General features: G+C 65.0%; 44 protein-coding genes. 20 read left to right on the top strand and 24 right to left on the bottom strand.

Annotated features, from left to right (window positions below):
- The 3 genes from ABT24_RS06895 to ABT24_RS06885 all read left to right on the top strand — a co-directional run.
- On the top strand, positions 1-1,368 hold a 1,368-nt coding region (locus ABT24_RS06895; RefSeq protein WP_286737577.1), incomplete at its 5' end, for a hypothetical protein.
- A gap of 63 nt (positions 1,369-1,431) precedes the next feature.
- Positions 1,432-2,643 (top strand): acyltransferase family protein, encoded by a 1,212-nt coding sequence (locus tag ABT24_RS06890; protein ID WP_276728708.1) that lies wholly within the window; start codon positions 1,432-1,434, stop codon positions 2,641-2,643.
- 67 nt (positions 2,644-2,710) lie between these two features.
- Entirely contained in the window at positions 2,711-4,231 is a 1,521-nt protein-coding gene (locus tag ABT24_RS06885; RefSeq protein ID WP_276728711.1) for a hypothetical protein, read from the top strand.
- A gap of 170 nt (positions 4,232-4,401) precedes the next feature.
- Here ABT24_RS06885 and metW read toward each other — a convergent pair whose 3' ends face one another.
- The 7 genes from metW to ABT24_RS06850 form a co-directional block, all read right to left on the bottom strand.
- Positions 4,402-4,980 carry a methionine biosynthesis protein MetW gene (gene metW, locus ABT24_RS06880; protein ID WP_276728714.1) on the bottom strand — a complete coding sequence of 193 codons (579 nt, stop codon included), beginning with the start codon at positions 4,978-4,980 and terminating at the stop codon, positions 4,402-4,404.
- Positions 4,977-6,119 carry a homoserine O-succinyltransferase MetX gene (gene metX, locus ABT24_RS06875; RefSeq protein ID WP_286737576.1) on the bottom strand — a complete coding sequence of 381 codons (1,143 nt, stop codon included), beginning with the start codon at positions 6,117-6,119 and terminating at the stop codon, positions 4,977-4,979. The genes metW and metX overlap by 4 nt, the downstream gene beginning before the upstream one ends.
- A gap of 147 nt (positions 6,120-6,266) precedes the next feature.
- Positions 6,267-7,040 carry an ABC transporter ATP-binding protein gene (locus ABT24_RS06870; RefSeq protein ID WP_276728721.1) on the bottom strand — a complete coding sequence of 258 codons (774 nt, stop codon included), beginning with the start codon at positions 7,038-7,040 and terminating at the stop codon, positions 6,267-6,269.
- Between the two features lie 10 nt (positions 7,041-7,050).
- Positions 7,051-8,040, bottom strand: coding sequence for a FecCD family ABC transporter permease (locus tag ABT24_RS06865; RefSeq protein ID WP_276728724.1), 990 nt, complete (start codon positions 8,038-8,040; stop codon positions 7,051-7,053).
- A complete protein-coding gene (locus ABT24_RS06860) occupies positions 8,037-9,101 on the bottom strand; it encodes an LLM class flavin-dependent oxidoreductase (RefSeq protein WP_286737573.1) in 1,065 nt (354 codons plus the stop codon). The genes ABT24_RS06865 and ABT24_RS06860 overlap by 4 nt, the downstream gene beginning before the upstream one ends.
- Positions 9,102-9,107: 6 nt before the next feature.
- The gene (locus tag ABT24_RS06855) at positions 9,108-10,163 is read right to left on the bottom strand and encodes an ABC transporter substrate-binding protein (protein ID WP_276728730.1); all 1,056 of its coding nucleotides are present in this window, start codon (positions 10,161-10,163) and stop codon (positions 9,108-9,110) included.
- Positions 10,160-12,244: a TonB-dependent receptor plug domain-containing protein gene (locus ABT24_RS06850; RefSeq protein ID WP_276728733.1), complete on the bottom strand. Its 2,085-nt coding sequence runs from the start codon at positions 12,242-12,244 to the stop codon at positions 10,160-10,162. Before ABT24_RS06850 ends, ABT24_RS06855 begins: the two co-directional genes overlap by 4 nt.
- Positions 12,245-12,363: 119 nt before the next feature.
- On the opposite strand from ABT24_RS06850, the gene ABT24_RS06845 reads away from it, so the two are divergent.
- The 9 genes from ABT24_RS06845 to modD all read left to right on the top strand — a co-directional run bounded on the left by ABT24_RS06845 (position 12,364) and on the right by modD (position 19,842).
- Complete coding sequence (locus ABT24_RS06845) at positions 12,364-13,242, top strand: hypothetical protein (protein ID WP_276728736.1); 879 nt, start codon at positions 12,364-12,366, stop codon at positions 13,240-13,242.
- A gap of 354 nt (positions 13,243-13,596) precedes the next feature.
- Positions 13,597-14,019, top strand: coding sequence for a TOBE domain-containing protein (locus ABT24_RS06840; RefSeq protein ID WP_013122001.1), 423 nt, complete (start codon positions 13,597-13,599; stop codon positions 14,017-14,019).
- Positions 14,020-14,103: 84 nt separating this feature from the next.
- Complete coding sequence (modA, locus tag ABT24_RS06835) at positions 14,104-14,868, top strand: molybdate ABC transporter substrate-binding protein (RefSeq protein ID WP_276728740.1); 765 nt, start codon at positions 14,104-14,106, stop codon at positions 14,866-14,868.
- 13 nt (positions 14,869-14,881) lie between these two features.
- Positions 14,882-15,574: a molybdate ABC transporter permease subunit gene (gene modB, locus ABT24_RS06830; protein WP_276728743.1), complete on the top strand. Its 693-nt coding sequence runs from the start codon at positions 14,882-14,884 to the stop codon at positions 15,572-15,574.
- Complete coding sequence (gene modC / locus ABT24_RS06825; protein WP_276728747.1) at positions 15,574-16,656, top strand: molybdenum ABC transporter ATP-binding protein; 1,083 nt, start codon at positions 15,574-15,576, stop codon at positions 16,654-16,656. The genes modB and modC overlap by 1 nt, the downstream gene beginning before the upstream one ends.
- Position 16,657: 1 nt before the next feature.
- Positions 16,658-17,509 carry a sulfite exporter TauE/SafE family protein gene (locus ABT24_RS06820; RefSeq protein ID WP_276728751.1) on the top strand — a complete coding sequence of 284 codons (852 nt, stop codon included), beginning with the start codon at positions 16,658-16,660 and terminating at the stop codon, positions 17,507-17,509.
- Between the two features lie 21 nt (positions 17,510-17,530).
- A complete protein-coding gene (gene modA / locus ABT24_RS06815; protein ID WP_276728754.1) occupies positions 17,531-18,316 on the top strand; it encodes a molybdate ABC transporter substrate-binding protein in 786 nt (261 codons plus the stop codon).
- A 10-nt stretch (positions 18,317-18,326) separates the two neighbouring features.
- Positions 18,327-19,022 carry a molybdate ABC transporter permease subunit gene (locus tag ABT24_RS06810; RefSeq protein ID WP_276728757.1) on the top strand — a complete coding sequence of 232 codons (696 nt, stop codon included), beginning with the start codon at positions 18,327-18,329 and terminating at the stop codon, positions 19,020-19,022.
- Positions 19,000-19,842 carry a ModD protein gene (gene modD / locus ABT24_RS06805; RefSeq protein WP_276728760.1) on the top strand — a complete coding sequence of 281 codons (843 nt, stop codon included), beginning with the start codon at positions 19,000-19,002 and terminating at the stop codon, positions 19,840-19,842. The genes ABT24_RS06810 and modD overlap by 23 nt, the downstream gene beginning before the upstream one ends.
- Positions 19,843-19,910: 68 nt before the next feature.
- Here modD and ABT24_RS06800 read toward each other — a convergent pair whose 3' ends face one another.
- Entirely contained in the window at positions 19,911-22,544 is a 2,634-nt protein-coding gene (locus tag ABT24_RS06800) for a cation-translocating P-type ATPase (RefSeq protein ID WP_423837802.1), read from the bottom strand.
- Between the two features lie 328 nt (positions 22,545-22,872).
- Here ABT24_RS06800 and ABT24_RS06795 point away from each other — a divergent pair, with 328 nt between their 5' ends.
- Together ABT24_RS06795 and ABT24_RS06790 are read left to right on the top strand one after the other, a co-directional pair.
- Entirely contained in the window at positions 22,873-23,382 is a 510-nt protein-coding gene (locus tag ABT24_RS06795; RefSeq protein ID WP_156054025.1) for a c-type cytochrome, read from the top strand.
- Positions 23,379-23,726, top strand: coding sequence for a c-type cytochrome (locus ABT24_RS06790; RefSeq protein ID WP_276728765.1), 348 nt, complete (start codon positions 23,379-23,381; stop codon positions 23,724-23,726). Before ABT24_RS06795 ends, ABT24_RS06790 begins: the two co-directional genes overlap by 4 nt.
- 28 nt (positions 23,727-23,754) lie before the next feature.
- On the opposite strand, the gene ABT24_RS06785 is transcribed toward ABT24_RS06790, so the two are convergent.
- Both ABT24_RS06785 and ABT24_RS06780 read right to left on the bottom strand, forming a co-directional pair.
- Complete coding sequence (locus ABT24_RS06785) at positions 23,755-23,892, bottom strand: hypothetical protein (RefSeq protein ID WP_276728767.1); 138 nt, start codon at positions 23,890-23,892, stop codon at positions 23,755-23,757.
- A gap of 101 nt (positions 23,893-23,993) precedes the next feature.
- Positions 23,994-24,197, bottom strand: a complete 204-nt coding sequence (locus tag ABT24_RS06780) for a cold-shock protein (protein ID WP_041608319.1) — start codon at positions 24,195-24,197, stop codon at positions 23,994-23,996.
- Positions 24,198-24,480: 283 nt separating this feature from the next.
- Here ABT24_RS06780 and ABT24_RS06775 point away from each other — a divergent pair, with 283 nt between their 5' ends.
- Positions 24,481-26,460: a monovalent cation:proton antiporter family protein gene (locus ABT24_RS06775; RefSeq protein WP_276728770.1), complete on the top strand. Its 1,980-nt coding sequence runs from the start codon at positions 24,481-24,483 to the stop codon at positions 26,458-26,460.
- Positions 26,461-26,500: 40 nt separating this feature from the next.
- Complete coding sequence (gene ruvB, locus ABT24_RS06770) at positions 26,501-27,559, top strand: Holliday junction branch migration DNA helicase RuvB (protein ID WP_276707911.1); 1,059 nt, start codon at positions 26,501-26,503, stop codon at positions 27,557-27,559.
- Between the two features lie 12 nt (positions 27,560-27,571).
- On the opposite strand, the gene ABT24_RS06765 is transcribed toward ruvB, so the two are convergent.
- The 9 genes from ABT24_RS06765 to ABT24_RS06725 all read right to left on the bottom strand — a co-directional run bounded on the left by ABT24_RS06765 (position 27,572) and on the right by ABT24_RS06725 (position 37,195).
- Positions 27,572-28,891 carry a DUF3443 domain-containing protein gene (locus ABT24_RS06765; RefSeq protein ID WP_276728772.1) on the bottom strand — a complete coding sequence of 440 codons (1,320 nt, stop codon included), beginning with the start codon at positions 28,889-28,891 and terminating at the stop codon, positions 27,572-27,574.
- Positions 28,892-28,979: 88 nt separating this feature from the next.
- A complete protein-coding gene (locus ABT24_RS06760; protein ID WP_276728776.1) occupies positions 28,980-30,233 on the bottom strand; it encodes a DUF3443 domain-containing protein in 1,254 nt (417 codons plus the stop codon).
- 12 nt (positions 30,234-30,245) lie between these two features.
- The gene (locus ABT24_RS06755; RefSeq protein ID WP_276728779.1) at positions 30,246-30,743 is read right to left on the bottom strand and encodes a DUF2844 domain-containing protein; all 498 of its coding nucleotides are present in this window, start codon (positions 30,741-30,743) and stop codon (positions 30,246-30,248) included.
- 95 nt (positions 30,744-30,838) lie between these two features.
- Entirely contained in the window at positions 30,839-31,489 is a 651-nt protein-coding gene (locus ABT24_RS06750) for a histidine phosphatase family protein (RefSeq protein WP_276728782.1), read from the bottom strand.
- A gap of 36 nt (positions 31,490-31,525) precedes the next feature.
- Entirely contained in the window at positions 31,526-32,116 is a 591-nt protein-coding gene (locus tag ABT24_RS06745) for an acyloxyacyl hydrolase (RefSeq protein WP_276728785.1), read from the bottom strand.
- Between the two features lie 36 nt (positions 32,117-32,152).
- Entirely contained in the window at positions 32,153-33,766 is a 1,614-nt protein-coding gene (locus tag ABT24_RS06740) for a DHA2 family efflux MFS transporter permease subunit (RefSeq protein ID WP_276728788.1), read from the bottom strand.
- Between the two features lie 92 nt (positions 33,767-33,858).
- A complete protein-coding gene (locus ABT24_RS06735) occupies positions 33,859-35,112 on the bottom strand; it encodes an HlyD family secretion protein (protein WP_276728790.1) in 1,254 nt (417 codons plus the stop codon).
- 55 nt (positions 35,113-35,167) lie between these two features.
- Positions 35,168-36,613 (bottom strand): efflux transporter outer membrane subunit, encoded by a 1,446-nt coding sequence (locus tag ABT24_RS06730; protein WP_286737562.1) that lies wholly within the window; start codon positions 36,611-36,613, stop codon positions 35,168-35,170.
- 12 nt (positions 36,614-36,625) lie between these two features.
- The gene (locus ABT24_RS06725; protein WP_276728796.1) at positions 36,626-37,195 is read right to left on the bottom strand and encodes a MarR family winged helix-turn-helix transcriptional regulator; all 570 of its coding nucleotides are present in this window, start codon (positions 37,193-37,195) and stop codon (positions 36,626-36,628) included.
- A 160-nt stretch (positions 37,196-37,355) separates the two neighbouring features.
- Between ABT24_RS06725 and ABT24_RS06720 the strand changes: the two genes are divergently transcribed.
- Positions 37,356-38,777 carry a coniferyl aldehyde dehydrogenase gene (locus ABT24_RS06720; RefSeq protein ID WP_276728800.1) on the top strand — a complete coding sequence of 474 codons (1,422 nt, stop codon included), beginning with the start codon at positions 37,356-37,358 and terminating at the stop codon, positions 38,775-38,777.
- A complete protein-coding gene (locus ABT24_RS06715; RefSeq protein ID WP_276728803.1) occupies positions 38,777-40,447 on the top strand; it encodes an Ig-like domain-containing domain in 1,671 nt (556 codons plus the stop codon). Before ABT24_RS06720 ends, ABT24_RS06715 begins: the two co-directional genes overlap by 1 nt.
- Positions 40,448-40,454: 7 nt before the next feature.
- On the opposite strand, the gene ABT24_RS06710 is transcribed toward ABT24_RS06715, so the two are convergent.
- Positions 40,455-41,126 (bottom strand): GNAT family N-acetyltransferase, encoded by a 672-nt coding sequence (locus ABT24_RS06710; RefSeq protein ID WP_276728806.1) that lies wholly within the window; start codon positions 41,124-41,126, stop codon positions 40,455-40,457.
- Positions 41,127-41,444: 318 nt separating this feature from the next.
- On the opposite strand from ABT24_RS06710, the gene rplM reads away from it, so the two are divergent.
- A complete protein-coding gene (gene rplM / locus ABT24_RS06705) occupies positions 41,445-41,873 on the top strand; it encodes a 50S ribosomal protein L13 (RefSeq protein ID WP_013104413.1) in 429 nt (142 codons plus the stop codon).
- A 9-nt stretch (positions 41,874-41,882) separates the two neighbouring features.
- Entirely contained in the window at positions 41,883-42,275 is a 393-nt protein-coding gene (rpsI, locus tag ABT24_RS06700; RefSeq protein ID WP_013104414.1) for a 30S ribosomal protein S9, read from the top strand.
- A 157-nt stretch (positions 42,276-42,432) separates the two neighbouring features.
- Here the strand turns inward: rpsI and cydB are convergent, their stop codons facing one another.
- The 4 genes from cydB to glpD form a co-directional block, all read right to left on the bottom strand.
- A complete protein-coding gene (gene cydB / locus ABT24_RS06695; RefSeq protein ID WP_276707883.1) occupies positions 42,433-43,458 on the bottom strand; it encodes a cytochrome d ubiquinol oxidase subunit II in 1,026 nt (341 codons plus the stop codon).
- Position 43,459: 1 nt separating this feature from the next.
- On the bottom strand, positions 43,460-44,944 hold the full coding sequence (locus tag ABT24_RS06690; RefSeq protein ID WP_276728808.1) for a cytochrome ubiquinol oxidase subunit I: 1,485 nt from the start codon (positions 44,942-44,944) through the stop codon (positions 43,460-43,462).
- A 153-nt stretch (positions 44,945-45,097) separates the two neighbouring features.
- A complete protein-coding gene (locus ABT24_RS06685) occupies positions 45,098-45,691 on the bottom strand; it encodes a GbsR/MarR family transcriptional regulator (protein WP_013122032.1) in 594 nt (197 codons plus the stop codon).
- A gap of 136 nt (positions 45,692-45,827) precedes the next feature.
- Positions 45,828-47,417 (bottom strand): glycerol-3-phosphate dehydrogenase, encoded by a 1,590-nt coding sequence (glpD, locus tag ABT24_RS06680; protein WP_276728810.1) that lies wholly within the window; start codon positions 47,415-47,417, stop codon positions 45,828-45,830.
- Between the last annotated feature and the right edge of the window lie 22 nt (positions 47,418-47,439).

Raw genomic sequence — 47,439 nt, 5'->3', positions numbered from 1 at the left:
CCGGTGTCGGCGACCTGCGCCACTCCCAGTGTCACTCTGACCAGCGGTTTGATCGACTACGGAAAGAACCTTCGTCCCTTTTCCTATTTGGCTAAGCCTGCCAAGGGAACTCGCGTACAAGACCCCGATTTCCCGGGTACCCATATCGTCCGCGTGACGGACGCCTTGGCTGATTTCAAAGCGAATGTGGCGATGCCCGCCTACCCGACCACGCAGGGCTGGAATTGCAACGAATCGCGCTTTGTTTTGTATGTCACTGGCGCGCAGAGCGGTGGCAAGCAGGGATGGGCAATGTTCGACGGCAAGACCTACGCCTTCATCAAATTCCTGCCGATCAATCCTCCCGATATCGAGCAGTTCTACTGGAGTCATTCCGACCCGACCAAACTGGCCTATATCGACAACCGTGAAAACGGTGGCCAGATCATCATGAAAATGATGGAAATCAACGTCGAAACCGGCGTGCAGACGGTATTGCACGACTTCATGCCAGATGTGAAAGCGCAGGGTTGGCCGACGACCGGCCCAGTGCGAGCCGGGTATCCGTTCTATTCAGGCGGCGATCTGGAGTTGTGGGGGCTGGGCGCAGGCGGCATTCCGAACGTCAGTGGCCAGCTCGGCCTCAACGCCTTTGGCTTCAATGCCAAGACCGGCAAAGTCACACGCTATAGCGGCATTCCCGTGGCGCAGGCGCGCGGCACCACGCCTTTCCCGCTCAAAAGCGGCAAGGGCTGGGCATGGCCCGATTGGGCGAACCACACGACCGTCGTTTTCGACCTGAACGGCAATATTGTGCGCACCGTGCAGTTCGACGCCATTGAACACCTGGACAGTTCGGTCAACGCCAAGGGCGAAGACTTGCTCGTGGGCACGCAATATGATGGCCCCTCGGGTAGCGGCAATCTGATGGTGGCGAATCTGGCGACCGGAGTCGTGTCCACGGTGATTGGGGTGTCCAAGGGCGACGGCTACCCCCGCACCAGCACCCTCATCAGTTCGGGCGCCTGGAAGGTGCCGGGTTGGGTGGCGATGGGAGTGACCGGTTCGCCCTACGGCAGCACCGCAGACAACGGCAGCAACAATGCCCCGGTGGCGAACCCTCAGACCTACATCGACCAGGAAGTCTCCGTCGCCAATGTGGACACAGGTGTCGTGTTCCGCGTTGCACATCACCGCAGCACAGGTCATTACAGCAATGCACCGGTGAACAACTATTGGGCGCAGACCAACGTCACCCCGAGCCCGAGCGGTACCCGCATACTGGTGCAGAGCGACTGGGGCAACGCCAATCCGAAGAGCCCAGTGATCAACCCGAATGCGCCGGTGGATACCTATGTGATCGAGTTGCCCGCCTACAAGCCTAATTGAGGGAGCGAGAGTGACCCCACCCCGCTCAGTGCGGGGTGGGCATCGATGCACTGCAGTCCTATGATGCGGCACGCTTCGGGCGTGCCTTTTTTATATGGCAGCGCCGCTCGAATCACTCAACCTCTTTTCAAATGGCCACTAATGGAAGAACGGCATCGCCTCAAGGTATTGGATGGATTAAGGGCCATAGCCATTCTATTGGTGATGGGATATCACTATTTTGTCCGGTGGACGCCGCCAGTCGCCCCAGATAATTTCTACCCATACGGCGGTTTTGGAGCGCACTTCTGGTTGTTTGAGTATGGCGATCTAGGGGTGCAGATATTTTTTGTGATATCGGGGTTTGTGATCAGCATGACCCTATTCAGGTGTCGCACGATAGGTCATTTTTTCTGGAAGCGGTTTGCGCGCCTGTTTCCAACCATGTTGATTTGTTCGGTGTTGTCTTTTTTCATTCTGAATTTACTGCCACAAAATATTTTCATTCCTCAGGTCAGAGATTTTATTCCGAGCCTGACATTCAGTGATCCGATCATCTGGAGTAAGATTTTTGGCGTGCCTTTCAAAGCGGTTGATGGGGCATATTGGTCTCTTTTTGTCGAGGTCAAGTTTTATTTTTGGATCAGTGTCATTTATTTTTTGGTAGGTTCTCGGTTGTTCTTTAGGTCTGTGGCGTTGGCGTTTGGCGGCTTGGTGATATATTATGTGCTGGCCCGGGCGCTAGACTTCCATCATCTCTGGGCAATCGATTTTATTTTTGTTATTGGCGCCTTGCCTTGGTTTGTGGCTGGCATTGGGTTTTATGCACTTTACGCAGATGCCAGCAGCCGAATGGCCTGGGTGTTACTAGTTGAGTCGGTTGTCGCCATTGCGGTGCTCAGGTTGGGGACGCATGTCGGAACCATCGCGCCTTATCTTGCTCTTGCATTTAGTTTTTTTGTTTTTTTGGCGATGATGAAACGCCCCGCCTGGGTGGCCTGGTTGGGCTATCCGCCGCTCGCGGCGATTGGGGTGGCCAGTTACAGCCTATATTTATTGCACCAATACATCGGAGTCGCCATTCTCGATATTGCACGCAATGCATTCGGTCCGGAATCTCCGCTGCTCAGCGTGCTGCTTGCGCCGACGTTAGTGGGAGTTCTGATTCTGATTTCTCTAGCTATTTATCGCTACTGGGAAGCGCCAGCCAAAGATTTTCTTCTTGGCTTGCGTTTGACCCGTCCTGCCATCCTGCGAGGCTCTGGTGCATCTGAGCGCTCTGACAATGCCCCCTGACCGGGGTGTTGAAGTGTTGCTGCCGCGAGGATTTTGATCCGTATTCGGTTTTTCTGGGAGATTGAAAATGTTGCCTTCCCGTCGTCGATTCATTCAGAAATCTTTACTTTCCCTTCCTGCTGTTGGTGCTTTGTCCGCCTGCGGTGGAGGCGGGGGATCTGCGTCTGTTCAAAATGCCGGGGGCAGTCCTACAGCGGGCTTGAGTCCTGTGCCTGTTGTAGCCGGCGTTGATTTGTCGGCCGGGCTTCAGAATTACGGTCTGAAGCGTATGCCCTACAGCAACCTGGCCAAGCCAGCAAAGGGGCAGACTGTGCTGGATCCGGATTTCGGCACACGGATTACCCGAATCACTGATTGTGTTTCTGATTTTAAAAATCTCTGCGCCGCGCCGGCCTATCCTACGGCCATGGCCTGGAACAGCGATGAGACGCGCTTCATTCTGTATGTGCCGGGTTCGACCATGCAGTCAGGAGGTCAGCAAGGCTGGGCCATGTATAACGGCACGACCTATGCGTTTATCAAATTTATAGACATCAATCCCGGAGATGTTGAGCAGTTTTATTGGGATCACCAGGATCCAGCTACTCTCTATTACATCGATAACCATTCGGTCGGCAGCACCATGCACGCTGATCTCACCGCGATCAACGTAGAGACGGGTGTCAAGACGGTGGAGTACAGCTTTCTGGATAATCTGCCAGCGGGCTGGCCGCGTACCGGCCCGGTACGCTGCGGTTACCCGTTCGCGCTAGGCATCAACGCAAAGGGCGAGCGCATTTGGGGGCTGGGTGCGGGTGGCATCCCGAATATCAATGGACAACTTGCTTTGAATGTGTTCGGTTTCAACCAAACGACTAAGCAAATGGTGTTCTACGACACCCAGTACGTGGCGCAAGGGCAGGCGCGCGGCACGACGCCGTTTCCCCTGCTGTCGGGACAGGGCTGGGTCGCGCCCGATCCGGCCTCGCAGAATAGCCAGACCGGGCGTGTGTTCATTCTCGACATCAACGGCAAATACGTTCGAACCGTCAATTTCGATGCGTATGAACATTGCGACACGGCCATGAATGCCGCAGGCCACGACATGCTGGTCGGCTCGCAGTTCAACCGCGCCACGGGGGGTAATGGCAATGTCATCGTCGCTGACCTGAATACGGGGGCCATCCAGAATTTAGTGGGTGAGTCCAGTTCACCGGTGTTTGGTTATCCCGTAACGGGCAGCCTGACCGGTTCGACGGCTTGGCAAAACCCGATGTGGATTGCGACGGGCATGACGGGCGACATTTATGGCACTGACAACAGCGGCCCGACCGCCAATCCGACCACCCTGCTGGATCAGGAGATCATGCTCACCAGCCTGACCTCCGGGCTGACGTACCGCTTTGCCCACCATCGCAGCACCGGGAATTACAGCAACGCCCCGCAAAGCAACTACTGGGCCCAGACCAATGTGACGCTCAGCACCAGCGGCACGCGCGTGCTGTTCCAGAGCGATTGGGGGAACGGCGACCCGAGCAACCCGGTGCTCAACCCGGATGCGGCGGTTGACACTTATGTAATCGAACTGCCGAGTTACAAGAGGGCGTAGAGCGCCCCCAGACCTGCCGCGTTCGCGTCAGGCCCCCCGCCCTGCGGCAGCTTGGACGGAGCCGAATCCGAGCGGCTTGCAAGCCGCGAGGTGGACAAGAAAACTTGGGGCTGCCCTGCGTTTTCTCATGAGCTGGTCAGCGTCTGGCGGGCGCAAGCCTCGTCAGGCTGCTACGCGCCCTGCACACAAAACACCGCTTCCGTTGCCAGCAGCCCGGGAGCGAAGGTGATGCGGCGGCCGTTGCGGATGCCGAAGGCGTCGACTACGCGCAGCCCGCAGTGCGCAGCCAGGCGCTCGAAGTCGGCATAGGTCGCCACGCGCAGGTTCGGCGTGTTGTACCACTCGTAGGGCAGCTCGGGCGTCACCGGCAGGCGGCCCGTCAGGATTTGCAGGCGGATGCTCCAGTGGGCGAAATTGGCGAAGCTGAGGATGCCCAGCCGACCGACGCGCGCGGTTTCGCGCAGCGCGTTTTCGGTGTGGCGGATATTGGGCAGGGTGTCGATCTGCAGCACCACGTCGAAGCTGCCATCGCCGAACATCGACAGGCCCTGCTCCAGGTCGAGCTGCAGCACGTCCACGCCTTTTTCGGCGGCGGCGATCAATTTTTCAGGGCTGATTTCCACGCCCAGCCCGGTGCAGCCGCGGGTGTCGCGCAGATGCGCCAGCATGCGGCCATCGCCGCAGCCCAGATCGAGCACGCGGCTGCCATGCGGCACCAGATCGGCAATCACGCTCAGGGGAGTGGTCATTTGGAAAGCTCCTGCGCGATGCGGTCGAACCAGGCGCGCACCACGCCGTGGTAGTGCGGGTGATCCATGAGGAAGGCGTCATGGCCCTGCGGGGCGTCGACTTCCGCGTAGGTCACAGCGCGGCGGTTGGTCACCAGCGCCTGCACGATTTCGCGCGAGCGCTGGGGCGAAAAGCGCCAGTCGGAGGTGAAGCTCATCACGCAGAACCGGGTTCGCGTCCCCTCGAAGGCCTTGGCGAGGACGCCGCCGTGATCGGCCGCGAGGTCGAAATAGTCCATCGCCCTGGAGACGTAGAGATAGGAATTGGCGTCGAAGCGATCGACGAAGCTCGATCCCTGATGGCGCAGATAGCTCTCGATCTCGAAGTCCACACCAAAGCCGTAGCCCAGAGCGCCATTGCGCAGCGCACGGCCGAATTTGGCGGCCATGGCGTCGTCGCTGAGATAGGTGATGTGCCCGATCATGCGCGCTACCGCCAGACCTTGCTTGGGCACGACGCCGTGGGCGTAGTAGTCGCCGCCATGAAAGTCGGGGTCGGTGATGATGGCGCGGCGAGCCACCTCGTTGAAGGCGATGTTCTGCGCCGAAAGACTGGGCGCGGTGGCGATGGCGGCGCAGTGGGCCACGCGTTCGGGGTAGCGCAGCGCCCAACTCAGCGCCTGCATGCCGCCCAGGCTGCCGCCGATGACCGCAGCCAGGCGCTCGATGCCCAGCCGGTCGAGCAACCGCGCTTGCGCATCCACCCAGTCTTCGACCGTCACCACGGGGAAGCGGCTGCCCCAAGGCTGGCCAGTGGCGGGGTCGAGGCTCATCGGGCCGGTGGAGCCGAAGCACGAACCGGGATTGTTGACGCAGAGTACGAAAAAGCGCTCGGTGTCGAGCGGTTTGCCGGGGCCGATCAGGTTGTCCCACCAGCCCACGCTCTTGGGGTTGCCTGCATGCGTGCCGCCGGCGTGATGGCTGGCGTTGAGCGCATGACACACAAGCACGGCGTTGCTGCGCTCGGCGTTGAGCGTGCCGTAGGTTTCATACATCAACTCGTAGGCGGGCAGTTGCGCGCCGCTTTGAAGCGGCAGCGGCTGCTCGAATGCCATGCGCTGCGGCGTGACGTCACCGAGGGCTGAGGGCGAAGCACTCATGGGTGTTCCTGAAAAAACAAACCGGCGGCGCTGGCAATGCAGCGAAAACCGCCGGTGGTCTGCGCTGTTTTAGCGGTATTTGTTACGCGCCCGCAAGCCCAGGGCAAATCGGCGCGTAGGCAAGTATAGGAGCATCCCCAAACGGATTCAGCCCATCGCCCCGTGCGTTGACCAGTGCGGCGCCAGCAGGGTGCGTTCCAGATGATCCGGGGCCAGACCGTAGAGCCGGCCGAGTTGCTCGCGGTCGATGCACTGCGCCGGGCTGCCCTGGGCGATGAAGCGGCCTGCCTGCATCAGAATGACGCGCGAGGCCACGACAAAGGCGTGATCGGGATGATGGGTGGTGAACAGCACGGCGCGCCCGTCGTCGCGCAACTGCGCGAGCAGTTCCAGCAGCCGCAACTGATTGCCAAAGTCCAGGCTGCTGGCGGGTTCGTCCAGTAGCAGGTAGGGAGCGTCCTGCGCCAGCGCGCGGGCGATCAAGACTTGCTGACGCTGCCCGCCTGACAGCGCCGCGTAGCTGCGTGTGGCCAGGGCTTGTAGGCCGAGCCGGTGCAGGATGGCGTGCACGGCGGCGAAGTCGTCGGCTGCGGGCCGGGCGATCAGCCCGCGGCTGGCCAGCCGCCCCATCATCACCACGTCGATGACGCTGTAAGCGAACACCAGCCGGTGCTGCTGAGGCACATAGGCAATGCGTCGGGCGCGCTCGGGCGCGGACAGGGTGAAGAGGTCTTGACCATCGACTTGCACCGACCCAGCATGCGGCGCATGAATCGCGCACAGGGCTTTGAGCAAGGTGGTTTTGCCGCAGCCGTTGGGGCCGAGCAGCGCCAGCGTCTCACCCGGGGCTAGGCGCAGCTGCACGCCCTTGACGATCTCTTCCTGTCCATAGCGGATGTGGAGTTGTTGTGCGTCGATCATCTCCGGCTCCTCAATCGGCCCAGCTCACGGCGGCGCGTCGCAGCACCACGGCGAGCAGCGGCAGCCCGACCAAGGCCGTGAGAACGCCCAGCGGCAACTCCACGGTGAACGCCGTGCGCGCCACGTCGTCGAGCAGCAAAAGGTAGAGCGCCCCCAGCAAGGCAGAGGCGGGCAATACGCGGCGGTTGTCCGCGCCCCAGATCAGCCGGGCAATCTGCGGAATCAGCAGACCGACCCAGGCGACCATCCCGGCCAGAGTCACTGACAGCGTGCCCAGCAAGGTGGCCAGCGCGATGACCCAGGCGCGCGTGGCGCGCACCGGTACGCCCAGTGTGGTCGCTTCCTCGTCGCCCATGCTCAGCACGTTGAGCGCATGGCCCAAGCCGATGAGGGCGGCGGTGGCCAGCGCCATCAGCGGGGCGGTGAGCCACACGCTGTGTGCCGATACGCTGGAGAGCGTGCCCATCAGCCAATAGGTGATGGCGGGCAGCTTGTCGTACGGGTCGGCGACGTACTTGGCGGTGGACAGCAGGGCGGCGAAAAACGCGCCGGTAATCAAACCCGCCAGCAACAGCACCACAATGCCATGGATGCCGACCAGGCGGGCGAGCAGCAGGGTCATGCCCACGGCCATCAGCCCGAAGACAAAGCTGGAAAGCTGAACCTGCCAAAGGGTGTGACCGAGCAGGATGCCCAGTGCCGCGCCGAATGCGGCTCCGGCCAAACCGCCGAGCACTTCCGGCGAGGCCAGCGGATTACGAAACAGCGCCTGGTAGGCCGCGCCCGAGGTCGACAGCGCGGCGCCGATGCACATGGCCGCGACGATGCGCGGCGCGCGCAGCTCCACGATCACCGTCCACAGTTCGGAAGGATGGCCTGCAAGGCCTTGCCACAGGCGCACGGCCGCCTCGAGCGGCGAGGGCTGATAGCGCCCGAGCAGCAAGGAGGTCACGGCGCAGAGCAACAAGGCCGAGCCCAGCAACCCGAAGCGGCCTTTCATGGACGGCCGGGCAATGCGGCGTCTGCCCGATGCGGCGCGGCAGACGCGGCGGGCAAAGACGCAGGCAAAGACGTCGGCTGGGGCGCGGATAAAGATGAGGGCACCAGCGGCAAGACCTGACGAAATAGCCGCTGCATCTGCTCGAGCTGGCGTTCAGGGCGGTCGTCGAGCGGGTTGAATGCCAGGCGCGGCACCGCGCGTTGCGCCAGCAGGTCGGCGAGCTGCCGGGCGCATTCCTCGGACGTACCGACGATGGCGCGCGCCAGACTTTCGCTCTCGTCCATCTCGGCCAGGGGGCCGCGAAAGCCGACCTTCCATTGCGATTGCTTGTTGCGCCGAAAGGCGGCCAGCCACGCCAGGGCATGGCGTCTGGCGGCGTCGCCGTCCTCATCGATCCACAGCCCGCGTGACAGCAGCGCGTCGGCCGGACGTTGTGCGACGATGCCCCAGTTGATGGCCTGGGCGTCGTAGGTTTCCAGCGGCCAGAACTGCGCGCTCATCCAGCCCAGACCGCGCGAAGCCGCCCAAGCCAGGGTGTCGGGCTCGCGGCTGGCGACGAACAGGGGCAGCGGGGTTTGCACTGGCGGCTGCAGCACGGCTTCATCGGGGTGCGACTGGGGGTGCAGCCGGTCGAGGACGGCGTCCACCACCTCGCGCATCTGCACGCGCGCCGCATCGCTGCCCCGGCCGAAAGCGCGCTTTTGCGCCTCGAACGGCCCGCCCTTGGCAAAGCCGATGGCGATGCGCCCGGGCGCCAGATTGGACAGCAGCGCGATTTCCTCGGCCAGCAGCGAGGGGTTGCGGCCTGCGGGCAACACCGCGGCCACGCCGAGCTGGATGCGCTGCGTCCGCGCCGCCCAGTGGGCCAGCAGCAGCAGCGGCGAGGCGCTCAGGCTTTGCGGGTCGAAGTGGTGTTCGGTGACCCACACCGCCTGCACGCCGATCTGCTCGATCTCCTGCACCAGGGCGGCGCGCTGCTGGAAAAAAGCGGGGATGGGCTCGTTCGTGGCGGGCTGCATGTGCAGCATCATGCCGATTTGCGGCAGGGGGGAGGCAGGCATGGCGGGTCAATACTTGGTGGGATAGTCGCCGGGGTCGGGCGCCAGAACGGCGCGCGCTTGCGCGGCGGACAGCGTGCGCTTGAAGTACAGCGCGAAAAACGCCTCGGTGCGAGCGTCGATCAGGGTCTTGAACACCGCGCGGTAGTCTGCCGGAAAAATCCGGCTCGCTAGCCAGGGCGCGGCCAGCAGCCGCATGAACGACGGCGGCCGGTCGATCCAGCGAAACGGCACTTGCGGCGCGAACAGCACATGGCCTTCGCGCACCGCGCGCAGCAGCCTCCAGCGCGGCTCGGTCTGGATGGCGCGCATCGCCGGGCCGTCTTGGGTGAGGATCCAGTCGGGGTCTGCGGCCAGGATTTGCTCGAAAATCACCCGCACCATGCCGAAGCGGCTGCCGTCGGTGCAGCGCAAGGCGTTGTGCGCGCCGATGGCGGTGATGACCTCGGCGTGGATCGAGCCGCTGCACTCGCTCGCCAGGCCGTCTTCGCCTTCGGCGTAATAGATGCTCACGGGCGGCTGCCGCGACACGCGCTGGCGCAGCGCGGCCAGATCGTCCAGCGTGGTCTGCGCGTCGGCGGCCAGCGCCTCGCCGCGTGCGGCGATCCCCAGCGCCTGCCCCACCTGGCGGAAGGCCGCGGGGTAGTCCGCCATGCTGTCGAGCCGCACCGGGCAGATGGGCAGCCCGAGCTTGCACATGGCCGCCGTGCTGGCCTGCGAACCCACCGTCGCCCCGGACACCAGCGCCAGCGTGGGATGCACGCGCAACACTTGCTCCAGACTGGCCGTCTTGCCCTGGCCGAACCAACCGCCGAGCACGGGAAGATCGAGGACGCTTTTCGGCAGAATCTGCGCCGCCTGCTTGCTCCAGGGAAAGTTCAGCCCCGCCATGCGTTCGGGCGCCAGCGCCAGCAGCAAGTAGTTGTTCACCGGGCTGCTGCCGTATACCGGGCCGCTCGGGGCGCTGGGGCAGGCCGGGGGAGTTTGCGCCAGCGCGAACGCGCCGTGCAACAGCAGCGCGGCGCCGAGCAAAGGAGCGCGTAGCCAAGCGAGAAATCGCCTCATAGCTTGTACTGCAGTTGCACCCGCAGCTCGCGTCCGGGCATGGGGAAGCCCTCGCTCAATTGATAGTTGCGGTCGAACGCGTTGTTCAGATTGGTGTAGAGCGTCAGCCGCGGGGCCAGGCGTTGCGTCCAGCGCAGGTTGACCACGGCGAACCCGGCCACCGGCTGCTTGCCGTCGGTCGTGGTCTGGCGGCTGCTGGCCGCCTGCACATGCGCCGACAGGGTGGTGGCGTCGCCGGGCAGCCACGACACGCCCAGATCGGCCCAGTGGCGCGGCGCGTTGGTGGCGACCAGTCCATGCGCGCCCAGCGTGGCGTCGAGATAGCTATACGCCACCGAGGCGATCCAGGCGTTGCCGATCGGCGCCTGCACGCTCAAGTCCAGCCCTTTGTTGGTCGCCGTGCCGACGTTTTGCGCCTGGCTGATGCCGGGGGTGGAGGTGGCGACACTCTCGATCACGTCCTTGATCGAATCCCAATATACCGCGGCGTCGTACTTCACCCCGCCCAGCATCACCCCGGAGACGCCGACTTCACGGTTGAGTGCTTGTTCCGGCCCCAGCGCCGGGTTGGGGATGGCCTGGCCCAGGCGGTAGGAATACACCTCCTTGATGCTGGGAAAACGGGTCTTCCGCCCGATGCCCGCGCGCAACTCGGTGTGCGGCGAGAGTTTGTGCCGCCAGACGATTTGCGCATTGTTCGCCCCCACGCGCGGGCTGGTGGGCATCGGCCCGATCTGGGTCTGCGCCTTGTTGGTGTATTGCTCGGCCTGATCGAAGCGGTGCTCGTCTCGGCGGTAGCCGAAGGTGAGGGTGTCGGCCGTAGTCGGCTTGTAGGCATTCTCGAAGCCCAGCGCGTAGGTGTGCGCCTCGAAATGCAGCCACGGCGTCTGGTAAGGCTGCGCCTGGGTGGCGAGGTTGGACTCGCGGTGCACGTCTTGTTTGTAGAACAGTCCGAGTTTGAGGAAGTTCTGCGTGCCCAGCGGCTGGCCGAGTTCGACCGTGGCGCCGTTGGAAAAATCGCGGTACTGGCTATTGAAGGCGTAAGGTTTTTGGGTCGAGTTGTAGCGGGCGTTGTCGAACGAGATCAGTTCGTTGTCGAAGGTGTCGTGGTAGAGCCGGGTCTTGAGGTAACCCGCGCCGAGGGCGGTGTTGCCGATGTAGTAGTAGCTCTGCTTGTTCCACTGCGGCCACTGCCAGTAGCGCACCGGCTGGCCGGTGACCTTGGTGTTGCCGGTGTAGGGCGGCGAGTCTTTGTCGGAGTTGACGGTGTAGAGGCCCAGCGCATACTCGTCGGTGGCGTTGGGGGTGAAGCCTACTTTCAGGTTGGCGTTGATGTCGTGGCTGGCGGCGTTGAGCCGGTCGCCCCCCGGCTGCGCCGCCACCGGCTTGAACGCCGTGGACAGCGGAAAACCGTCGCGATTGGCGCTGGCCACGCCGCCCTGCACATACCAGCGGCTGTCGATACGGCTGCCCAATTGCACCGACAGATCGTTGCCGAAAAGCCGGTGCTGGTTGGCGGTGAGGCCGCCGGTGATTGTGCCTTCGAGCTTTTTGCTGGGGGCTTGGGTGATGAGGTTGATCGAGCCGCCCATATTGTTCGGCCCGTACATCAAGGAGCCCAGCCCTTTGGTCACGACGATTTCGGACAGGCCGGGCGTCAGTAGCCGACTCAAGTCCACATTGCCGTCGTAGGGCACGTAAATCGGAATGCCGTCGATGTTCAGGGTGATCTGCCGCGAGTCGAAGCCGCGGATGTTCACCTGCGTCTCGCCGCGCTGGCCCAGCGTCACCGGGGTGACGCCGGGCAGATCGCCCAGCGCCTCGCCCACATTGAGCGCGCCACGGTCGAGCATTTGCTGCTGCGTCACCACATTGCTGCTCGTGCCGCCCGGCGCGGGCTTGGACACGGCGGGGGCCTGCACATCGACCTCGCCAAGCTGGAACACCGGCTGCGCGGCCTGCGGGGTTTGCGCTGCGGCGCTTGCGGCATGCAGGGCCGCGAGCAGCGGCAGGAGCGGCATCAACGAGGGGCGCACAGGCTGCAGTGGTCGCTGACGGCGGGCGGGGCGAGAGCGGGGCATCAGGGTCTCCAATAAAAAATCATGGCGGGTTTCGAGATATTCTTTAAGATATAACGAATTCCCCTTGGCCTGCCACATCCTTTGCCATGTCCGCTGCAGAATTGTTCTCTGTCAAACCTGTGCCTGTCCCTCGCTGGCAGGCGGCCTGCATCGTGGTTCTTGGCGCAGGGGATGTGGGCTCTGCGGTGGCGCATGTTTTGTTCCGCCAGGGCTACACGGTGTTGCTGGTCGAGACGGAACAGCCCACGTCCCCGCGGCGTGGCATGTGCTGGGTGGATGCGGTGTTCGACGGCATCGCGGTGCTCGATCATCTCAGCGCGGTGCGGGTGTTTCACCCGGCGGATGCGGCGCTCGCCTTTGCCCGCCGCATCTGGCTGCCGCTGGTGGTCGCTCCCGACCTGCCGCTGTGGCTGCGCCAGCTCGGCGCGCAGGTCTTGGTCGATGCGCGGCTGCGCAAACACGCCGCGGCGCAGCCCGATCTGCGCGCGCTGTGCGGGGGTGCTGCGACCGCGGTCGGCATTGGTCCAGGATATACCGTGGGCTATAACGCCGATGTGGTGATCGAGTCGGCCTGGGGCGATGAACTGGGGCGGGTGCTGCACGTCGGCTCGGCCCGGGCGCTCGCCGGAGAGCCGCGGCCCATCCTGGGTGCGGGGCGCGAGCGCCTGGTTTACGCCCCGCAGGACGGGGTGTTCGAAACCTCTTTGCGGATCGGCCAGGCGGTCGAGGCGGGCGAGGTGATCGGCCATGTGCACACGCCAGAGGGCGAGCCTCTGCCGCTGCCTGCGCCGCTGCGCGGCGTGTTGCGCGGGCTGACCCGCTCAGACGTGCCGGTGCGGCGTAAAACCAAACTCGTCGAAGTCGATCCGCGCGGCGACCCGGCGCTGTGCTTCGGTTTAGGCGAGCGGCCGATGCGCATCGCTCAGGGCGTGCTGCAGACCGTCGAGCAGGTCGTCGGCGCTGCTGGCGCGCCCGCCGCGCAGCCGCATGCCGCCTGAATGCCGGGTGGCGCCAGCCCGCTGCTCGCCGGGCCGTGCCGATGAGCCAAGGCGATCCCGCCAATCCTGCAATCAGGCTGGCGGCGGTGCGTCTTTGCATGGTTTTGCTCCTTCATCCAATTCAGCGCTTGACAGCTGTGCGAGGCTTTCAATATATTCATAAAAATACAACGTCGCAAGCGATGTTCGCGGCGGTTGCAAAGTAGGCGCAGGGGTAAATGTTGGTGATGAGTGGACATTGTGGGCGTTGGCCACAGTCTGAAGGGGAAGATCGGTTCGGTTTTTAGCTCAAGCGTCGTAGCCGTTCATATACACTGAAAACATCATCCACCCATTCATCAGGAGAGAGCCATCATGCAAACCAGCGCGCGCAATCATCTTCAAGGCAAGGTTCATGCGGTGCACGACGGTGCGGTCAACACCGAAGTCGTGCTCGACCTCGGCGAGGGCCAGCACCTCGTGGCCATCGTCACCAAAGACAGCGCCCATCGTCTGGGCCTTGCCGCGGGCAAATCGGCCTGGGCGCTGGTCAAGGCCTCCTGGCCCATCCTCGTCAAAGGCGCCGCCCCGGCCACCTCGGCGCGCAACACCCTGTGCGGCACGGTCAAGGCCATCACCACCGGCGCGGTGAACACCGAAGTGGTGCTGGGCCTCAAGGGCGGCGCCGAACTGGTGGTGATGATCACCACCGGCAGCGAAAAAACACTCGGCCTCAAGGTGGGCGACGCCGCATGCGCGCTCATCAAGGCCACCCATGTCATCCTCGGGGTGGACTAATCGTCCCATCTCGCTTGTCGGCCTCGGGGCGATCCCGGGGCCGCTTTTTTTATGCCCCTGTAACCAAACCTGACGGAGATCCGTATGAACCGATTTGTCCGAATCCTGCGCCGAGCTGGGCTCGCGCTCGTCTTGCCTTTCGCGCTGGCGGCAAGCGCGCAGGCCGAAACCCTCACCGTGGCGGTGGCGGCCAACTTCAAAAAGCCCGCCGAGGAAATCGGCGCGGCGTTCAAGGCCAAGACCGGCGACGAGGTGAAGTACGCCTTCGGCGCCACTGGGCAATTTGCCGCGCAGATTCGCAACGGCGCGCCATTCGACATCATCCTGGCGGCTGACGACACCACCGCGCCCGCGCTAGCCAAAGACGGTCTGGCCTTGGCGTCGAGCAATTTCGTCTATGCGCGCGGCACGCTCGTGCTCTACAGCACCACGCTGCCGCTGAAGGAACAGGGCGAGCAAATCCTGCGCAAGGGCGATTTCGCGCATGTCTCCATCGCCAACCCCAAGACCGCGCCCTACGGCACAGCGGCGATCGAGGCGATGAAAAAAATGGGCGTATATGACGCGCTCAAACCGAAGATCGTCGAAGGGTCGAACATCGGCCAGACCTTCGACTTCGTCGCCACCGGCAATGCGCAGGCGGGCTTTGTCGCGCTGTCGCAGGCCATCGGCGCGGGCAAGGGGCAATGGTGGGTGGTGCCGCAGGCGGACTACGCGCCCATCGACCAAAGCGCCATCCTGCTCAAGCCCGGTGAAAACAAGGCCGTGGCCAAGGCCTATCTCGACTTTTTGCGTGGCCCTGAGGCGCGCACGGTGATCGAGAAATACGGTTACACCATCCCGCGTTGACGGGCGGCGGACGATGACCCTGTTCGGCTATCCGCTCGATCTCGGCCCGCTGTGGCTGACGTTGCAGGTCGCCAGCATCGCCACTGCCATCCTGCTGGTTCCCGGCATGGCGCTGGCCTGGTGGCTGGCGAACTGGCGCTCGCCGCTGCGCGCCGTGGTTGAGGCGGTGGTGGCCCTGCCGCTGGTGCTGCCGCCGGTGGTCTTGGGGTTTTATCTATTGGTCTTTCTCAATCCGCAGGGCTGGGTAACGCAAACCCTGCACAGCCTCGGCTATGAAGGCCAGCTCACCTTCAACAAAATCGGCCTGATCATCGGGTCTGTGGTGTATTCGTTGCCCTTCATGGTGCAACCGCTGCTGCGCGCCTTCGAGAGCTTGCCGCGCAACCTGCTCGACGCCGCCGCCACCCTGCGCGCCGGTTGGTGGGACCGGTTTTTCAACGTGGTGCTGCCGCTGTCGCGCGGCGGGCTGATCGTCGCGCTCACCCTGACCTTTGCGCACACCGTGGGCGAGTTCGGCGTGGTGCTCATGGTGGGCGGCAACATTCCGGGCAAGACGCGGGTGGTGTCGATCGACATCTACAACCATGTCGAGGCGATGGAGTACGCCCAGGCGCACATGCTCTCGGCGCTGATGCTGGTGTTTGCCGTCATCGTGCTGACCATCGTCTATGGCCTGTACCGTCACGGCAGCAAGGAGCACGGCTGATGTCGGAGCGCGGATCTACCGCAGCGGTCAGCGGCAATGTGCAGGCGCGGCTAGGCGCCTTCAGCCTGCAGACGGGTGATTTTTCCTGGCCGCTCGACGGCATCACCGCCTTGTTCGGCCGCTCCGGCTGCGGCAAAAGCACCCTGCTGCGCGCCATCGCCGGGCTGATTCCGCGCGCCAGCGGCACGCTGCGCGTCGGCGAGGCGCTTTGGCTGGACGGGCGGCGGCAGACCCCGGCGCCGGAGCGCGACGTGGGCTATGTATTCCAGGACGCGGCGCTGTTCCCGCATCTTTCCGTGCGCGGCAATCTGCTGTTTGCGGCAAGCCGCGCGCCGAAAGGCGAGGCGCCTGCGGCGATCGACCAGGTCGCCGCAGAGGTGGGCATCGCTTATCTGCTCGACCGTCGCATCGCCGCGCTATCGGGCGGGGAGAAGCAGCGGGTGGCGATCGCCCGTGCCTTGCTGTCGCGCCCGCGGCTGCTGCTGCTCGACGAACCCTTGGCCGCGCTCGACTGGAAAGCCAAGGACGAATTGCTCGAACTCATCGGTCAGATCGCCCGCACGCAGCGCTTGCCCATGGTGCTGGTCAGCCACGCGCCGGAAGAAATCGAGCGTCTGGCGCAACGCGTGGTGTTCATGCAGGACGGGCGCATCCTGCGCATCGAGCCGCTGACCGAGGCGCTGATGCGCGCCGACTCGCCCTTGTTCGACCGGCTCGGCCCAGTGGCGGTGCTCGAAGGTGAGGCCACGCCGCTGGCCGAAGGTCTGGCGCAACTGCGCATCGACGGCAGCCTGCTGACCTTTCCTGCCGCCGCCGAGCCGGGGCGGGTGCGGCTGCGCATCTACGCCCGCGACGTGGCGCTGGCGCGCAGCGTGCCCACCGACATCAGCATGCTCAACCACCTGCCCGCGCGCATTTGCGGCTTCGCCGCAAGCCGCCCTGGGCATAGTCTGGTGCGGCTGTGTCTGGCCGACGGCCAGGGGCTGTGGAGCGAAATCACCATGCGCGCCCGCGATGCGCTGCGTCTCGCCGAAGACGAGGCTGTGGTCGCGCTGATCAAGGCCGCCTCGGTGGAGCGATGACATGAACGAGTCTTCGTCGGTCACCGCCCCGTGCCCCACGGCCTGCGATACGGCCTGTGCCGTCCGTGGCTTTTTCACCGCTCTGGCCATCGGGCTGCTCGGCGGCCTGGTCGGCCTGGGCGGGGCGGAGTTCCGCCTGCCGGTGCTGGTCGGGCTGTTCGGTCTGGCGACGCTGCAGGCGGTGATCGCCAACAAGGCGCTGTCGCTGCTGGTGGTGGGCGTGGCGATCGTCGCCCGGCTGCACGCCGTGCCGCTGGCGGTTTTGCTGCCGCATTGGCCGGTGGTGCTCAACCTGTTGGCGGGCAGTCTGCTCGGCGCCTGGTGGGCCGCGGGCTGGGCGATGCGCCTGCCGCGCAAGACGCTCGATGGCGTGCTGCTGGTGCTGCTCATTCTGTTGGCCTGCACCATGGCGGCCGAGCAGGTGTTCGGCCTGCGCGCCCTGCCCAATCTCGCACAGATTCTGTCGCCCTGGGGGCATGCAGCGCTGGGCATCGCCGCCGGGTTGGTGATCGGCCTGTTCGCCGCGGTGATGGGCGTGGCCGGGGGCGAGCTGCTCATTCCCACCATCGTGCTGCTGTGGGGGCTGGACCTCAAGCTCGCGGGTAGCCTGTCGCTGCTGGTGTCGCTGCCGACCATGATCGTGGGATTTGCCCGCTACCGCGAAAGCGCGGCGTTCGCCGTGCTGCGCACCCATCGCGCGCTGCTGCTGAGCATGGCCGCAGGTTCATTGCTCGGCGCGCTGCTGGGTGGGCTGCTGCTGGGCGTCGTGCCCACCGACGGCCTCGGCCTGCTGCTGGCGCTGATTCTGGCGGTCTCGGCGTGGAAAGTGTTTCGCCACCGTCGTTCCACCTGAACACCCTAAGGAAAGTTTGTCATGCAAACCGTTTTGCTCACCCGTCGTCGCCTCGCTCTCGGCGGTTTGATGGCGCTGCTGCCCGCGGCGCGCGCACTGGCTGCCGATCCCGCCGGGCTGCTGCTCATGGCTGGCGCCGGTTACAAGCGCCCGGTCGAGGCGCTGTGCGCCGACTTCACCCGCGACACCGGCATTGCGGTGGAGCGCAGCTATGGCAATCTGCAGCAAATCTTTGCCCAGGCGCGCGCCAGCGGGCGGGTGGATGTGCTGATCGGCGACGCCGACTTCATCGACCACGCCAAAGACCTCAACCTGCCGCAGCGCCAAACCCTCGGTCAGGGCAAGCTGGTGCTGGCGTGGCGGCGCAAGCTGCTAGGCAGGCGCAGCCCCGACCCGATCACCGATCCGGTGCGCGACCTGCCCGAGATGCAGTCCATCACCCTGCCCAACCCGCAGCAAGCGATTTACGGCCGAGCCGCCGAGCAATGGCTCAAGGCCAAGGGCCTGTGGGCGCCGCTGCAGGACAAGCTCAAAATCGTGCAGACCGTGCCGCAGGTCAGCGCCTACCTCACCTCGGGGCAGATCGACGCCGGTTTTCTCAACCTCACCGAGGTGCTGGCGGTCAAGGGGCAACTCGGCGGCTACCTCGAACTCCAGCCGGGAGCGGATAGCTATGCGCCGATCGACATCGTCGCCGCATTCCCCGAGCAGACGGTGCAGCCCGAAACCGCGGCCAGCCGCGCCCGCTTTGCGCAGTTCCTGCAAAGCGCGCAGGCGCAGGAGATTTTGCGCCGCGCCGGGCTGTGAGCCTTGCCGCATGTCCGTCCTCACCCCGGATGCGGTCAAAGCGCTGTGGCTGAGCGTGCAAATCGCCCTGCTGGCGCTGCCCGCTTACGCCGCGGCCGCCGTGCTGCTGGGTTACGCACTGCAATTCGGCCTGCGTCGACCAGCTTGGTTGGACGCGCTGATCACCATCCCGCTGGTGTTTCCGCCGGTGGTCATCGGCTTTGCCCTGCTATGGCTGCTGGGGCGCGAGAGCCTGCTCGGGCGCGCGCTGCAGCTCGTCGGCGTGAATTTCGTGTTCACCTTTCCGGGGCTGCTGCTGGCGGCTTTCATCGCCGGGCTGCCGCTGGCAGTCAAGACCCTGCAGACCGCGCTGCAGACGCATCCCCGCGTGTGGCACGAGGTGGCGCTCACCCTGGGGCGCGGGCCGGTCAATGTGTACCTCACCATGCACCTGCCGATTGCCCTGCCCGCCTTGCTCGGCGGGCTGCTGCTGGCGCTGGCGCGCGGCATGGGCGAGGTGGGGATTTCGCTCATGCTCGGCGGCAACATCCTCGGCCGCACCGAAACCCTGTCGCTGGCGATTTTCAACACCGTGACCACGGGCGACTACGCCCAGGCGGCCTGGCTCAGCGCCTTGCTGGGCGGGTTCAGCCTGGTGCTGTTCGTTGCCGTGCGTTTGCTGCAAAACAAGGAGCTTGCCAAACATGATGTATTTCACCCAGGCTGACATCGATCAGCTCATTCTCGAAGACCTGCCGCTGCACGACGAAACCACGCGCGCGCTGGCCCTGCCCGACGTGCCCGGCAGCCTCACCTACTGCGCACGCCAGCCCGGCGTACTCGCGGGCCTGGCGCCGCTGCTGCGCCTGGCGCAATCGCTGGGTTTGCGCCCCGAGCCGCTGGCGGCCGATGGCGATGCCACCGCGCCGGGGCAGGCGGTGCTGAGGGTGCAGGGCAACGCGCACGCGCTGCACATGGCCTGGAAACAGGGCATGAATCTGCTCGAATATCTGGGCGGCATCGCCAGCGCCACGCGGCAGATGGTCGATGCCGCGCGCGCGGGCAATCCGCGCATTCAGGTGGCGGGCACGCGCAAGGCGCATCCCGGAGCGCGCAAGCTGCAGCACTACGCCGTGCTGTGCGGCGGTGGCATGGTGCACCGCGCCGGGCTGTCGGAAACCATTCTGGTGTTCGCCCAGCACCGCGCCTTTCTGCCTGATCTGGATGCGGCGCAACTGGTGGCGCGCGCCAAGGCGCACAGCCCGGAGAAATTCGTGCTCATCGAGGCCGAAAGCGCTGATGACGCGCTGGTCGCCGCCCGCGCCGGGGCGGACGGCGTGCAGCTCGACAAAATGTCGCCCGAGCAACTGACCGCGCTCGTGCCGCAACTGCGCGCGCTGCAGCCGCGGCTGACCATCAACGCCGCCGGCGGCATCCGCCCCGACAACGCCGCAGCGTTTGCCGCCAGCGGCGTGGACGTGCTCGTGACCTCCAGCCTGTACAACGCCAAGGCCGCCGACTTCGGCGCGGTGATGCAGCGGCTGTGAACTCTCTTGCGCCGCCGTCGAGAATGCGGCTTGCTGCGGCGGGGTCGGCTCCCGCCACGGATGCGCCGTCACATGCGCTGCAGGCCCATTCGCCGCCACAGCGCCTTTTCGATCTCGATGGCGGCAAACACCGCCAGGCTCAGCCCCAGGATCATTGCCCACGACGACGGCGGCAGCGCCGCGCCGCCGAGCAGTGACTGCAGCGGCGGCGCGTAGGTGAACGCCAGCTGCAGCAGCACCAGCAAAATGGCCACCGCCAGCGCCACCGGATTGCCGTGCAACAGGGTGCGATGCAGCGCCGAGGCGGTGTAGCTGCGCACCTGAAACAGATAGGCCAGTTCGGCGAAGGCCAGCATATTGACCGCTGCGGTGCGTGCAAACTCAAGGCTGCTGCCGCGCGCCAGTTCCCACTCGAAAATGCCGAAGGTTGTTGCGCCCATCAGCAGGCTGACGAACCCGATGCGCACCAGCATGGAGCGGGTGATCAGCGGCTCGGCGGGTGAGCGCGGCGGCCGCTGCATGACGTCGATTTCGGGCGGCTCGAAGGCCAGCGCCAGCGACAGTGTGACCGCGGAGACCATGTTCACCCACAGGATCTGGCTGGCGGTAACCGGCAGGGCCAGACCTGCCAGCAGGGCGAACAAAATCACGCCAGCCTCGCCGATATTCGTCGGCAGGATGAATAGCAGCGACTTCTTGATGTTGTCGAATACCGCGCGGCCTTCGCGCACGGCGCGGCCGATGGTGGCGAAGTTGTCATCGGTGAGCACCAGATCGGCGGCCTCGCGCGCGGCGTCTGTGCCTCGCCGCCCCATTGCCACGCCGATGTCGGCGGCCTTGAGCGCCGGTGCGTCGTTCACGCCGTCGCCGGTCATGGCGACGAGCTCGCCATCGGCCTGCAGCGCGCGCACCAGCCGGAGTTTGTGTTCCGGGCTGGCGCGGGCGATGACGTCGGTCTGGAGCAAGGCGCGGCGCAAGGCGGCCTCATCGAGTGGGTCGATGCTTGCGCCGTCGAGCGGCAACGCGGCATTCAGCCCGATCTGCGCACCGATGGCTGCGGCGGTTGCGGCGTGGTCGCCGGTGATCATTTTCACCCGCAGTCCGGCCCGCTGGCACTCGGCCACTGCGGCAACGGCCTCATCGCGCGGCGGATCGATCAGGCCCGCCAGGCCCAGCAGGGTGAACCGCGGCGTGATGTCGGCGACAGTGAGTTGCGCCAGGTCGGAGGCGGCTTCGCAGCGTGCCAGCGCCAGCACGCGCAAGCCCGATTGCGCTGCCCGCTCGATGGCCGTGAGCCAGTCGGACTGCACCACCGGCGCGTCATTCGCCTCCAGCGTGCACAAGGCCAGCACCTGTTCCGGCGCGCCCTTGAGCAGAATGAACGCCTTGCCCTGCGGGTCGCGATGCAGCGTGGCCATGTAGCGCAGTTCGGATTCGAAGGGGATGGCATCGATCCGCGGAAACTGCGCACGCAGCGCCGCCCCGTCGAGACCGGCTTTGTAGGCCAGCGCCAGCAGCGCGCCCTCGGTGGGATCGCCGACGAGTTGCCATTGCTGCTGCGCATCTTGCTGCAATTGCGCGTCGTTGCACAGCAAGGCGCAGGTGGCAAGCGCCTGCAGCGGGTCATGCTGCGCCGGATGGATCGGCTTGCCCGCGGACGTGAACACGCCAATCGGCGCGTAGCCCGCGCCGCTGACGGCGAGTTCGCATCCCGTCAGCATGACCCGCACCGCGGTCATTTCGTTGCGGGTGAGCGTGCCGGTTTTGTCGGTGCAGATCACGGTGACCGAGCCCAGGGTTTCGACGGCGGGAAGGCGACGCAGCACGGCGCGCTGACGCGCCATATTGCGCGTGCCGATCGCCAGCACGATGGTGACGATGGCCGGCAGGCCCTCGGGAATCGCCGCAACCGCGAGCCCGACCACGGCGAGAAACACATCGAACATGGGCATATGCCGCACGGCAACCCCAAAGGCGAAGGTCAGGGCGCTCAACAGCAGAATCACCCAGGTGATCTGGCGCGAGAAGCGGTCGAGGCGGCGCGTCAGCGGGGTTTCCAGTACGGCGGCCTCGCGCACCATGTCACCGATGCGGCCGATTTCCGTCGTGCGCCCGGTTTCCACCACCACACCCCGCCCCTGGCCGTATCGCACTACGGTTCCGGCGTAGGCCATGCAGCGGCGTTCCGCCACGGGCGTTGCCTGGTCTACTGCGGCGGTGTCCTTCTCGGTGGCCACTGATTCGCCCGTCAGCGCAGATTCGTCGATGCGCAGGTTTTTGACCTGCAGCAAGCGCAAGTCGGCTGGAACCCGGGCGCCGGATTCCAGCAATACCAGGTCACCGGGCACCAGCTCGGACGCGTCGCACTCGGCATACACCCCGTCGCGCAGCACGGTGGCCCGGCTGGCGAGCATGGCGCGCACAGCGGCCAGCGCTTGCTCAGCCTTTCCCTCCTGCACAAAGCCGATCACGGCGTTGATCAGCACCACTCCCAAGATGACCGCGGTGTCCACATAGTCGCGCAGCAGCAAAGTGACCCACCCTGCTGCGAGCAACACATAAATCAGCGGATTATGAAATTGCAGCGCGAAGCGGCGCAAAGGGCCACGCCGGGGCGGGGTGGGCAGGCTATTGGGGCCCTGCTCACGCAGGCGCCGCCTGGCTTCGTCCGCGCTCAGGCCGCGCTGCGCATCGCTTTGCAAGGCCGCCAGCGCGTCAGTCGCTTCGCGGGCATGCCAGAGAGCGCCCCCAGGCCACCGCTTTGCAGCGGCCGCCTCCCGAGCGGCTTGCAAGCCGCCAGGTGGGCAAGAAAACTTGGGGCGGCCCTGCGTTTTCTCATGAGCTTGTTCGGGAAGGGGCACGGGCGCTCGCTGATGGCCGGAATGCGCAAAGATTAGCAGCGCATGTTCTGGGTTTGGATGACACCGCGCACACCTCTGCAAGCACCTTGTCACATCTTCTCACCGCTACCGGCTTGCAGTCGCAGCACAATCAAAAAACGCAACTGCGCAACCGCGCGAGGAGACAACGATGTTCCAACTGAAGCGTTCATCAAAATCGCTCATTCCCGCACTCTGCATGACCGCCTTGGCGCTGTCAGCAGGCTCGGCCTTTGCCGCGACCGCACCGGCGGGCAAGTTCACCGCCACGGCCAAAGTCTCGTCGATCGACGAGGCCGCAGCGCAAGGCGCGCAAATTTTCGCCAACGACACCTTCGGCACCAAGCAGACCTGGGTGCCGACCAACGCCTTCAGCAGCCATCTCATGACCTGCGCCGCCTGCCACACGGACGGCGGCAAAACCGAGGGCACGACCCCGGCGGGCGCTCACCTGCCCAGTCTGATCGGCGCGGCGGCCAACTATCCGAAATTCAAGGCCAAGAAGCACGCGGTCTACACCCTGGAGCGGCAGATTGTGCATTGCGTGCGCGCCGGCATCGTCGGCAAGCCCCCGGCGTATAACAGCCCGGAAATGATCGACCTCGTGGCCTATCTCACCCAGCTCTCCAAGGGCGCCACCATGGGGCAGCAATTCAAGTGATTGGGCTGCGTCGAATCGTCATCGGCGGCGCGCTCGCCTGGGGAGCGGTTGCCGTCGCGTGGGCCGCCACCGCTTCCGACATGCAAAAACTGGCCGAGTCGCAGGGCTGTTTTTCGTGCCACGCCATCAACCATAAGAAGGTCGGGCCGGCTTACACCGCGGTGGCGCAACGTTACGCTCACAACCCCAACGCTGCGGCCATTCTGCAAGACGCGATTCTCAACGGCCATCAAGGCACATGGGGCGTGATTCCGATGCCCGCTTACGCCCCGGACGGCTACCTGAACCCGCATCAGGCGCTCGATCTGGCGAAGTGGATTCTGAGCCTCAAGCTCGCGCACTGAAAAGAGAACGCCCAACCGGGCGTGGCGCTCATTTTTTCTTGTGACGATCCGGCACGAGGGTGACGATTTCCGGCCGCACCGCATCTGGCGAAATTGGCTTGGGCGGAGATTTGTCCGCCTTGGGTTTTTTGACTTCCTTGTTCGTCCGTTGCTGACCTTTGGGCATGATGACGCTCCTTGTTGTGTGCATTGTCCCGCATCGGGAATAAAAAAACCGCAGCCAAGGCTGCGGTTTTTTGTTTGAGCCCTTGCGGGATCAGATCATGATCACAGCGGCGTCACGTTCGAAGCCTGCAGGCCCTTGGGGCCTTGCTTGACTTCGAATTGCACGCGCTGGTTTTCTGCCAGGGTCTTGAAGCCATTGCCTTGAATTTCACTGAAATGCACGAACAGATCGGCATCGCCGCCGTCCTGGGCGATAAAGCCAAAGCCCTTGCTTTCGTTAAACCATTTGACGGCGCCAGTTTGCATAGCCATTTTTGAGTTCCTAAAAAGTGAATGAGCTGCGCAGCAACATGCCAGCGCAGTGCAGAAACACGCCAGAAATCACTTGGGGAATTCAATCAGGCCGCAAACCGCTGCAGAACAGACGGATTGGGTTTCGACGATCTTCTTCAAAACGACCTACTTTTGCGTTACTACGAATTCGATTGTAATTGGTTTCGGGCTCGACGTGTGATCCGCGTTGGGAACTTGGGCATGACTTATGCTGCGCCGGGTAGATACAAAATTTTCGCCAGCCTTTTTCTCCAAGATGACCGGCCTCGAACTCACCCTGCTTTACCTCGCTGCCGCCGTGATTGGCGTGGCTGTGTTTCGCGCCATGTCCATGCCGCCCATGCTCGGCTATCTGGCAGTAGGCGTGGTCATCGGCCCCAACACCCTGGCGCTGGCCGGAGACACGGCCGGGTTGCAGCATCTGGCTGAATTCGGCGTGGTGTTCCTGATGTTTTCCATTGGCCTGGAATTCAGCCTGGGCCAGCTCAAGGCCATGCGTTCGCTGGTGTTCGGGCTGGGCGCCGCGCAAATGCTCTCGACCCTGGCGGTGGTGCTGCTGGCCAGTTTGGCGTTTGCCGGGTTCATGCCAAAGTTCTGGTCGCAAGCGATTGCGGCGGGCATTGCCATCGGCGGCGCGTTCGCCATGTCGTCCACCGCCATCGTGGTCAAGCTGCTGGCGGAAAAAATTGAACTCGACTCGGAGCATGGCCGTCACATCATCGGTGTGCTGCTGTTTCAGGATCTGGCGGTGGTGCCCCTGCTGATCCTGATTCCAGCGCTGGCTTCGCACAGCGCCGATCTGCCGCGGCTGCTGCTGTTTGCTGCCATCAAGGCGGTGCTGGTGCTGGCGGTCATTTTGCTGGCAGGCGGGCGCTTGCTGCAGCCTTGGCTGCGCATCGTGGTCAAGCGCAAGTCCGATGAGCTGTTCATGCTCAACCTGCTGCTGCTCACCTTGGGGCTGGCCTGGATCACCGAGCTGGCCGGGCTGTCGCTGGCGCTGGGCGCATTTCTGGCCGGCATGCTCATTGCCGAAACGCCCTACAAAGCGCAGGTGGAGGCGGATATTCGCCCCTTCCGCGACGTGCTGCTCGGGCTGTTTTTCATCACTATCGGCATGCTGCTCGACTGGCGGCTGGTGCTGGCGCAGTGGTGGCTGGTGCTGCTGCTGGCCGTGCTGCCTCCGCTGGTCAAGGCCGCGTTGGTGTTCAGCATCGAGCGTCTGCGCAAGACGCCGCCCGGCTTGAGCCTGCGGGTGGCGCTGTGGCTGGCGCCTGCGGGTGAATTCGGCATCGTGCTGATCAATATCGCTTCGGGCAACAAACTTATTCCGCCCGAAGTGCTCAATCCGGTGCTGGCGGCCATGGTCATTTCCATGCTCTACACCCCTCTGTTGGGGCAGTACATCGACCGCATCGTGCTGAAGGTGTCGTCGGCCGACTGGATGCTCGCCTCGCTGCAGCTCACCAATATCGCGCGCAGTTCCATCAAGGCGCAGAACCACGTCATCATCTGCGGCTTCGGCCGCTGCGGGCAGAATCTGGCGCGCCTGCTCGATACCGAGCACATTGCGCACCTTGCGCTCGACCTCGATCCCGACCGGGTGGCGCAGACCAAGGCCGCCGGGCAGAACGTGGTGTATGGCGATTCCACCCGGCTGGCCACGCTGCAAGCGGCTGGCTTGCAGCGGGCGAGTGCGCTGGTCATCACTTATGTCGAGACGCATTCGGCGCTGCGCATCTTGCATCTCATGCGCGAGCATGCGCCGCATGTGCCAGTGGTGGTGCGCACCATGGACGATGGCCCGCTGGAAGAGTTGCGCCAGGCTGGCGCTGCCGAGGTGGTGCCCGAAATTCTCGAAGGCTCGCTGATGCTGGCCTCTCACACCCTGGCTCTGGTGGGCGTGCCGCTGCCGCGCGTGCTCAAACGGGTGCGACATGCGCGCGCGCAGCGCTATAGCCTGCTGCGCGACTGGTTTCACGGCAGCGACGATGCCTCGCTGGACGACGCCGATCAGCCGCGCCTGCAATCGATCACCCTCACCGCCGAAGCCGCCGCCGTGGGGCAGATGCTGCGTGCGGTCAGCCGCGAGGGCGCGCGCGTCACGCAGGTGCGGCGCAGCAACGGTCAGGTGCTCAAACCCGCTCCCACCCTGCTGCTGCAAGAGGGCGATACCGTGGTGCTTTCCGGCCTGCCCGATGCGCTGGCCGTGGCGGAAGAAGCGCTGCTGCGCGGTTGATCTATGCTGTGCGGATTTCCAGTTCTTCGCGCCGCCTGCCGTGCCCATTCAACCTGATGCCTTTGCTGCCAGCCCCGCGCGGGTGATCGATGCTGCGGCCGTGTCGCCGCAGGAGGCCGTGGCCGAGCGTGCGCTGCGCCCGCAGCAGCTCGACGACTATGTCGGCCAGGCGCGGGTGCGTGAGCAGCTCGACATTTTCATCGGCGCGGCGCGCAAGCGCGAAGAAGCTCTCGACCACGTGCTGCTGTTCGGCCCGCCGGGTCTGGGCAAGACCACGCTGGCGCACATCGTGGCGCGGGAAATGGGCGTCAACCTGCGTTCGACCTCCGGCCCGGTGCTCGAACGCGCGGGCGATCTGGCCGCGCTGCTGACCAATCTGGAGCGCAACGACGTGCTGTTTATCGACGAGATTCACCGCCTCTCGCCGGTGGTCGAGGAGATTCTTTATCCGGCGCTGGAGGATTATCAGATCGACATCCTCATCGGCGAAGGGCCGGGCGCGCGCAGTGTGAAAATCGACCTGCAGCCCTTCACCCTGGTTGGCGCCACCACGCGCGCAGGCATGTTGACCAACCCCTTGCGCGACCGTTTCGGCATCGTCGCGCGGCTGGAGTTTTATACCGCCGAGGAATTGACTCGCATCGTGCTGCGTTCGGCCAAGTTGCTCGGCGCCGTCATCGACCCGGACGGCGCGGTCGAGATTGCCCGCCGCGCCCGCGGCACGCCGCGCATCGCCAACCGCCTGCTGCGCCGGGTGCGCGACTATGCCGACATGAAAGCCGCCGGGAGAATCAGCGCCGAAGTGGCCGATGCCGCACTGCGCATGCTCGACGTCGATCCGCTGGGTTTCGACGTGATGGATCGCAAGCTGCTCGAAGCGGTGGTACACCGCTTCGACGGCGGGCCGGTGGGGTTGGACAATCTGGCCGCGGCCATTGGCGAAGAGCGCGACACCATCGAAGACGTGATCGAACCCTACCTCATCCAGCAGGGCTACTTGCAGCGTACCCCGCGCGGGCGCATCGCCACCGCGGCAACCTACGCCCATCTCGGCCTGGCCGCGCCGCAGCGCCCGGGCGGCGATCTGTTCGGCGGCTGAGGTCCGGCGAGATCAATACGCCAGATAGCCGTTCGGCGCGCTGGCGTTGCTGCCTTCCAGTCCCGTGGCGATTGAACGGCCGTAGAAAAACGGCAGCCCCAGATCCACGAAACCCGGAATGGCCGCCGTTCCGCCCAACGCGGGCAGGGCGGCGTTTTGTGTCTGGAACATCTCTTGCGCATTGCCGATCACGATGTTCTGCGTCGGCCCATAGGAGCGGTCAGCCAACTGCAGGCTGGCCGCCAGGCTGAATGCCTGCGACGGGCAGTAAAAGCTTGAGGTCTGCGAGCAGGTCGGCACGCCGCTGAGCGCCAGGTAATAACCGTTGGAGCCGCTGTCAACGAAGCCCGAGACGGGCGTTCCATTCAGGGTCAGAGACAGATTGCCCGCACTGTCGAGCGGATAAAGCTGCGCGCCGCTCAGCGTGTTGTTGGCCTGCGTATTGATGCCGAAAATCAACGTTCCGTTTGCGCTGGGCGCGCCAAGGGGCAGCGGCACGCCGGGCAGGGCGAGGATGCTGCCGTTGTTGTCCGTGGCGAATGCCGCGATGGGGTTGATGCCTTGCAGCGAAGTGTCCACTGTCGTCCCCGTGCAGGTACTGCCGGTGCAGGCGAAATACACCCCCGGTTTGGCGCTTTGAGCGCAGGCGCTGCCGCAGTCGTACTTCAAATTGCTCACGCCCAGAATGCCGTTGGCGATGCCGTAAAAATTGCTGGCGAAATCGACCCCGCCCGTGCCGCTGCAACTGCTGGGCGCTGCGGGCAGCGCGGCGTCATCCATGATCTGGATCGGGATCGCGGTCGTGGTGGCTTCACCCCCGATCTGCACGATGGCCTGCCGCATGCTGCCCCAGGCATAGCCCGAGGCGAACTGCGCGCAGGCCGCCAAGGTGGAGCTGCCGTTGGTGATTTGGGGTAGAGCGCTCAGTTGAGCGTTGTTGAGTGCAGCGGAAAACAGCCGCAGCCCCTGCGAGCCGGTGTCCACCAGCACGTCTGGGATGGACTGGCAAGGACTGCCGCCTGGCGCGCAGACCGTGACGGTGACGTAAGGCGTGTTCGCCGTGAGCGTGGTGGTGTTGCTGCCGAGTTGGCGAATGCTGACGGGGACGACGTTGCTGCCAGTGGCGGTGGGCAGACCAGCAACCCCGCCCAAGTTTGTGTTGTTGCCGGGGCTGATGTTGCTGAGATCGGTGTTGTAGCTCGGTGTGGGTGAGGGGCTGTCCGTGCCGCCGGAGCCACCGCCTCCTCCGCAAGCCGCGAGCAACAGTGCTGTGCTCAAAGCGGCGATGACGGATGCTGCGCGGAAAAAGGCGGATCGGCTTGCTTGCGGCATGGTTGCGGCCTCGGGGCTAGGTTAAATACAAGTCGGTGGTCATCGCCGAATCATTGAACCGCAGCTCAGATGACAGTGTCCATCGGCTTCAGAACGCCCAGTAGCCGTAGGGCGCGCTGGCGCTGCTGCTGTCCTCCAACCCGGTGGCGATGGGACGGCCGTAGAAAAAGGGCAGGCCGAGATCGGCGAACTGGGCGATGGCGGCGGTGCCGCCCAGAGCGGGCAGGGCGGTGAACTGTTGGTCGAACATGGTCTGCGCATTGCCGATGACCAGGGTCTGCGCGCTGGAGGCGCCGCTGAGCTGAACGGTGAGCGCAACAGGGCTGCTGGGGCAGTACCAACTGAATGCGGCGTTGGGCGTGCAGCGGGCGACGCTGGGGTCGAGGTCGAGAAAGTAGCCGTTGGAGCCGCTGTCGATGAAGCCGCGGCCCATCACGCCATCGATGCGGCCGTCGATGTAGGCATCTTGCCCGATGGGGAAAATTTCGGCGCCCGCGGGCAGCGCGTTGTTGGATTGCGTGCCGATGCCGAACACCAGCGTGCCGGTCGCGCTGGCAGCGCCACCGGGCGCCACGGCGGGCAGTGTGAGAATGCTGCCGTTATTGTCCACGGCAAACGCGGAAATGGGGTTGGTGCCCTGTTGCGAAAGTTCGGCGCTGGTCTGGCTGCAAGCGCCGCTCGCGCAGCGGTAATACATCGCAGGGCGGTCGGCGGCTGGCGTGGCCGCGGTGCAGCCTGCGCCGCAGTCGTGAATGAAATTGCTGATGCCCAGAATGCCGTTGGCCACCGGGGCGAAGCGGGTGGCGAAGTCGATGCCCTGTGCGGCGCAGGTCGAAGGCGCGGCGGGGAGTGCGGGGTCGTTCATGAACTGAACGGGGATGGCCGTGGTCGTGACCTCGCCGCCGACTTGCACCGTGGCCAGGTGCATGCTGCCCCAGGCATAGCCCGAGGCGAACTGGGCGCAGGCGGCCAGCGTGCCGCCGCCCGAGGCAATGCCAGGGAGATTGAGTGCGACCTTGTTGGCAAAAAGCCGCAGCCCCGCCGAGCCGGTATCCACCATCACGTCGGGAATGGTCTGGCAGTTGCCGCTGGCATCGCAGACCTTCACATCGACATAGGGCGTGTTCGCCGTGATGCTGGGGGCGCTCTGGAGCTGACGAATGCTGACCGCCGCCACATTGCTGCCCGTTGCGGGGCTGCTCAGGGTGACAGATGGTGGCGGTGGTGGCGCGCTGCTGCCGCCGCCTCCGCAGCCGGTCAACAGCAGGCCAGCCAGCGCAGCGGGGGCGGCCAGACGCATCCAGCGGCGGCTAAGGCGCCAGGAGCGCAGTCCGGTCAACATGGCGGCGCAGCCTCAGGGCTGAAGGCTGGCGGGGTCGAAACCGGCAGGAACCAGCGTGGGCACCCAGGCTACGCCAAGAAAGCCGCGCATGCGGCCCGCGCTGTGCACGACGATGTCGCTGCTCGCCACCTGCGAGACATTGAGCTGTTGCGTCTGCGTCTGGGCGGCGTGGACGTAGGGGGCGAAATAGCTGCCGAGCAGTTGTTGCAGATTGGGCTTGAATGGCCCCTTCCAGGTGATGGCGAACACCGTGCCCGCCGCGTTGGCATATTCCGTGACCGTCACGCCCTGCGGCGTTTGCACGGTTTGCGATTGAACGGCCGACGCATTGCGGGTTGCAGTCGGGCCGGACGTGGCCTGCGCTGCGACACGTTGCACCTGACTCACCGGATTGCCGTCCTGGGCCGCTTCTGACAACGGACGGCCCAGCCCGGCCTGGGCCGAAAGGCTACTCAGTGCAAGGGTGAGCCCCAAGAGAGATGAAAACAGACGGGTACGGGCAGCAGTCATGGCGGGGTGGAGCGAACAGAAACAAAAGCTGCAGTCTAGCGACTCGTGACCCTTTTCTTGATGGATTCAGCGCAGAAAAAACGGTGAAGCTGGCACTATTGCACGCCTTCATTCAGGCTGCGATCGAGATGCGCAGTATCGCCCCAACCCACCAGGGTGAGCTGGCCTTGGGCGTAGAGCAGGCGGTTGAGCGCGGCATTGCGCAGTTCGAAACTGCGCGGCGCCTGCAGTTCCTGCCCGGTGGCGGCGCGGTAGAAGGCATCGAGCACGCCGCCATGCACAGCGACGACGATGAGCTGGCCGGGATGGCGCGCGGCATTGCGCCGCAAGGTAGTCTGGGCGCGGTCGGCGAAGTCGCGCAGGGTTTCTCCGCCGGGGGCGGCGAAGGTCGGGTCGCGGTGACGCCAGCGGGCGCACAGTTCGGGGTGCAGCGGTTCCAGCGCGGCGAAGCTATGGCCCTCGAACGCGCCGAAGCAGCGCTCGCGCAGGCCGGGGTCGCGTATGACGCTCAGGCCGTGCGGCGCGGCAATTGCTTCCGCCGTCTGCCAGGCCCGTTGCAGATCGCTGGCGTACACGGCGGCCAAGGGCTCATCGGCCAAGGCGCGGGCGGCCAGCCGGGCCTGCTCCAGCCCGCGCGCGTTCAGCGCAATATCGGTATGACCCTGGATGCGCGAAGCGGCGTTCCAGTCGGTTTCACCATGACGGATGGCGATGATGCGGGTGGGTTCGGGCGGGTTGTCGAGCATGGTGCCCGCATTGTGCCGCAGCCCTGCACCCGCCTTTCAGAAGGTGTAGCCCACCCGCAGTTGCACATAGTCCTGCCCCGGGTTGGGGCGCTTGATGTCGGCGTTGGAGTAATGGGTGAGGCGCGCGCCCAGCGTCCAAGGCGTGCCCGCGAAGCGATGCAGCAGGCCGATGGAATCGCCGAACTGGTAGGCGGTGGAGATTCGCTTGGCACCGAGGGTCGTGCCCGAAAACAGGTTGGCGCCGATGCCGAATTCCATCGCCGTCTGCGGCGCAAACCACCAGCGCGCAAAGGGCGTGAGCCCGACGTGGGTGAGGTGACGGCTGCCGGGGCCTTCCGAGCTGCTCACTTGCCCCAACGAGGCTTCGAGCACCACGTCGAGGCGGCTATGCGCGAAATCGTGTTGCCACAGCGGGCCGGATTGAAGGGCCAGCGTTGCATTGCTGTAGCTGTGGCCCTTGTCGATACCCCAGAGCGCGGAAAGCTCGGTGGCCTGCGCCGACCCCAGCCCCGTGGTGAACAGCAGGGCGGCGGCAAGGGCCGCGCGGCGCAGCGCCGCTGGGGTGAGCCCGGGCCGATTCGCCCCTTGCTTGGGCCGATGAGGATTTTGAGAAGTTGGGTTTTGCATCGCAGACCTCTTTGGGGTTCTTGAGAAAAGATGTTTTTAGTGCGCGCCTGCTGCGGCCTCACCGCCGGCGCTGCTCTTGGAGGGTTTGATGAACCAGACCAGCACGATCATGGCGACAAACAGCCAGGCGCTGAGGCGGAACATGTCGTCCACCGCGAGGGTGTACGCCTGTTGGTCGATCAGGCGGTTGATCACACCCAAAGCCTGCTCATAACTGAAGCCCTGAGATTGCATGCCGTGGAGTATGGGCTCGACCACCGGGCTGCCCGCGTAGATGTGCGTGACCAGCTGCTCATGGTGCAGATCGGCGCGGTCGGTCCACAAGGTGGTATAGATCGAGGTGCCGAACGAACCTGCGGTGATGCGCGCGAAGTTCGATAGCCCCGAAGCCGCCGCGATGCGGTGCGACGGCAGTCCGCCGAGGATGATGCCCAGCAGCGGGATGAAGAAAGTCGCCGTCGCGATGCCCTGAATCACCGTGGGGATGGAATATTCCCAATAGCTGTCGCCCGTGGTGAACTGCGAGCGCATATAGAACACGACGGCGAACACCAGGAAGGAAAACGTGGTGACCCAGCGCGAATCGAGCACGGGCAGATAGCGCCCGATAATGGGCGAGAGAATCAGCGCGAACAAGCCCACCCAGGCCAGCACCTCGCCCGCGTCGGTGGCGGTGTAGCCGATGAACTCCTGCAGCCACAGCGGCAGCAGCACCAGGCTGCCGAAGAACATGCCGTAGGCCAGCGCCAGCAAGATGGTGCCGATGGTGAAGGTCGGGATCTTGAACAGGGTGAGATCGACCACCGGATGCTCGTCGTAGATTTCCCAGATCAGGAACAGCACGAAGCCCACCACGGCCGCGGCGGCCAGCGCGATGATGACCGGGCTGGAGAACCAGTCGAGTTCCTGCCCCTTGTCGAGCATGATCTGCAGCGAGCCTACCCAGATGACCAACAGCCCCAGTCCGGTCCAGTCGATCGGCAGTTTGCGGATGGGCGTTTCGCGTCGCAGGTAGATCGACGCCGTGACCGCCGCGGCCAGCAGGCCCACGGGCACGTTGATATAGAAAATCCACGGCCAGGAGATGTTGTCGGTGATCCAGCCGCCGAGCAGCGGCCCCATGATGGGGGCGATCAGCGTGGTCATCGACCACATGGCGATGGCCATGCCGGCACGCGCGGGTTTATAGCTGGAGAGCAGCAGGGTTTGTGAGAGCGGAATCATCGGTCCGGCGCTGGCGCCCTGCAGCACGCGGAACAGGATGAGAATTTCGATGCTCGGCGCCTGCCCGCACAAAAACGAGAACAGGGTGAACAGCAGAATGCTGGTGAGAAACACCTTCACCGCGCCGAAGCGCTGGGTGAGAAAGCCGGTGAGCGGCACGGCGATGGCGTTGGCCACCCCGAACGAGGTGATGACCCAGGTGCCCTGCGACGAACTCACCCCCAGGTCGCCCGCGATGGCGGGAATCGACACGTTGGCAATCGAGGTGTCGAGCACGTTCATGAAGGTCGCCAGCGACAGGGCGATGGTGCCCAGCACCAGCGCGCTGCCGGTCAAGGGCGTCATGTGCGTCGGCGTGGTTTTGGCGGGTGCCGGACTCGGCAAGGCGCCGGCCGCGCTTTCTTCAATTTCTTGCGTAGTGGCCATGTCAGCTCCGCACGGCCGTTCCGAAGGAGCTGACACCCCCCGTGGGGGGCAGCGAGCAAAGCGAGCGAGGGGGCTGTTTCATGTTGGCCTCTTTAGCGCTTGCTGCCTGCGTTGGCGGCGATGATGGCGTTCACCAGGGCGTCGGCCTTCTGCCAGTCGGCGGCGTAAATGTCGGTGCGGGCGGCGGGCTTGGTGGGCGGCTCGTCCATGACCAGCGGGCCTTTGTGGTCGCTGATGTCGATGGTCACTTCGGTGGACATGCCCACGCGCAGCGGGTGGCTGGCGACTTGCTTGGGATCGAGCGCCACGCGCACCGGCAGGCGCTGCACCACCTTGATCCAGTTGCCCGTGGCGTTCTGCGCGGGCAACAGCGAGAACGCCGCACCGGTGCCTGCCGACAGTCCGACCACATGGCCGGTGTAGGTGAAGCTGCCGCCATAGGTGTCGGCAGTCACCGTGGCCTTCTGGCCGATGCGCACGTCGCGCAGCTGGGTTTCCTTCAGATTGGCGTCGATCCACACATCGTTCAACGGCACTACCCACATCAGCGGCTGGCCGGGCGCCACGCGCTGGCCGAGCTGCACCGTGCGCCGCGCCACCACGCCGCTGACCGGCGCCGGAATGGTGGTGCGTTCATACGCCAGATAGGCCTCGCGCAGCTTGGCCGCGGCCAGCTTGACCGAGGGGTTGTTGGCGATGACCGTGCCCGCGGTCAGCGCTTCGCTGGCGGCGAGTTGCTCCTGCGCGGCTTTCACCCCGGCCTGCGCGGTGGTCAACGCGGCTTGGGCGGATTGCAAGGCAATCTGTGCCTGCCGCAGTTCCTCAGCGCCCACCGCGCCGGTACCCGCCAGCTCTTGGCGGCGGCGCAGCGCATCCTGCGCCTTGGCTACATTGGCCTGCGCGACGCTGACATCGGTCTGCCGCACGGCAACCTGGGCAGCCAGGGTGCCGTTGTTGGCAAAGCTCACCCGCACCTGACGCACCGCCTGCGCCAGCAGGGCCTCGGCCTGTTGCAGCGCCACATGGGTGTCGGCGCCGTCGAGCTGCACCAACGGCTGGCCGGACTTGACCAGCTGGGTATCGTCGGCGTCGATGGCGGTCACCGTGCCGCCCACCTGCGGCGTGACTTGCACCAGATTGCCCTGCACATAGGCGTCATCGGTGTAGGCGTAGCGCAGGGATTCCCAGTAGTGATAGCCGCCATAGACGGCGCCGACGATGACGAAAAAGCCGATGGCCAACAGCATCAGCCGCCGCCGCTTGGCGGCCTTGCCGTTGCCGCTTCCGTTGCCATTTTCGGCGGGCTGGGCCGCGCCTTCTGTTTTATTGCTTTCTGGGGTACTCATGGATGCACTCCGTTGGGATTCGATTCGTTTTTAGAAGGAGAAGTCAAAGCGTGGGTCAGGAGGATTTCGCAGGAACCTGCTCGGGCATCTTCGGCGCGTTGTAGCCCCCGCCCAGGGCGCGAATCAGCGCCACGTCGTCGGCCAGCGCCTGCGCTTTCAAGTCCACCCCGGCCTGCTGCAGCTTGAGCACACTCGACTGAACCGTGAGCACGGTGAGGTAGTTCGACAGCCCGGCCTTGTAGCGCTGATCGACCAGGCGCAGCGCGTCCTGCGCGGCATCGAGCGCCTGCTGCTGTTGCGCGATCTGCTGACCGATGGATTGCCGCGCGGCGATGGCGTCGGCGACCTCATGCACTGCGTCCACCAGCGTGCCGTTGTATTGCGCGATGGCGGCGTCCGCCTGCGCCGATTTGCCGCGAAGCTGGGCGCGCAGCGCGCCGCCCTCGAAGATCGGCAGGGTGAGTGCGGGGCCGACGCCCAGGGTCTGGCTGCCGCCGGTCAGCCATTGGCTGAAGCCCAGCGCAGAGAACCCGGCGAACGCCGTGAGGTTGACGTCGGGGTAAAACGCTGCGCGGGCCGCCTTCACGCCGTGCAGCGCGGCTTCCACCTGCCAGCGCGCAGCGACGATGTCGGCGCGGCGGCCGATCAGCGAGGCGGGCAGCGTGTCGGGCAGGTTCAGGGTCGGCAGGGCGGAGAGCTGCGGGGCGAGCGTGGCCGTGGCCTGCGGGCCCTGGCCGGTGAGCGCGGCCAGCAGATTGCGCGCCTGCGTGATCTGCACCGCAGTCTGGTCGAGCTGCAGACGGATCTGCGGCACTTCGGCCCGCGCCTGCTTCTCCTGCACCGTGGTTTCCAGACCGGCGCGCACGCGGTCCTGCACCAGTTTGAGCATGTGCTCGCGCTGCTGCAGGGTTTGCTGCAGCACGTTCTGGATGGCGATCAGTCGCGCAAGGTTCACATAAGCGCTGGCTACGTTGGATGCGAGCAGCACCCGCGCGGCCTGCTCCTGCGCCGCGGCGGCGTGGGCTTCGCCGATGGCGGCTTGCAGCGTCTGCCGGTTCTTACCGAAAAAGTCCAACTCCCAGCTGCCTTGCAGCAGCGCTGAGTTGTCGTAATACCAGTTACTGCCGTAGGGGCCGTAGATGTAGTTGTTGCTGAACTGCTGGCGAGTGGAGCTCACCGCTGCGCCCAGCTTGGGCTTGAGCGCGCTGCCCGCGCCCTGCACCTGCGCACGGGCCTGTTCGAGCCGAGCCTGGGCGACTTGCAAGCTGGGGTTGTCGGTCAGGGCGGTGGCGATCAGGCGGTCGAGTTCAGGATCGTGAAAGTCGGCCCACCAGTCGGCCTTGGGAAAGGCGGTCTGCACCGGCTGCAAGCCGAGTTGCTGCGGACGAGTGAGCTGGGCCGTGGGCGCGATACCTTCGGTGCTGGCGCAGCCCGCCAGCAGCAGGGCGGCCAGCAGCGGCGCGGCCAGCGTGGCGGATCGAACGAAAGGTCTGTTGAGCATGATGAGAACGGGTCAGGAGGGGTTGTTGTCGTTGTTTTCTTCGGGGTCGCGTTCCTGCACCACCAGTTGCGGGCCGGGGGCGGCCTTGTTGGCTTCGGCCAGCGCCTCGCCATTGGCGATGAAGCGCCGCAACAGGTCGAGCAACTGGGCAAACTCCTTGGGGCTGAAGCCGCGCAGATGGTCGTTGAGCACCTCGGAGAGCACATGCGGAATTTGCGCCGCCACCTCGCTGCCGCGCGGGGTGAGCGAGAGGTTGACCACGCGGCGGTCGCTGCAACTGCGCTCGCGCACCAGCAGGCCCTTGGCTTCCAGGCGGTCGAGCATGCGGGTCATGGCGCCGGCGTCAGTCTGCATTTCGCGGGCGCAGGCGGCCACGGTGTCGCAGCCTTGGTGCACATGCAGCAGCGGATGCCATTGCGAGCCGGTGAGGTCGAGCCCCTGCAGTTGATGCTCCAGATTGCGCACCAGCACTGCCAGCGCGACTTTCATCAGAAAGCCGACCGAGTTGTCCTTGGCATACTCTGAACCGTCATAGAAACGCGGCGCGGCTGCGTGGGTGGGAGTGGGGGCGGAAGAATTCATGCCGCGCAGTTTATTGCTTAGGCAAATACTGCCTGAGTTGTTTTTTGATACCCGATTCAGCGAAGGGGTTTTGCCGGGCGGGGCATGGCAAACCAATTCTTCATGCTGGCGGTATCCGACTTACCATGCTCCGCTGCATGTTCAGTTTGCCGCCAAAGCCATGGATCGCGCCCCTGATTTCGCCGCTTCACTCCAGCAGACTTTCAGCGTGCTGCGGGCGGCGTTCGACGCCGCGCCCTATCCCGACTGGACGCTGCGACGCGACCGGCTGCGACGACTGCAGGCCTTGCTGCGCACTCATGCGGCCGAGTTCGCCGTGGCCATCGATGCCGATTTCGGCGGCCGCCCGCCGCCCGAAACCGGCATGCTCGAACTCGTGCCCAGCCTGACGGGCATCGCCGATGCGCTCAAGCACGGCAAAGGCTGGATGCGTCCGCGCGCCGCCCCCGTTTCACGCTGGTTTTTTCCCGCCCGGGCGCGAGTGCTGCCCCAGCCGCTGGGCGTGGTGGGCGTCATTGCGCCTTGGAACTATCCGCTGGTGCTGGCCGTGGCGCCGCTGACGGCGGCGCTGGCTGCGGGCAACCGGGCGATGGTCAAGCTCTCCGAGTTCACGCCCACGTTCAGCGCGGTGTTCGCGCAGCGGGCCGGGCAAACCTTTGCGCCTGACGAAGTGGCGGTGGTGCAGGGCGATGCAGAAATCGGCGCCGCTTTCAGCGCCTTGCCGTTCGACCACCTGCTGTTCACCGGCTCCACCGGGGTGGGCAAGCGCGTCATGGCGGCGGCTGCGGCCAACCTCACTCCCGTCACGCTGGAACTCGGCGGCAAATCGCCCGCCGTCATCACGCCGGGTTACGACCTGGCGCACGCGGCCCAGCGCATCCTCTACGGCAAGCTGCTCAACGCCGGGCAGACCTGCATCGCGCCCGACTATGTGCTTGTGCCGCGTGCGCAGCAGTCTGACTGGCTTGCCGCCTGTCGCGCCGCGGCGCAAAAACTCTATCCCGACGGCCTGCGCAGCCCCGACTACACCAGCATCATCGACCATCGCCAATACAGCCGTCTGCTCGGCCTGCTGGGCGAAGCTCGCGCCGCCGGGGCGCAGGTGCATGCCCTGTTCGACGGCGTGCAAGCCGACGATCTGCGTCACCGCCTCGCGCCCGCGCTGGTGTGCGACGCCCCGGCCTCGGTGCGCTTGATGAACGAAGAAATCTTCGGCCCGCTGCTGCCCGTGGTGGCCTATGACGATCTGGCGCAGGCGCTGGCCCATCTACGCAGCCAGCCGCGCCCGCTGGCGCTGTACTGGTTCGACCACGACCGCCAGCGCACCGCCGATGCCCTGCTGCACACCCATGCCGGCGGCGTGACGGTCAACGACACCTTGCTGCACTTTGCGCAAGACGAGTTGCCCTTTGGCGGCGTTGGGGCGTCCGGCATGGGCAGCTATCACGGCCGCTGGGGATTCGATACCTTCAGCAAACTCAAGCCCGTGCTGTTTCAGACGCGGTTCTCCGGCGTCGGTCTTGCCGCGCCGCCCTACGGGCCGCGTACCCGCTGGCTGATGAAGTTCATGGGGAGGCTGTGATGCGCAGGCGCTGGATCGAGCAATTTTCGGTCATCGTGGTGCTGTGCGCCGTTGCGGGTACGGCGAACGCGCAAAGCGCACCCGAGCCCTTGCCGGCCTCCGGCGCCAGCGATGTGGCCCGCACGGTGACGCCCGGGTTTCGCTTTGCCGCCCCCGCGCAGGCGGCCGCCATCACGGCAGACCGCTTGCTGCTGCTCGCCCCGGACGGGGCTGCGGTTCGCGGCCTGGTGCGCACCTCGGGCGACCGCGCAGTGTTCGAGCCCACCGTGCCCTTGGTTGGCTGCACCACCTACACCCTCTCGCTGAATGCGCCAGAGCGCGTGCGCAGCCGCTTCACCACCGCGTGCAGCGCATGGAGTGCGCCCGTGCAGATCGACGACAGCCGTACAGCGCACCAAGTCGATCTGCCCGTCAGCGGCGCGCAAGTGGCGGCAACGGCCGACGGTGGCTTCGTCGCGGTGTGGTTTCAGGACGATGCGGGCCGCCGCGCCATTCTGGCCACGCGCTTCAACCCGGACACGCAGGTCTGGAGCCGCCCGCAAGCCATCGACCTGCAAGGGCCGCAAGCTGGGGCGTCGAGCATTCCCGCCATCACGGCGGATCGCCAGGGGCGCCTCACCGTCGTGTGGTTTCAGGCGGTGGATGGCCGCAACGCCGTATTTGCGGCGCGCAGCGATGGCGGCGCGTGGCAGGCCCCGCAGCGGCTCGATCAACCCGCGCTGCCCGGCAACGCCACCAATCCCCAACTCGCCGCCGACGCCGCGGGCAATGTCACCGTGGTCTGGCAGCAGCCCAACGGCCATCACACCGCCATTTATGCGGCCCATTGGCAACAGGCAGCGCTGCGATGGCTGCCCGCGCAGCCCGTTGATCGCGGCCCTGCCAATGCCTATAACCCGGTGATTGCCGCCACGCCGCAAGGGCGGGTGGTAGCCGCCTGGCAGCAGGGGCCTTCCGGGCGCGAGGCGGTGTTTGCCGCGGCGTTGCAGCCTTCCGGCCAGTCGTGGGGTGCGCCACGGCGTCTCAGCGCAGAGGGCATCGCAGCCACAAGCCCTGCGCTCACGGCTACACCGCAAGAGGCCATCGTCGCCGCATGGGTGCAGGGCCGGGATGCGATGCGGCGCATTGCCGTCAGCCAGCTTCTGCCCGAGGGCAGCGGCGCTGCGTTTCGCTGGAGCGCGCCGCAGATTCAGCACAGCACGGCCTTCACCGGCCCGGCGCTTTCGCCCGCGCTCACCGCCGATGCCGCGGGCGATCTCACGCTGGTGTGGGAACAGGCCAAGTCGGCGCAGGGCGGCCCGGTGCGCTACGCCATACTCGCCGCCCGGCGCGATGCTGGCGCGGATACCGCCTCGGCTCGCTGGTCGCCGCCGCAGCAGATCGACGACCCCGCGCTGCGCAGCGCGGGCAACCCGGTGTTGGTGACCGATGCGGCGGGCAATGTGCGTTGCGCCTGGTATCAAGACGGGCCCAGCGGAATGCAGGTGCAGACCGCGCGCTACAACCCGGCCGAGCAGCGCTGGCAGGCGCCGCAGACCTTGTCCGACCCGAGCGCCACGGTACAGGCCAGTTTTCCCGCGCTGGCCATCGATGCGGTGGGGAGCACCATGGCCGTGTGGCAGCAGTTCAATGGCTGGCGCACCCTGGCCGTCGCCCGCTGGCTGCGGTAAGGTCGGTTCAGGCCGTGTCGCTGCAGCGACCGAACAGCCAGAAACAACGCCATTGGCGCATCGCCGCCTTTACCCAGTAGTCGATCTGACCGGTCTGGTTTTCCATCAGCGCATTGAAGTGGCTCTGGTAGTTGTCTTCCGGCAACTCTAGATACGCTTCGGTTTCGCCGCCCTCGTTATGCACTTTCATGCCGGCCCGGCGCGCGATTTTGAGCATCGCGGCATTGCTGCTCAGGCACTGCATGTAAAGCACTCGCAGCCCGCGGTTGCGCGCGTCCACCGCCGCGCGTGCAAACAAGCGCGTGCCGATGCCCAGCCCGCGGCCTTTGGGCAGCACCGATACGCCAAACTCCGCCCGCTCCGTCTGCCCCGGTTCAATGGCGATATGCGCCACCGCCAGCAACTCCAGCTTGCGGTTGAACACGCCAAAAATCTCGTCCGATTCAAAGCGGATGGAATCGACGTAAAGACGCACGCGCTCGTCGCTCGCGGCGTAGCCAAAGCGCATATAGCGATCATCCGGCCCCAGCGCCAGAAAATGCCGCAGCAACTGCTCGCGATGTTCCGGCCCGATCGGGCGAATCGGGATGATCGGCGCGGACAGATGCCGAGCGCGGGGCGGGACGGCCGACGCGCTGCCTGTGGCTTGCAAGGGGGCGGTCTCGGGAGGCTGAGTCATATCGAATAGAAGCAAGATTGCTGCAATGCAGCATAGGCCACATAGTTTAGGCGCTGCCCCTGCAAACACAAGGAACAGGGACATTGCCGCGCCCTTGCCGCCACAACGCGCCTGAAAATCAAGCACTTGCCAGTGACAAACCCGCTCACCTGTCTATAATGATGCGTTTGGCTTCGAGCGGGGGCCAGAAAACCCATGCCGGCGGGCGCGGGGCAGAGCGTCTCAACTTTGAAGAACATCTCGACATTGAGGCCCGCTGCCGCACATCACTGGTGGGCTCATTCATATCTCGCTCAAACATCGTTCATAGGAACAACCATGAAAACCTTCAGCGCCAAACCGGCCGAAGTCGTGCATGAGTGGTTCGTGATTGACGCAGAGAACAAGGTTCTCGGTCGGGTCGCCAGCGAAGTGGCCCTCCGTCTGCGTGGCAAACACAAACCCATCTACACCCCGCACGTCGATACCGGTGACTTCATCATTGTCGTCAACACCTCCAAAATTCGTGTGACCGGCAACAAAGCCAACGACAAGACCTACTACCGTCACACCGGCTATCCCGGCGGCATCTACGCCACCAAATTCAAGGATATGCAGGCGCGTCACCCCGGCCGTGCGCTGGAACTGGCAGTCAAGGGCATGCTGCCCAAAGGCCCGCTCGGTTACGCCATGATCAAGAAGCTCAAGGTCTATGGGGGTGCAGAGCATCCGCACAGCGCCCAACAGCCCAAGACTCTCGACATCTAAGGACACGCGATGATCGGAAACTGGAATTACGGCACAGGCCGTCGCAAAAGCTCCGTGGCCCGCGTCTTCATCAAGAAGGGCACCGGCAAAATCACGGTCAACGGGAAAGACGTCGAGCAGTATTTCGGCCGTCAGACCTCCATCATGATCGTCAAGCAACCCCTCGTTCTCACCGAGAACGTCGAGAGCTTCGACATCAAGATCAACGTCCACGGCGGCGGCGAAACCGGCCAGGCCGGTGCGGTGCGCCATGGCATCACCCGCGCGCTGATCGACTACGAGGCCACCCTCAAACCCGCGCTCTCCAAGGCAGGCTTCGTCACCCGCGACGCCCGCGAAGTGGAGCGGAAAAAAGTGGGCCTGCGCGGCGCCCGTCGCGCCAAGCAGTTCTCCAAGCGTTGATACTTTTTCTCGCTTTGCTGCAAACAAAAAACCCGCCTTGTGCGGGTTTTTTGTTTGCGCTTTTGTTCATATAACAGGCAGCGGTGCTCAGCCACCTAAGTTGGGGCCGCCGACTGGGTCGGTGGCCAGTGAGAAAAGAGCAGGCCCCAGTTCAATATCAATACGCGTGCTCCGCGTCCGGGTCGATTTTTCCGCGGAAGACGATGTATTGATAGACGTTGTAGGTGATCATCACTGGGATGAGCATGCCGATGCCGATGAGCATGAACACCAGGGTGCCGCTGTCTGAGGCGGCCTGGTCGATGGTGAGCGAGCCGGGCACGATGTACGGATACCAGGTGGCGGCCAGGCCGGCGAAAGAGAACAGGAAGATCAGCATGGTCCAGACAAACGGCGCCACTTCGGCCTGCCGCTTGAGGGCGCGCAGCAGCATGACGAAGCTGAGTAAGGCCAGCGCGGGCAGCACGGCGAAGAAGTAGATGTTCGGGGTGGTGAGCCAGCGGGCGAAGATCTGCGGAAATTGCAGCGGCGTCCAGACTGTGACCACCGCGCCGACGGCGAGCATGATCCAGGCGAGCAGCTGGCCGCGTTGGTAGCACCCGGCCTGAATGTCGTCTTTGGTCTTGATGATGAGATAGGTCGAGCCGAGCATGGCGTAACCGGCCACCACGCCCAGCACCACGATGACGCTGAAGGGCGAGAGCCATTCCCACACGCTGCCCACATACACGCCGTTCACCACCTTCACGCCATTGAGCAAGCCACCGAGCGCGAACCCCTGGGCGATGGTGGCCAGCAGGCTGCCGAGGCCGAACATGGCGCCCCAGAAGGCTTTGCGCTCGGAGAGTTCATGAAACTCGAACGACACGCCGCGCAGCATGAAGCCCAGCAGCATGAGGATAATGGGGATGTAGAGCCCGTGCAGCACGGTGCCGTAGGCCAGCGGAAAGGCGCCGAACAGCGTGCCGCCGATGACCACCAGCCAGGTCTCGTTGGCGTCCCAGATGCTGCCCAGGCTGGCCATCATCACTTTGCGGCGGCGCTCGCCGACGAACAGCGAAAGCACCCCCACGCCGAGGTCGAAACCGTCGAGCACCACATAAAACACCATGAACAGGCCGATGATGAGAAACCACACCGTGGCCAGAACGTGATGCAGTTCCTGCGGGTTGCCGAAGTCCATCTCACTGCCCTCCTTTCACCGCGAGCTTGGCGCTGACCGAGGCGGGCGCAATCGGTGCGACAGGCGGGGTGAAGGGAACGTGCTTGGGCGCAGCAGCGTGTTCCGGCTTACCACCCTGGCCGGGTGCGCCGGGCGGGTCTTCGAAGCTCGGGCCTTTGCGGATCATGCGTGCGGCAAAGACGAAGGCGGTGACGCCGATCACGCCGTAGAACAGCATATACATGGCGAGTGACCACAGCACGGTGTCGGCCGGCAGGTTGCTCACGCCCTGGCTAGTGCGCATCATGCCGTAGACGATCCACGGCTGGCGGCCTACTTCGCGGGTCATCCAGCCGGCCTCTACCGCGGCGTAGATGGCGGGTACCGCGAGCAGCCAGCCACGCAGCAGCCATTTGTTTTCGCTGATGCGCGCCGCAGTCATGCGCTCATGTTTGCGCCACAGCATCCACAGCGTCCAGAAGGCCATGAAGGCGACAAACACCCCGGCGGCCACCATGACGCGGAAGGCGTAAAACGGAATCCACACTGGCGGCTGGTCTTGTGGCTTGAAGTGATCCAGGCCGACGACTTTGCCCGTCATCGTTTTGGTCACGATCATGCTCAGACCATCGGGGATTTCCAGCGCCCAGTCGTTTTTCTGCTCTTTCTGGTTAGGAATAGCCAGCAGCGCCCACGGTGCGCCCTCGCCGGGCTTGTTGGTATGCCAGTGCGCCTCGATGGCGGCGAGCTTGGCAGGTTGAGTCTCGGCCAGCGAGCTCCCCGCAGAATCGCCAATAAAAATCTGCAGCGGTGCGACGATGAACAACGAGATCACCGCCCACTTGAACGCCGGACGGAAGAAATCGACATGGCGTTTTTTGAGCAGGTAATACGCGCTCACACCGGCCATGACGACCAGGCTGAGCTCGATCGCAGCGGTGAACATGTGGCCGAAGCCATAGGGCAGATCGGGGTTGAACACCGCGTCATACCAGTTGGTGATGGCGAACTTGCCGTCCACCAGCTTCACCCCGGCGGGCGTTTGCATCCAAGAATTGGCCACCATGATCCAGAAGGCCGACAAGGTGCTGCCAAAGGCCACCATGCTGGTGGCGAACAGGTGCATCTTGGGGCCGACGCGGCCCCAGCCGAACAGCATGATGCCGAGAAAACCGGCTTCGAGCATGAAGGCCATGGCCGTCTCGAAGCCGAGGATGTTGCCCATGAAGTCGCCGGCCGAGGTGGAGAACGGCCCCCAGTTGGTGCCGAATGAAAACTCCATCGGAATGCCGCTGATGACGCCGACGCCAAAATTGATCAGGAACAGCTTGGTCCAGAACTTGACCTGGTGGAAGTAGAAGACGTTTTTGGTCTTCACCCACGCGGCTTCCATGCCGAACAGCACCAACGCCAGCCCGATGGTGAGCGGCGGCCACATGATGTGGAACATCGCAATGAAGCCAAACTGCGCCCGAGCGAGGAACTCAGGGTTTTGAAGCCAATCCATGATGCACTCCTGAAGAGGGGGATGTCGGTTGGCGGGCCTTGCCGCGCAGGGCGGCGGGTTGAGCCAACGATAAGCGGGACGCGTTACAGCGGGGTGACGCTCTGCGGCGGCGGCAGGTCAATGCGCAAAGTCCAGCAGAAGGCGGTGCACATCTCAGTTCTCCACCACTTGCAGCGCGGCGACTTTGTCGCCCCGCCTGCGCGTAGCCACCTGCTTGACGCGGCTTTTGAGGGCGATCAGCTTTTGCACCGCGCCGCCCAGCTGCATGAGCTGGCGCACGTCTTCGCTGGGCATGCGCTGAATATCGTCGAACCACTGCGTGGCCAGTTCGATGAGATCGTGCATTTCGCGCATGCGCTGCTGCGCGTATTGCTCGGAAGCGCCCTCGGGCTGAGACAGCAGGGCGTCGCGCAGCATGGACAGGGTGGGGTCGATTTCGCGCTTGCGGCGTTCCTCGGCCAGGGTGCGGAAAATAGCCCACACGTCTTCTGGCGCAGAGAAATAATCGCGCCGGTCGCCGGGCAGGTGCTGCATGCGCACCAGGTTCCAGGCACCCAGCTCCTTGAGCCCCATGCTGACGTTGGAGCGCGAAAAATCGAGCGCGGCGGCGATTTCGTCGGCATTGAGCGGGCGCTCGCTGACGAACAGCAGGGCATAAATCTGGCCGACGGTGCGGTTGATGCCCCAGCGGCTGCCCATTTCGCCAAAGTGCAGCACGAAGCGCTGGGTGAGTTCCGGGAGTTGCATAAGTGGTTTGATCGAAGTTTCAGGAATTTCTGAAAGTCGAAGAAATTGTCTGACTTAGATCAAGCGCAAGGGGTAACGAGACGTGTTGCCCCTATACCCAGCCGGGTATTTGCCCACGCGACGGCGCGGCGCGTAATCAGCGGCTGGCGAACCAGTCGGATACGGCGTGAGACTGGGAGGAGGCCGGGTGATCGGCGAGCAGGTGCAAACCGAGTTTGCTGCGGCGCCAGAGCACATCGTCGGCGCTGGCGGCCCATTCGGTGTCGCGCAAATAACGCAGCTCGGCCTCGAACAAACCGGGGGCGATCTCGGCGCCGAGGTCTTGCAGGCGTGCCGCGCTTTGCCCACCTGTGGTTTGCAGCACGCGGTCGATGCGGCTGCCGTAGGCGCGGGCCAGACGCTGCGCTAGGTCGGGCGGCAGCCACGGGTAGCGTTGCTGCACGACTTGAACAAAACGGGCGAAGTCGGTGTCGGGGTGCTGTGCGGGGCCGATCCAGCCCGACAGATCGCCACCGGGAAGAAAGGCGTCGTGCGTCCACGCCGGGCGTGCTTCGCCGAGGGCGGCGCAGAGCTGGTCGGCGGCCTGTTCGGCGAGCTTGCGGAAGGTGGTGATCTTGCCGCCCCACACCGTGAGCAGCGGCGCACCCTCGCGGTCGAGTTCGAGCTTGTAATCGCGGGTCGCGGCCTTGGCATCGCCCGCGTGATCTTCGAGCAGGGGGCGCACGCCGGCGTAGCGCCAGACGGTCTGCTCGGGCCGCAACTCGGTGCGGAAGTAGCGGTTGACTTCGGCGCAGAGGTAGGCGGCTTCGGCCTCGCTGCAGGTTTCGGCGCCGCTGGGGTCGGACACTTCGACATCGGTCGTGCCGATCAGGGTGAAGTCGCGCTCGTAGGGAATGGCGAACACGATACGGCCATCGTCCGCCTGAAAGATGTAGGCGTGCGGATGATCGAACAGGCGCGGCACGACGATGTGGCTGCCGCGCCCCAGCCGCAGCGAGCGGCGCTCGCGCGGCGGCTGCCCGTCGGCGTTGTGCACCGTGCGCTTGAGCAGTTGCTCGGCCCACGGACCTGCCGCGTTGACCATGGCGCGGGCGCTCACCCGCTGCTCGCCGCCCGCGGCATCGCGCAGCGTGGCTTGCCAGCCCGTGCCGTGGCGCGTGGCAGAGGTGCAGGCGGTGCGGGTCAGCACGGTGGCGCCATGTTCCGCCGCGTCCACAGCGCACAGGGTCACCAGCCGGGCGTCGTCCACCCAGCCGTCGGAATACATGAAGCCGCGGGTGTATTCGGCCTTCAGCGGGGCGCCTGCGGCATGGGTGCGCAGATCGATGCTGCTTGAGCCCGGCAGCCACTCGCGCCGCGCCAGATGGTCGTAGAGAAACAGCCCGGCGCGAATCATCCAGGCCGGGCGCATGGCCGGTGCGTGCGGCATGACAAAGCGCAGCGGCCACATCAGATGCGGCGCGCTGCGCAGCAGCACTTCACGCTCCTGCAAAGCCTTGCGCACTAGGCCGAATTCGTAATACTCGAGATAGCGCAGACCGCCGTGAATCAGCTTGGTGGAGGCCGAGGAAGTGTGCGCCGCAAGGTCGTCGCGTTCGCACAGCACCACCTTGAGGCCGCGCCCGGCCAGATCGCGTGCAATGCCCGCCCCGTTGATGCCGCCACCGACGACCAGCACGTCGCAGGCGATACCGGGCGGGGGCGAAGAAATAGCAGCGCTGTTCATGCCGACATGGTAGGAGGGGCGA

Source organism: Thiomonas sp. SCN 64-16 (assembly GCF_001725585.1).
Classification (GTDB): domain Bacteria; phylum Pseudomonadota; class Gammaproteobacteria; order Burkholderiales; family Burkholderiaceae_C; genus Thiomonas; species Thiomonas arsenitoxydans.
Note: the sequence above shows the minus strand (reverse complement) of the source record. Positions and strands in the feature narration are given on the sequence as shown.

Coding starts and splice junctions, on each gene's coding strand:
- ABT24_RS06850 (WP_276728733.1), bottom strand. CDS start 12,244: ATGCCCCGCTCTCGCCCCGCCCGCCGTCAGCGACCACTGCAGCCTGTG.
- ABT24_RS06890 (WP_276728708.1), top strand. CDS start 1,432: ATGCGGCACGCTTCGGGCGTGCCTTTTTTATATGGCAGCGCCGCTCGA.
- ABT24_RS06685 (WP_013122032.1), bottom strand. CDS start 45,691: ATGCAACTCCCGGAACTCACCCAGCGCTTCGTGCTGCACTTTGGCGAA.
- metW (WP_276728714.1), bottom strand. CDS start 4,980: ATGACCACTCCCCTGAGCGTGATTGCCGATCTGGTGCCGCATGGCAGC.
- rpsI (WP_013104414.1), top strand. CDS start 41,883: ATGATCGGAAACTGGAATTACGGCACAGGCCGTCGCAAAAGCTCCGTG.
- ABT24_RS06775 (WP_276728770.1), top strand. CDS start 24,481: ATGACCGGCCTCGAACTCACCCTGCTTTACCTCGCTGCCGCCGTGATT.
- modB (WP_276728743.1), top strand. CDS start 14,882: ATGACCCTGTTCGGCTATCCGCTCGATCTCGGCCCGCTGTGGCTGACG.
- modA (WP_276728740.1), top strand. CDS start 14,104: ATGAACCGATTTGTCCGAATCCTGCGCCGAGCTGGGCTCGCGCTCGTC.
- ABT24_RS06885 (WP_276728711.1), top strand. CDS start 2,711: ATGTTGCCTTCCCGTCGTCGATTCATTCAGAAATCTTTACTTTCCCTT.
- ABT24_RS06860 (WP_286737573.1), bottom strand. CDS start 9,101: ATGCCTGCCTCCCCCCTGCCGCAAATCGGCATGATGCTGCACATGCAG.
- ABT24_RS06765 (WP_276728772.1), bottom strand. CDS start 28,891: ATGCCGCAAGCAAGCCGATCCGCCTTTTTCCGCGCAGCATCCGTCATC.
- cydB (WP_276707883.1), bottom strand. CDS start 43,458: ATGGACTTCGGCAACCCGCAGGAACTGCATCACGTTCTGGCCACGGTG.
- ABT24_RS06720 (WP_276728800.1), top strand. CDS start 37,356: ATGGATCGCGCCCCTGATTTCGCCGCTTCACTCCAGCAGACTTTCAGC.
- ABT24_RS06780 (WP_041608319.1), bottom strand. CDS start 24,197: ATGCAAACTGGCGCCGTCAAATGGTTTAACGAAAGCAAGGGCTTTGGC.
- ABT24_RS06785 (WP_276728767.1), bottom strand. CDS start 23,892: ATGCCCAAAGGTCAGCAACGGACGAACAAGGAAGTCAAAAAACCCAAG.
- ABT24_RS06725 (WP_276728796.1), bottom strand. CDS start 37,195: ATGAATTCTTCCGCCCCCACTCCCACCCACGCAGCCGCGCCGCGTTTC.
- ABT24_RS06750 (WP_276728782.1), bottom strand. CDS start 31,489: ATGCTCGACAACCCGCCCGAACCCACCCGCATCATCGCCATCCGTCAT.
- modC (WP_276728747.1), top strand. CDS start 15,574: ATGTCGGAGCGCGGATCTACCGCAGCGGTCAGCGGCAATGTGCAGGCG.
- ABT24_RS06870 (WP_276728721.1), bottom strand. CDS start 7,040: ATGATCGACGCACAACAACTCCACATCCGCTATGGACAGGAAGAGATC.
- ABT24_RS06735 (WP_276728790.1), bottom strand. CDS start 35,112: ATGAGTACCCCAGAAAGCAATAAAACAGAAGGCGCGGCCCAGCCCGCC.
- ABT24_RS06715 (WP_276728803.1), top strand. CDS start 38,777: ATGCGCAGGCGCTGGATCGAGCAATTTTCGGTCATCGTGGTGCTGTGC.
- ABT24_RS06855 (WP_276728730.1), bottom strand. CDS start 10,163: ATGAGGCGATTTCTCGCTTGGCTACGCGCTCCTTTGCTCGGCGCCGCG.
- ABT24_RS06810 (WP_276728757.1), top strand. CDS start 18,327: ATGTCCGTCCTCACCCCGGATGCGGTCAAAGCGCTGTGGCTGAGCGTG.
- ABT24_RS06840 (WP_013122001.1), top strand. CDS start 13,597: ATGCAAACCAGCGCGCGCAATCATCTTCAAGGCAAGGTTCATGCGGTG.
- ABT24_RS06710 (WP_276728806.1), bottom strand. CDS start 41,126: ATGACTCAGCCTCCCGAGACCGCCCCCTTGCAAGCCACAGGCAGCGCG.
- modA (WP_276728754.1), top strand. CDS start 17,531: ATGCAAACCGTTTTGCTCACCCGTCGTCGCCTCGCTCTCGGCGGTTTG.
- glpD (WP_276728810.1), bottom strand. CDS start 47,417: ATGAACAGCGCTGCTATTTCTTCGCCCCCGCCCGGTATCGCCTGCGAC.
- ABT24_RS06820 (WP_276728751.1), top strand. CDS start 16,658: ATGAACGAGTCTTCGTCGGTCACCGCCCCGTGCCCCACGGCCTGCGAT.
- modD (WP_276728760.1), top strand. CDS start 19,000: ATGATGTATTTCACCCAGGCTGACATCGATCAGCTCATTCTCGAAGAC.
- rplM (WP_013104413.1), top strand. CDS start 41,445: ATGAAAACCTTCAGCGCCAAACCGGCCGAAGTCGTGCATGAGTGGTTC.
- ABT24_RS06740 (WP_276728788.1), bottom strand. CDS start 33,766: ATGGCCACTACGCAAGAAATTGAAGAAAGCGCGGCCGGCGCCTTGCCG.
- ABT24_RS06730 (WP_286737562.1), bottom strand. CDS start 36,613: ATGCTCAACAGACCTTTCGTTCGATCCGCCACGCTGGCCGCGCCGCTG.
- ABT24_RS06745 (WP_276728785.1), bottom strand. CDS start 32,116: ATGCAAAACCCAACTTCTCAAAATCCTCATCGGCCCAAGCAAGGGGCG.
- ABT24_RS06795 (WP_156054025.1), top strand. CDS start 22,873: ATGTTCCAACTGAAGCGTTCATCAAAATCGCTCATTCCCGCACTCTGC.
- ABT24_RS06755 (WP_276728779.1), bottom strand. CDS start 30,743: ATGACTGCTGCCCGTACCCGTCTGTTTTCATCTCTCTTGGGGCTCACC.
- ABT24_RS06760 (WP_276728776.1), bottom strand. CDS start 30,233: ATGTTGACCGGACTGCGCTCCTGGCGCCTTAGCCGCCGCTGGATGCGT.
- metX (WP_286737576.1), bottom strand. CDS start 6,119: ATGAGTGCTTCGCCCTCAGCCCTCGGTGACGTCACGCCGCAGCGCATG.
- ABT24_RS06865 (WP_276728724.1), bottom strand. CDS start 8,040: ATGAAAGGCCGCTTCGGGTTGCTGGGCTCGGCCTTGTTGCTCTGCGCC.
- ABT24_RS06690 (WP_276728808.1), bottom strand. CDS start 44,944: ATGGATTGGCTTCAAAACCCTGAGTTCCTCGCTCGGGCGCAGTTTGGC.